Source organism: Mesorhizobium qingshengii (genome assembly GCF_027563465.1).
Taxonomy (GTDB): Bacteria; Pseudomonadota; Alphaproteobacteria; order Rhizobiales; family Rhizobiaceae; genus Mesorhizobium; species Mesorhizobium qingshengii_A.
Window position 1 is genome coordinate 844,973 of record NZ_JAPFQA010000001.1, and the last position, 52,757, is coordinate 897,729.

The window sequence follows — 52,757 nt, forward strand, 5'->3', positions numbered from 1 at the left end:
GCCAACCGACAGCACGCCGAACAGCAACGCTCCGATGCAGCATGGCAACAGGAATTGCCAGGCGGAAACGCCGGCGGAACGCGCGATGACCAGCTCATACCGTCGGTTGAGCGACACCAGCGTCGCCATCGCCGAGAAGAGACCGACGAACGGCACCGTCTGCAGCATGATCATCGGCATCCGGAGTGCTGAGATGGCCACGGCGGTCCCATAGGTGAAGCCGGGCAGGCCAGTCGTGCGGCCGGAAAGCTCGGTGAAATCGATCAGGAACACCAGCGCCAGCAGGCCGATGAAGAACCAGATGGTGATCGTCACATAGCGGAAGAAGAAATAGCGGCCCAGTGTCCAGCCCATCAGCTGACCCCTTGCCCTGAAGTGCCACGCGTGAACAAACGCAGTTTGATGGCATTCCAGCCATCACCGAAGCGGGTGGCGAAGTTTGTCATCCAGTCCGCCCAGGCCACCGGCAGTTCCATGGTCCGGTTGGAGACGATGAACCAGATCGCCACCGCGGACGCCACGATGGGCACGCCATAGACCATATAGGCGTATTGCGGGATTTCATCGGCCTTGCTGGCGGCAAAGAAGCCCAGCCAGCGCACGAACAGCGATATCGCGATGGCTGTGATCAGCGGGTTGACGCGCGCCTCGCGATGCGAGCGGGCGTCTCCGGCGACCGCGAGCGCGATGAGCGCGAAGACCATGGAATAGGTCCATTCCGAAAACCGCTGGTTGATCTCGGCTCGGTACTCGTTGGGGCGTTGCTGGAAATTCTTGTCGTTGGCGCTCGGGTTGAGCAGGTACTGGGTCGTCTGGTCCTTTGGCAGGAGCGTCACCTCCGAAGCCGCCGCCATGAAGGCCGACATGTCGAAGGCATAGGAGGTGAACCGGATGACCGAAAGGTCGCCGGTCAGTGTTTTGCGGTGGATGACGCCGTCATTCATCATCAACACCTTTTCGCCGCCGCGCTCGACGATGCTGCCGGTCTTGGCGTAGTAGACGAGGTTGACCCCTTCCTCACGTGAATCCGCGACGAAGATGCCGCCCAGGCGATTGTCGGGAAGCCGTTCGCCGATCTGCAGGAACAGTCCGTCCTCGATCTTGCGGAAGGTGCCTTCCTGGATGATCAGCGACAGCAGATCCGCGCGTGATGACGCCACCAAAGCGCGGTTCTTCTGCCGTGCATAAGGGTCGATGCCGTTGTCGACGGCAAAGGAAAAGACGCTGGCCGCCAGTGCCAGCAGCATGATCGGCCGCACGATCGTCCAGCGCGAGGCGCCTGAAGCGTTGACGACGGCGAGCTCCGAATCCGAATTCATGGCACTGAGTGTCTGCGCGACCGCCACCACCAGCGCGAAAGGCACGACGATCGGGATGATTGACGGAAGGATGAGCGCGGCGACCTCGAAGAAGGTCAGCGCCGACTGGCCGCTGTCGGTGACCAGGTCGATCTTTGCCAGCACCTGCGTCGTCCACACAATGGCCAGCGTCCACACAAGCGCTGCCATGAAGACGACGAAAGCGCGGCGCATGATGTAGCGTTCAATGACCTTCATGAAGGCTTTTCTCGATTTTTTCGAACGGCATCATGCCACCGCACAAGGGTAGCTGTCCGGCGGCGCCTGCACAACTGGCTCCATCAGATGGTCGATCCGGTTGCTGTCCCAGATCGCGCACCCGGTCGGCCGGAGTGTCGGTGGGAATGGATAAGAAAGGGAGAACATCGATGGTTAACAACAAGTTGCGGCAAGATGCGGGGCCGTGCCGCGACGAATCGCCATCGATTCCGTTGGTCATATGGGGTGCGAACTTGGCAAAGTCTTGCCAAATGCCGGAAAACGACCAAATGTCGCGCATCGCTTCAAACCGCTTCCCTCAAGCCAAGCCTTCCCGGCAAGCCACGCATTCCCCGAAAGCAGGACATGATGAATCAAAGACCGACGATCGCCTTCGCCAGATTTTCCGCACCCAGGAAGGGCAGCGTCTTCGTGCTGTCGGCGGATGAAGGCGGCCTGAGCGACGCCGCCAACGCTTGCGATCCCGGCAAGACGCTGGAGCGGGCCTTTCCGGTGGCGGAGTTCACGGGCAAGTTCGCCGGCGTGGTGGAAGTGCTGGCGCCCGAAGCAACCTCGCTCGACAGGCTTGTCGCCATCGGCGCCGGCAAGGTGTCGGGGCTCGACGACTATGCCTGGCTGAAGCTCGGTGGCACCATCGCCGCGTCGCTGCGCAAGTCGGCCGATGTGGCCGTGGTGCTCGATCTGGTTGGCGCCTCGCCGAGCGGCAAGGATGCGGCAAGCCTTGCCGCCGGCATTCTTCTGCGCAGCTATGCCTTCGACAAGTACAAGACGAGGAAGGACAAGGACGAGGGCAAGGCGGAGGCGAAGAAGCCGGTCAAGATAACCATCCAAACCGCCGATCCGGCCGCTGCGAAAAAGGCCTTCACCGATGCGGAGGCAGTGATCGACGGCGTGCTTCTGGCGCGCGACCTCGTCAACGAACCGGCAAACGTGCTGGGGCCGGTTGAGTTCGCCGCCCGCGCCAAGGAACTCGAGGCGCTCGGCGTCAAGGTCGAAATCCTCGCCGAGAAGGAGATGAAGAAGCTCGGCATGGGCTCGCTGCTTGGCGTTGCGCAAGGCTCGCCGCGCGGCGCCCGCATGGCGATCATGCAGTGGAACGGCGGCAAGCCGAAGGACAGCCCGGTCGCTTTCGTTGGCAAGGGCGTCACATTCGACACCGGTGGCAACTCGATGAAGCCGGCCTCGGGCATGGAAGACATGAAGGGCGACATGGGCGGCGCGGCAGCCGTCATCGGCCTGATGCATGCGTTGGCTGCCCGCAAGGCGAAGGCCAATATCGTCGGCATCATCGGACTGGTCGAAAACGCGGTCGACGGCCATGCCCAGCGCCCCGGCGATATCGTCACGTCGATGTCGGGCCAGACCATCGAGGTGCTCAACACCGACGCGGAAGGCCGCCTCGTTCTGGCCGATGCGCTGTGGTACTGCAGCGACCGTTTCCAGCCGAAATTCATGGTCAACCTGGCGACGCTGACCGGCGCCATCATGGTGGCGCTCGGCCAGCACTATGCCGGCCTGTTTTCCAACAATGACGACCTGGCGGAAAAGCTGACGGCGGCGGGTCAGGCAACGCAGGAGCGGCTGTGGCGCATGCCGCTCGGCACCGAATATGACAAGCTGATCGATTCCAAGAACGCCGACATGAAGAACATTGGCGGTCGCTATGGCGGCGCCATCATCGCGGCGCAATTCCTGCAGCGCTTCGTCAAGGATACGCCATGGGCGCATCTCGACATTGCCGGCACGGCGATGGGGTCGCCGTCGAACGAGATCAACCAGTCCTGGGGCTCGGGTTTCGGCGTCAGGCTGCTCGACCGGCTGGTGCGTGACAATTATGAACAATGAGCGGGGGTCAACCGGTATAGACTGAAGCGATGGCCGACGTCCTCTTCTACCATCTGACCGAATCAACGCTGGAAGATGCTCTGCCCGGCCTGCTGGAGCGCAGCATCGACCGTGGTTGGCGTGTCGTGGTGCAGACCGGCACCGAGGAGCGCCGCGACGCGCTCGACCAGCATCTGTGGACCTTTCGCGACGATTCGTTCCTCGCTCATGCGACGGATCGTGAGGCTTATCCCGGCGAACAGCCGATCCTGCTGACCACCGGCGACGGCAACCCGAACGAGGCAAGGATCCGCTTCCTGGTCGACGGCGCCATGCCGCCCGAGCTTGGCGGCTATGAGCGCGCCGTGTTCCTGTTCGACGGCCACGACGCCGCCCAGGTCGAGGCGGCCCGCGGGCACTGGAAGACGATGAAGGACGCTGGCCATGCGGTGACTTACTGGCAGCAGACGCCGGATCGCCGCTGGGAGCGCAAGGCGTAGGCAGACGGCAGCGGCGCTTCTTGACGTCAAGGGATTCGACAAGACATTCGGGCGGTCTCGACATACTGCTGGACAAGATGGAGTCTGCGCGTTGCGGGACGAAATGAAACCGCGCCACGGATCGATGCAAGCTGGTTGTCCGGCAGGGTGCGATTACAAGGTGACTTTCTGAATGCGCTTGCTGTTTGTCCTGATCCTGCTCGCCGGCGCTGGCATCGGTGTCATCTATCCCTGGGCGATGACCAATTTCTCCGGTCATGAGATCGGCGCCTGGCGGGTCTATGAGCAAGGCCGGTTCAAGCCGCTGACGGTGCCGCTCTCCGGCCGCGACGCGCCGGTGCGGGTGTTGGTCGACCTGACCGCCAGGGCCGAGCGCATCGTTTCGCAGCAGCGCACGGTGCTGACGCTGACCGCCGCAACCAATGGCCGAACGGTGCTCGCCTCGACGCTGCAGTTCAACCATTCCGACAATCCGCGCCAGGCCAGCCCGCAACTGCCCGACAAGATTTTTCGCGATGAGGCCGGCCTGATACCGGCCGTCAGTCCTGGTCCCTACACTTTCACCGTCGGCCCGGGCGACGCCGAAGACATCCCGATGCGGGCGGTCGACCTCATCCTGCGCTCCGGTGTCGGCGAGATCGACGGTCGCGCGCGGCCGGTCGGCTTTTCGCTGATGGCCGTCGGTCTGATCGGGCTGGTGCTGGCCATGCGCTTTGGTGGCCGCGGCGGCCGGCCGGAGAACCCGAACTCGCAGCCGCCGCCACCACGCTGGGTCAGGGGTTCCGCTTGAATTATCGCCACGCCTACCACGCCGGAAACTTTGCTGACGTCGTCAAGCATGTCGTGCTGACGCGGTTGCTCGAGTATCTGAAGCAGAAGGACAAGGCGTTTCGCGTCATCGACACTCATGCCGGCATCGGCCGCTACGATCTGTCGTCGGTCGAAGCGCAGAAGACCGGAGAGTGGCAAGGCGGCATCGGCCGGCTGGTCGACGCTTCGTTCGACGCGTCGGCGGCGGCGCTGCTTGCGCCCTATCTCGAGGCGGTTCGGTCGCTCAACCCTGATGGCGGCGTGAAGAGATATCCGGGCTCGCCGCTGATCGCGCGGCATCTCATGCGCAAGCAGGACCGGCTGTCGGCGATCGAGCTGCATCCCAAGGATGCCGCGAGGCTGAAGGCGGAATTCGGCGGCGATTTCCAGACAAGGGTGATGGAACTCGACGGCTGGCTGGCGCTCGGGGCGCATCTGCCGCCGAAGGAAAAGCGCGGCCTGGTGTTCATCGATCCGCCATTCGAGGAACCGGGCGAATTCGACCGCCTCGTCGACGGGCTCGAAAGGGCGCACAAGCGGTGGCCCGGCGGCATTTATGCGCTGTGGTATCCGATCAAGGACCGCAGGGCGATCATCGGCTTCAGAAAGGCGCTGAAGCAGTCCGGCATCCCCAAGCTGCTCGACATAGAATTCGAGATCAGGCCGTCTTCGACTGAACCAAGCCTCGACGGCAGCGGCATGGTGGTGGTCAACCCGCCATTTACGCTGGAAGGCGAGCTGCGAACCGTGCTGCCGGCGCTGCACAAATTGCTTGCCGTGGAAAAGCCGGCGCATTGGTCTCTCGACTGGCTGGCCGGCGAGTAGGGGCGCGGCGGCCATCATCGAAGCGAGGCAATGAAACGCCGGCGGGCGCGAAAAAGCCCGCGTTCCGGAAGCGGCGGGAAGGCGGGCTCTTTAGGGCCCAGGGCTTGCGCTCTCGTGGGGCCAGCTACCAACGTGCGGGAGCCATTCGGTTCCACGCAAGGCCTGGCTTGGACAAAAGCCGTTTCCGGCTGGGAAACCATCGTCGATGCAACCGCTTGACCGCCGCCAAGCGAATCCGCACAGTGCGCACAACCGACCTTGAGAGGCTGCCATGACTCGCTTCGCCAAATCCGCCCTTGCTGCCCTGATTTCGCTCTGCACCCCGCTTGCCGCGCCTCTCGGCGTCACCCAGTCCGTGCAGGCGGCCGACCTTGGCGTCTATTCCGATGATGATGGCGGCATCTGCGGCCAGACCTGGGTGCTCAACAAGATCACCAGCCGCTTCTCTTACCAGGTGCATCACGTGCCGCATCTGCCGAATGTGCAGATCACCGATTTCCACCGCATCCACCAACACCGCTATCTGCCGGCCAACGAGACCTGGCCGATCGGCCGCCGCTACTGCGGCGCCACCGTCAGCCTCTCCGACGGCCGCGACCGCACCATCTGGTACCTGATCGAGGAAGGGCAGGGCTTTGCCTCGATCGGCGACAATGTCGAGTTCTGCGTTTCGGGCTTCGACCGCTGGATGGTCTACAACGGCCGTTGCCGCGTCCTGCGCTGATCGCGTTTTTCCGTTCCCGATCCGTTTGCGCGCCCGCGGCTCGATAGGCCTCGGGCGCTTTTTTGTGCCGTGTTGACAGAGGATGCGATCTGTTTCGCCAGTCTGCTCCGAACGCCCAGGATAGTATGCCAGGTCAACCGTGCGGCGGGCGGTGTGATGATCGGCGCTGGCGTTGCCGTGGTTGTCACGCGCTGAGAGGCATCGCTGGTCGCCGCTATTTTCCGCGCGGCGCGGCCTCGGCCTGATCGAGAAGCTTGCGCAGAAAGGCAACGTGACCGCGGAACGCGCGCCGTCCGGCCGTCGTCGCCTTGACGCGCGTCTGCGGCCGGCGCCCGACGAACAGCTTTTCGACGTCGACATAGCCAACCCTTGCAAGCGTGTCGATATGTGCGCCGAGATTGCCGTCGGTGACGTTCACGATGGCCTTCAGCCGGGTGAACTCCAGCGCCTCTCGCCTTTCCAGCGTGTTCAGGGCGGCCATGATCCTGAGCCGCGTGCTCTGGTGGATGATTTCGTCGGCGCCCATCATTTGGCTCCGGCGCGGCGGGGCCGGAGACCGTCACCGACGAGGCCGCATCCATGGAGCCTCGCCTCGGCGATTTCGGGCAGCGACAACGCTTGCTCTTGTGCGATCGACATCGAAGCACTTCCGTATTTTGTTCAGAATACTCTGTCCTGTAGAGTTATCTGTCAATCCATTCACGAGTGGATGACGGGATCTCGCTTGACAAGGTGGTGGCGCGACCGGCCATCGCATTGCTCTCGTGATCTGTGTAGATCGTCCATTTGCACAAGACGATCATGTCGATAAGGCAGCAGGTCGTGATCCTCACGGTCGAAGATCAAGGCGCAAGGTGCTCGCTGATCTTCGGAGCTTCGCGGAGAGATCGGTCTGACAGGGTGCGGAGAATGTCGGTGGCGGACTGCCGGCAATAATCAAAGATCAGCAACGCATCTTTGCGACGGTCAGCATGATCGTGTGCCCTTCGTAACCAAAACTTAATCTGCAAAAATCAGTGTATTGCTTCGCTGGCTAGAGAGCCGCGAGTCAGATATGCATTGCCCGCCGAGGTCATTCACGGCCGTCGGCGTAACGCAAGGGGCATGATATGGCGAAGCAGTCGTCTAAGGCGCCGGCATCCAAGACACCGGCAAAAGCACCCGTGAAAGCAGCGACGGCGAAGGTCGCGGTGGCAGTGAAAAAAGCAGCGCCTGCGAAGGCAGCGGCGAAGCCGGCGGCTAAGGCCGCACCGGCCAAGAAGCCTGCAGCCAAAGCCGCGGCAAAACCGGCGGTGAAGAAGGCGGCGCCCGCGAAGGCAGCGGCGAAGCCGGCGGCCAAGGCCGCGCCGGCCAAGAAGCCCGCGGCCAAGGCAGCGGCGAAACCCGCGGCCAAGAAGGCAGCGCCCGCGAAAGCGGCGGCAAAGCCTGCCGCCAAGGCAGCGCCGGCCAAGAAAGCGGCAGCGGCGGCAACCAAGCCCGCCGTGAAAAAAGCCGCGGCGCCCAAGGCCAAGGCAGCACCGGCAAAGGCGAAGGCGCCGGCCAAGAAGTAGACCAGGTCTTGTTGGAGCGGTGCGTGTCCTGCTGGGCGCGCAGAGAACGCTCCAGCACTTGCGAGCGGCGCATGATCATTCTGGAAACCGGGACCGGTTTTCGGGCCATGCACGGGACGTGGGGGAAGGGAGTCAGGGCAGCAAAGCGAGGCGCCGGACAGGCTGCCTCGCTTGCTCGCACGGCTTAGGTTTCTTCGCGCCTGGTCGTGAAACGAATGCCCCGCCGCGAGGCCGGGGCCGCGAGAGATTGAGAAGCAGATCGGATGCTCCGCTCTGCTCCGGTTCTTCTCTCGCTCCGCGTGGATCGCGCATCTAGCCAGGTCACGATGGTCACGGCAGAAAACCGGCACGGGTTTCTGGCAGCTGGTTTTCTGTCGCCTGGCCATTGCGGGGGCTGCCGTTCCCGGTCGACAGTGCCGGTCGGCAAACAGGAATCCAACCATGCCCAGACTTCTCTACGCCTCTTCTTCACCCTACAGTTCCAAGGTACGCATGGCCGCGGTCTTGACCGGCATCGCCATCGAGGCGGTGCCGGTCAAGACCGACGATAAACCGGCAGTGCTGATCGAGGCCAATCCGCTCGGCAAGATCCCGGTGCTGGTGCTGGATGACGGCCGCTCGATCCATGACAGCCGCGCCATCATCCAGCACCTCAACCGGATTTCGAAGAACGCGCTGTTTCCGCGCAACCCCGACAAGCGGCTGGAGGCGGAAGTGCTGGAGGCGCTGGCCGACGGCATCTGTGACTGCGCGCTGTCGATGGTCTATGAGCGGCGCACGCGACCTGAGGAGATGGTCTATCAGCCGTGGCTCGACCGCCAATGGGCGAAGATCACGGCGGCACTCGACCTGCTCAACGCCAACCCGCCGAAGCTGCCGAAGAAGATTACCGCCGGCCAGATGGCATTGCGCGCCTGCCTTGGCTATCTCTCACTGCGCTTTGCCGGCAAATGGGAGAAGGGTCGCGCCCGACTGACGCGGTGGGCAGCGCGCTTCGACGAGAAGTTTCCCGAGCTGAAAGACTGCGTTCCCGGGTGACCGATCGCCGCCTGGGTGGTCGGACACAAAAAAAGCCGGGCGCGAGGCCCGGCTTTTTCGTGTCGTGGCTTGAACGACTTAGAACTTCATACCGACGCCGAAGGTGACGCGGTTGTCGGTTGCCTTGACGCTGCCAATGCCACCGCCGAAGTTCTTGCTGCCGAAGTCGGTGTAGCGATACTCGACGCGGCCGAACACATTGTCGGTCAGCTTGATGTCGGTGCCGACACCGGCGGTCCAGCCGATCATCGTAGCGGTGTCGCTGGCGGGAAGGACGGAGTCCTCCACTTTCAGGCTTCTGCCGGCGAGACCGCCGGTGCCGTAGAGCAGGATTTCCGGGGTCACGGCGTAGCCGAGACGGGCACGCAGCGAGCCTTCGAAGCCGCCTTTGGAGTGGATGCCATTGTCGTCACCCTTGACGCCGTTGTAGCCGAGTTCGGCTTCACCGCCGTAGACGAAGTTCTCCTGCTGCCACTGATAGCCGCCGAAGACACTGCCGACAAAACCCTTGGTGCTGGTCGAATCGCCGAAATCCCGTTCCTTGGTACGGCCGCTAAAGCCATAGCCGAGGTTGATACCGGCATAGGGGCCGGCCCAGGACGCCACAGGCAGTTCGGCAACCGGCGCGGGTGCCGGCGGCTCTTCGGAAACGACGTCCGCGGCATAGGCGGTTCCACCGAGGGCGAAGAGGCCCAGCGCAACGGCCAGCGGCCGTGCGAATTTAAGATTGGCTTGCATTGTTCTTTACTCCTTAAGCCACAGGACACAGGCTTGTTTCTCACGATCGCCATCAACCCGTCCGGGGGGTGAAACGGATCTGGCGTTCGTCGGTTCCAAATGTCGTGTCAAAATGCGGCTGAAGCGAACCTGAACTTGGGTCATTCCCCGGCGCGAATGAGGCGGAACCGTGACGTTGCATCTTCGCAACAGCGAAATGGCAGGAGTCACTTCATGCTGCGCTGCACACCGCTTGGTGCAAGGAGTCCAGCGCCCTATATTGCGCTCGGGCGGCTCCAAGTCCAACACGAGTCGGGACGTCAAATCGGCGGTTTCGCCACAATGCTGCCCAAGGTGCGAACGCCGTTTAACGCATGCCGGGCCATATTTCGCCAGCGCCGTTTTCCCGGCCCAAATTGAGGATCGACAGCATATGAGTAAAGCCACTGCCACGGCGCTGGTGACTGGCGGGGCAAAGCGGATCGGCAGGGCGATCGTCGAGGATCTCGCCGCCCACGGATTTGCCGTTGCCATCCACTGCAATCGCTCACGCGCCGAGGGAGATGCATTGGCCGCCCGGATCAACCAGGCCGGCGGTCGCGCTGCGGTTATCGGCGCCGACCTGACCGATATGGATGCTGTCGGCGGTCTCGTCGGCCAGGCGGAAGCGGCGCTCGGACCGATCTCGCTGCTGGTCAACAATGGGTCGCTGTTCGAGGACGATTCGGTTCTGGATTTCGACTGGCGGGCCTGGGACCGGCACTTTGCCGTGCATGTGAAGGCGCCGGCGCTGCTGGCACAGAACTTCGCACGGGCGTTGCCGGAGGGACAGGAGGGGCTGATCGTCAACATCATCGACCAGCGGGTCTGGCGCCCGACGCCACGCTATTTCTCCTATGCGCTGTCGAAGTCGACGCTGTGGATGGCCACGCAGATGATGGCGCAAGCGCTCGGTCCGCGCATCCGCGTCAACGGCATCGGTCCGGGCCCGACCCTGAAGAACGCTCGCCAGGACGACAGCGATTTTGACGCGCAGGTCGAGGGCTTGATCCTCAAGCGCGGCCCGCAATTGTCGGAATTCGGTGCCACCATCCGCTATCTCTGGGAAGCCCGCTCCGTCACCGGCCAGATGATCGCGCTCGATGGCGGTCAACACCTTGCATGGCGGACGCCCGATGTGACAGGCATGGTGGAATGAGTCCTGTAGACCACAAGAACAAGCCGCGCGGCGGCGCCGACGATCTGCCCCCCGATATCGACCTCGAGGACGAGGCGGTGGAGGAGATCGTTGAACCCGCTGGTCCCGACGTAGCGTTCACGGCAATCGACTGGACGCCGCATGCCGGCGACGCCGAAGGCATGGTCGGTGCCGAGGTGATCCAGACGCTGGTCAAGCGCCTGCCCAACGCGCCCGGCGTCTACCGCATGATGAACGCCGCTGGTGACGTGCTCTATGTCGGCAAGGCGCGCAGCCTGAAGAAGCGCGTGACCAACTACGCGCAGGGCCGCTTCCACACCAATCGCATCGGCCGCATGGTGCGCGAGACGTCGACGATGGAGTTCGTCGTCACCCGCACCGAGATTGAAGCGCTGCTGCTTGAAGCCAATCTTATCAAGCGCTTGCGGCCGCGATTCAATGTCCTGATGCGCGACGACAAGTCGTTTCCCTATATCCTTCTGACCGGCGACCATGTCTCGCCGGGCATCTACAAGCATCGCGGCGCGCGGTCGCGCAAAGGCGATTATTTCGGCCCCTTTGCTTCGGCCGGCGCCGTCGGACGAACCATCAATTCGTTGCAGCGCGCCTTTCTGCTCAGGAGTTGCACCAACTCGTTCTACGAGAACCGCACGCGGCCGTGCCTGCTCTACCAGATCAAGCGCTGCGCCGGCCCGTGCACCGGCGAGATATCGCAGGAGGATTATGCCGAACTTGTCGATGAGGCGAAGGATTTCCTCTCCGGCCGCAGCCAGAAGGTGAAGACGGAAATTTCCGCCGCCATGCAGCAGGCTTCGGAGGATCTCGATTTCGAGCGCGCCGCCATCTATCGCGACCGGCTCGCGGCCCTGTCGCATGTGCAGAGCCATCAGGGCATCAATCCGGCGACCGTCGACGAGGCCGATGTCTTCGCCATCCATCAGGAAGGCGGCCAGGTCTGTATCCAGGTGTTTTTCTTCCGCACCGGCCAGAACTGGGGCAACCGTGCCTATTTCCCAAAGGCCGATCCGGCGCTGGAAGCTGCCGAGGTGCTGGGCTCGTTCCTGGCGCAGTTCTATGACGACAAGCCGACGCCACGGGCGATCCTCCTGTCGCATGGCGTCGAGGACCAGGAACTGCTGGCCGAGGCGCTGTCGACACGAGCCGGCCGCAAGGTCGCGATCCTGGTTCCGCAGCGCGGCGAGAAGAAGGATTTGACCGACAACGCCTTGCAGAATGCACGCGAGGCGCTCGGCCGCCGGCTGGCCGAAACCTCTACGCAAGCGAGGCTGCTTGCCGGCTTCGCCGAGACCTTCGGCCTGCCCAAGCCGCCGGTGCGCATCGAGGTCTACGACAATTCGCACATCATGGGCACCAACGCCGTCGGTGCCATGGTCGTCGCCGGGCCGGAAGGCTTCGTCAAGAACCAGTACCGCAAGTTCAACATTCGTTCGACAGAGATCACGCCGGGTGACGATTTCGGCATGATGCGCGAGGTGATGGAGCGGCGTTTTTCGCGGCTGCTCAAGGAACATGGCGATGTTGCGCCCGACGACGCTGTGGCAGCCGGTGCAACCGATGATATCGAGGAGGACGTCTCCGGCAGTTTCCCGGCCTGGCCAGATGTCATCCTGATCGACGGCGGCCAGGGCCAGATGACGGCGGTGCGCAAGATCCTTTCGGATCTCGGCATCGAGGACCGCGTCGTGGCGATCGGGATCGCCAAGGGCCAGGACCGCGATGCCGGCCGCGAGCGCTTCTTCGTCAGGGGCAGGGACTCGTTTTCACTGCCGGTTCGCGATCCGGTGCTGTATTTCGTCCAGCGCCTGCGCGACGAGGTCCACCGCTTCGCCGTCGGTTCGCACCGGGCCCGCCGAAAGAAAGAAATGGTCAAGAGCCCGCTCGACGAGATCAGTGGCATCGGGCCCGGCCGCAAGCGCGCCCTGCTTCTGCATTTCGGCACCGCCAAGGCGGTCAGCCGTGCCGCCATCGAGGATCTGAGGAAAGTCGACGGCATTTCCGAACAGGTTGCCAAACTGGTCTACAATCACTTCCACGAGAGCTGATGCATGTCGCCCAAAAGTGCGCAGCGGTTTTGGGATAACGACATGCACGAAAGGGAAGAATGCATGTCGCCCAGAAGTGCGCAGCGGTTTTGGGACAACGACATGCACAAAAGGGAAGAATGCATGTCGCCCAGAAGTGCGCAGCGGTTTTGGGACAACGACATGCATCACACTTTAAGGAGGTTTATCGCCATTTTCGGCTGGCCAATCGATTTTGGCCTGTTGACCCCCCACATTCGCATCTGATTTGAGTACGCAGGCAGAAAGAGTCCCCAAGACATGGCCAAGCGCGCGTTCAACCTGCCCAACATGCTGACCTACGCCCGCATCATCGCGGTGCCGCTGGTCGTGCTGTGCTTTTTTCTGGAGGGGCACCTGAAATCGAGCGACTTCGCCCGCTGGTCGGCGCTGATCATCTTCTTGCTCGCTTCGGTTACGGATTACCTGGATGGCTATCTGGCGCGCGCCTGGCAGCAGACCTCCAACATCGGCAAGATGCTTGACCCGATCGCCGACAAATTGCTGGTCGCCACCTGCCTCTTGCTTCTGGCGGCCGACACCGATCGCCATGCAGGCATCGCCGGCTGGTCGCTGTGGGCCGCGATCATCATCCTGTGCCGCGAAATCCTCGTCTCGGGCCTGCGCGAATATCTGGCGGCGCTCAAGGTCTCGGTGCCGGTGACGCAGCTTGCCAAGTGGAAGACCGCGATCCAGATGGTCGCCATCGCCTTCCTGCTGGCCGGTCCGGCCGGTGACAAGATTTTCCCGCTGACCACGCAGACCGGGCTGGTGCTGCTGTGGATCGCTGCGCTCGTTACGCTCTACACCGGCTACGACTATTTCCGCGCCGGCCTCAAGCACATCATGGATGAGTGAGATGACGACCCGGCTCATCTATTTCGCCTGGGTGCGCGAACGGATCGGCGCATCTGAGGAAGACGTTGAATTGCCTGATGGCATCGAGACGGTCGCCGACCTCTTGCGCTGGTTGAAATCGCGCGGCGAGGGCTACGAGCAAGCGCTGCAATATCCCGATGTGATCCGCGTCGCCATCAACCAGGAACATGTCGACCACCGCGAGAAGATATCGGGCGCGCGCGAGATCGCACTGTTCCCGCCGATGACCGGGGGCTGAAAATGACCGGCGCGGCCGTACCTGTCGTGCGCATCCAGGCGCAAGATTTCGACGTCGCCGCCGAGATTGCCAGACTGACGCAAGGCCGCGCCGATATCGGCGCCGTGGTTTCTTTCTCGGGCCTCTGCCGCGACGATGCAGGCAGCCTCTCGGCACTCGAACTCGAGCATTATCCCGGCATGGCCGAGGCCGAGATCGCTCGCATCGCCGCCGAGGCGGTTCAGCGCTGGCCGCTGCAAGGCCTCACCGCCATCCACCGCCATGGCAAGATTCGACCGGGCGAGAACATCGTGCTGGTGGTGGCCGCCTCGGCGCATCGCCAGGCGGCATTCGAAGCGGCGAACTTTCTCATGGACTATTTGAAATCGCGCGCGCCGTTCTGGAAGAAGGAGCATCGCGCCGACGGCTCCGAGGGTGGTTGGGTCGAGGCCAAGGAGGCCGACGACGAGGCAGCCGGTCGCTGGAAAACGTCAGAATAAAATTCCCGCCAGAGCCATGCATTGACCGCAATCCTTTGGCCAATTGAGCGCGGTTGGTCAGCCTGGGCATTGGCAGCCTGGGGCAGGCATCCCAGGAATTAGCCGCCCGGGGCAAGGGAGATGGTCATGCTGGACAGGATCGCGGAATTCTTCGTCTTCGGTTTTGTGCCGCTGGTCGTCGGCGTGTTGGCCGTGCCGGAACTGTCTGCTGCCGCCGAAAAGGCTGTGCGAGGCGAGGTGATCTATCGCGAGCGCATCGCCTTGCCGCCCAGTGCCGTGCTCTCGGTCCAGCTTGCCGATGTCTCGCTGGCCGACGCGCCGGCCAAAATCATCGGCGAACAGAATATCAAGCCGACCGGCCAGGTGCCGATCAGTTTCGAGATCAAATTCGACCCCTCCGTCATCCAGCCGCAGATGACCTATGCGCTGCAGGCCCGCATCACCGTCGACGACAGGCTCATGTTCATCTCCGATATGCGCCATCAGGTCGATCCGCTGACCGATGTGCCGCAGACCATCATGCTCAAGATGGTCACGCCGAGCACCGGGCCGACCGCTTCCGTTTTTGGTCAGCTCTGGCTGGTCGACTATGTCGACGGCATTGGCGCCATCGCCGCGCCGCAGGCGACGTTCAGGGTCAGCGAGGCCGGCAAGGCAGGCGGCAGCGGCCCTTGCAACACCTATTTCGCCACGGCCAAGGTCGATGGCCAAGCGATCACAATCAGCGAGATCGGCTCGACCTACAAGGCCTGCGCGCCGGAGGTGATGGCCGAGGAAAAGGCGCTGTTCGATGCCTTGGCCAAGGCTGCCTCATACAGTGTCGATGCCGGCAAGCTCGCCATTGCCGACAAGGATGGCCGCGAGATCCTGCGCTTCAGCGCGGCAAGCTGAGGTGTCTTGATGGTCGGGCGCAGGGCCTGGCCACAGATATCGACACTCTGATGTCGGAGCGAAACGGACGCTCTCACTCAGCCTGTTCGAACACGGCGCCGTAGTGATAGGGCGGCACCTCGACCAGTTCGGCGAGCCTGAGGCCGCCCGCCTCGACGGCCGCTATGGTCTGTTCCGGTGACAGCCTCAATTCGGTCCTCGGTCCGCGAGGCTCGCCCAGGACGATCGTTGTTTCGCGCGGACGCTGGTGCCAGTTGACGATGGCGAGACGGCCACCAGGGCTAAGCGTCGCCCGCACCGCGCGTGCCAAACGCGGCCGGTCCGGGACGCCGTGAAAGGCGTTGGCCATGAAGATGAAGTCGGCGGGTCGAGGCGCCAGCCTTGAAAGCTCGTAGGCGTCGCCGGCCACAAAGTCGCAATTCGTCACCCCACTTTGGGTCAACCGGTGCCGAGCGGCTTCGAGCGGATCGGCATCGATATCAATGGCGAGGACATGACGCGCCGTGCTGGCGATCGGCAGCGTGAACCAGCCGTCGCCGCAGCAGAGATCGATCACTTCCATTCCAGGCTTGATCCCCGTTGCCGAAAGCACGGCGGCGGGGTCGGGCCACAGCGCCTCCCACCAGCCGCTGCTCGGCATCTCCGTGCCCTGGAAGAAACCCGGAATGGCACTGGTCATGCTGAGGTCGCTCCAATGTCGGCATTCATCCGCGATATATCTCAACCCTAGTGCAGCGCGGCTCAAATCCTAATGCTCTTTTGCGAGGTCGGCACTGCTGGCACCGATGACTCCGATGCTGCTCAAGGCATACGCACCGGCTGCATGCCGATATGCTGCGGTTGGAGCGCGAAACCTGACCGTTCAGCCAATGAAAAAGGCCGGCAAACGCCGGCCTTTCCAAATCAGACTTGATGATATCGACTCAGCCGACGATCTCGGTGTCCGAGAACCAGTATTTGATCTCCTGCGCGGCGGTCTCCGGCGCATCGGAGCCGTGCACCGAGTTCTCGCCGATCGACAGCGCATGCACCTTGCGGATGGTGCCTTCGGCGGCATTGGCCGGGTTGGTGGCGCCCATCACTTCGCGGTTCCTGGCAATGGCGTTCTCGCCTTCCAGCACCTGCACGATGGTTGGGGCCGACGACATGAACTCCACCAGTTCGCCGAAGAACGGACGATCCTTGTGGACGGCATAGAAGCCTTCCGCCTCGCGGCGGCTCATCCACACCCGGCGCGAGGCGATGACGCGCAGGCCGGCTTCTTCCAGCATCCTGGTGATGGCGCCGGTGAGGTTGCGCCGTGTTGCGTCCGGCTTGATCATGGAAAAGGTGCGTTCGAGCGCCATGGGTCGTCCTTGTCTGAGAATGGAATTGAGAGTGGCGGGCTCTATACAAGCCGCCCGGCCCATTGCCAAGGGGTGAGGAGCGGTCCGCGAAGCGGACGGAAAGCCAATTGCCTGGCTTTGCGAGCGACGAACGCCCGGAGCGATAGCGAAGCGCTGGTGCGGTGCGCGTTTCCATGCCGGGCCGCGCCGATGAGGCGGACCGGCAGCTGTGATCCGATGGCTGTTAAGCAGTGTTTTGCTTGTTATAGTCGGTCGTGGGCGCCCATGCTGAGGTCGACCCGAACGGAGACAGGATGACCATGACAAACGATCGCCAGGAGCGCATTCGCAACCGCGCGCATCAGATCTGGCTGCAAGAGGGACAACCGGCTGGCCAGCATGAGCGCCATTGGCATCAGGCGATAGCCGATGTCGACCAGGAAGATACCGCGGGGACGTCGGCAGCCAGGAAGCCCGCCAAGAAGGCAGTTGGTGCCGGCAAGGCAAAAGCCGCCCCCAAGGAGGCGAAGGCCGCCACGAAGACCAGCAAGCCGAAAAAGGCGGCTGTCAAGTAAGGTTTGGCCATCTCGCTGCTGACCTTTCTCGCAAGAGACTGACCGCTCTCGTGCCGCCTTGCGGCAAGAGCAGGCGTTGCGGCGTCACGCCGCCGCGGCAACCTTCCGCCCCAGCCCGCCATGCAGATCGAGGCAGCGGGCGAACCACTGCGCCACCACATCGCCGGCGTCGAGCAACTGGTAAGGCGAGGCTATGCGTGCCCATTGCAGTGCGCCGAAGACGATGTAATCGGCAAACAGCGGCGACGCGCCACCGATGAATGGCTGATAGCCAAGCATCGACCGCAAAGGCTCCAGCGAGGCTCTGAAGCTGGCGAGCCCGGCATCTCGGGCGGCCATCACGTCTTCCAGCCGCTTGCCAAGCCGCTGCTCCCGGTTCTGACGGAAATAGGCGGCGTTTTGCGTGTCCTGCATGGCATGGAGGTCCATGATCGCGGCGGTCGTGACATAGGGGTGGATGGTCAGTTGCGACCAACGCTCGATGAAGCGCGCCATCGCCTTGCCGCCTTCGCCGCCAAACAGTGTCGGCCGATCCGGATAGGCTTCGTCGAGATAGAGCGCGATGGCGAAGGAATCGGCGACGACCTTCTCGCCGTCGCGGATCACCGGAACGAGTTTCGAGACGCCGCCCTCGACCCCTGGCACTTCGAGGAAGCGCGTCGGCACGGTGCTGACTTCGAGCCCTTTGTGGGCCAGCGCCATCGTCACCTTCCAGCAGTGCGGGCTGAACGGGCGCGCGGTGTCGCGTCCGACGAGATCATAGAGCAGAATGGTCATTGGCGTCAGCGTTCCTGCGGGTTAGGTAGGCCCCCTATCGACGCGAGCCGAGGGGAAGCCATGAGACAGCATTTCATGATGTTTGCGGCCTATAATCAATGGGCCAACAACCGCGTCTATGATGCCGCCGCCGAGCTCGACGAAGAGGAATTCAACCGCGATGTCGGAGCCTTTTTCGGCTCGATGATGGCCACGCTCAATCACCTGCTGACCGCCGACCGCATCTGGATGAAGCGCTTCACTGGCGAGGGAGACGCGCCGACGACGCTGGACGCCATCCTGTACCGGGCCTTGCCCGGCTTGAGGATGGCGCGTGAAGCCGAGGACAAGAGGATCATCGACTGGGTCGGCGGCCTCAGCGACAAGGCGTTGACGGGCCGCTTCACCTACATGACGGTCTCGGACATGCGCACCGTCTCGCAAAGGCTGGCGCCGGCGCTGGACCATGTCTTCAACCACCAGACCCACCACCGCGGCCAGGCGCATGCGATTCTGACCATCCTCGGCCGGCCAAGCCTGGGGTTGGACTTGATGCTCTTCCAGCGCACCGAGGAGGGCAGGGCCTTCGCCTGACCCCGTCAGAGGATTTCAGCAGCGGACGATCAGCTGCTGATCTCGCTGTCCAGCTGGCTCTGCGTCAAAGCCGCCTCCTCCGTGATCCATTGCTTGAACAGCAATGCCTTGCGGGCGGGAGGCGTCTTGTCGGGGCAGACGAAATACCACCCTGCGGTGTTCGGATGGTGGACCGCGAACGGGGCGACCAGTCTCTCGGCGCGAATATCGCTGGCCATATAGGCCCGGTTGGCCACGGCAAATCCCATCCCGGCATTGGCAGCCTCGTAGGACATCATGCACGAATCGAAATAGATGCTTCTGGCCTCCTTGAGCACGGAGCCGGCGCCAGCGAAGCCGAGCCACGATTGCCAGTTGTGGGTGCAGGTTTCGGAATGCAGCAGCGTGAAGTGGCGCAGGTCTTCCGGGGTCACTTTCGTTAGCGGCTTGTCGCCCAGGATCTCGTGGAAGAGCTTCCGGCTGCAGACCGGCGTCAGGTCCTCCTTGAACAGAAGGTCGGCCTTCAGATCGGGAAAATGACCGTCGCCATAGCGGATCTCGATATCGAATTCGGATGTCGCGAATTCGTGCGTCGCATAGGAGGTGGAAACGCGCATCTCGATGTCGGGGTACTGCCGCTGGAAGAGCGGCAGACGCGGAAACAGCCAGCGCGCGGCAAAGGTCGGCAGCACCGATATCTTCAACACATGTTCCTGCGACTGCCCAGTCGCTTCCATGCTGGCGGCGACGATCCGTTCCAGGGCCTCGCGCACACGCGAGACATAGGTCTCGCCCTCCGGCGTCAGCGACACCGCATTGCCGCCGCGTTGGAAGATCTTGAAGCGAAGCTGGTCCTCCAGGCTTTTGACGCGCTGGCTGACCGCCGAGGCGGTGATGAATTGTTCTTCGCCGGCGCGCGTGAAATTCCTGTGCCTCGCAGCACTCTCCACGATCTTTAGCGAATTGAGGTTGACCTGACTGAGCAGACGCACGGGCTCGACCTTAAGCTGGGCTTACACTAGCACCAGCATTCCTAATTTTACAGGGGCTGCTAATTTAATCAACTGTTTACCAAGTGTTTGCCCCTCACTTGGAGAAGTACAATGAACGCCCATACCATTCCCGAACTGCGCTATGCGATGAGCCGCGAAGCCATCATCGGCCACGAAACCGCGTGGAAAGTGTCGAGCTTCGGCGTCGCGCAGTATCTTCACGGCTATGACCCGGCACTGCTTGCCGCTATTGAGGAGGCCGCTTTGAAGCTCAAGGCCAGCCATGCCGTGCACAAGCACCTCGATCTGACCTTCATCACCGGCGCCGACCGTTTCATCCCCGAAATCAAGGAATTGCTGCACGACAAGCTGCGTCTGGAGCGGCTGTCCGACATGATGGGCACCAAGTTGGAACCCTATCCGCTGTCGATTGTCGGTTCGACCGTCACCTTCATGAACCCGAAGGACGGCGCGGTGGAATGGCATTGCGACGGCGTTCCCGTCACCGAGCTCATTCCGCTGTCGATCAGCAATCCGTTGGTCGGCGGCCATCTCGAAATCTACTGCGACGACTCGGAAACCGGCCGTGCCATCCTCGAATCCGGCCGCGAGATCCCGCGCAACCGTGTCATGCGCATCGACCACAAGATGAACTATGCCACGCTCGGGCAGTTTCTTGGTGTCCTGCATCGCACGGCGCCGATTCGGTTCGGCGAGCGCGTCACGCTGGTGCTCAACCAGCGCTCCGTTGCCAAGCCCTATGTCGACGACAACCGGATGTTCTATCTTGCCGCCGACAACGACCACGACCGCGAATGGGTCAACGAACTGGCCGAGGATGTGTGGACCAACCAGTTGCCAGCCTATCGCCAGTTCGAGGCGGAACGTCCCGTTCCGGTGTCGCCCGAGGCGCCGGTACCTGGCGGAGCCAGGGAATCATGGTAGCCAGATCCGCGCTGGTCTTCGCCGCCGGCGCGGTGGCCTTGTGGTCGACCAATGCGTTGGTCGGCAAATCCCTGCTGGCGAGTCACCCGGTATCGCAGGTGCAATTCCTGCAGTTTTCGGGAGCCGCGCTTGTCTTCGCCGTCATCTGGTTGATGAATCGGGAAGACGCGCCGCAAAGGAACGGCGCGCCGGGCGCAACCGCCGCCGCCTGGATGGGATTGGCTCCGATCGGCGTCGGCATCATCGGTCTCGTCGGCACGATGGTGCTGCAATACCTGGCCTTCGCTTCGATGCCGGTGATCGAGGCCAATCTGGTGGCATACACCTGGCCGTTGATGGTCGCGGCGGCGGTGATCGTGCTCGAAAATCCGCGGCGACCGGCATTGTTGGGCCTTGCCGCCGTCCTAGGGTTCGTCGGCGTTGCGCTGGTGATTTCGGGAGGGCGCGACCAGTCCTGGCTCCAGGGCGATCTGGTCGGCTATCTTGCGGCATTCGGGTCTGCGCTGTGCATGGCTTTCTATTCGGTCATGGTGGGAAGGGTTGCTGCTTCGCCGGATCGCTTGCTGCTGCCGTCGTCGCTGTTCGGTGTCGCCTTGACGTTTCTGTGGAGCGCGCGCCACGGCGTCGCCTGGCCCTCCGGCACGGACCTGGCTCTCGGGCTTTATCTGGGCGCCGGTCCGATGGGGCTGGGCTACTATTTCTGGTCGCGCGCCCTGAAGCTCGAAGGCAGCGGCAAGGTCGCGGTCGTCGCCTATCTCACGCCGATCGCCTCGACGCTGCTGCTGACCCTGTCCGGCGAGCGGATGACGATGACCGCCATTGCCGGAGCCGTCCTCGTCATCGGCAGCTGTGTCGCGGTCGGCATGGAACGTTCGGAGGCCGAAAACCATGTTTGACGAAAACGAACGTCTCGCCAGGCAGGAAGCGCATTGGCTGATCAAGGAGTTTGGTGCCGAGGCGCCGCTTTACGCCGCGATGAAGGCCGAAAAGGCGATAGAGCAAAAGGATTTCGTGCGTTGCGCCCGCTGGAAGCGTATTCTTGAGATATTGACCGACAGCCCGACTGCCAAGTCTGCTTCCGCGAAGTATTAGATTTTCTAATTTGCGCGACGTCGATTTTCGATGAAAACATTTTCTACGAGTCTTGATTCCTTGTTGAGACTTGGCGGTCCGTTGGGGGGTGCGGTTAGAGACATACATCGACATAAGTCTTCGCTGGGGTGCATGACTTTGTCGCAAATAGGATGAAAGATTTGTCAAATATCGATGATAAGACCGTTATCGAGCTGACGGCTGATATTGTCTCGGCCTATGTAGGCAACAACCCGCTTCCGGCTTCCGGCTTGCCTGAATTGATTGCCAGCGTCAGCGCTTCGGTTCGGAAACTGGCCGGTGCGGTTGTCACGGAAAGCCCAAGCCTGGTTCCGGCCGTGAACCCGAAGAAGTCGGTGTTTCCCGACTACATCGTCTGCCTTGAGGATGGAAAGAAGTTCAAGTCGCTCAAGCGGCACCTCAGGACAGACTATGGCCTGAGCCCGGACGATTATCGAGCCAAATGGGGGCTGCCGCCGGACTATCCGATGGTCGCTCCAAGCTACTCGGCAACACGTTCGGCGCTGGCAAAATCGACGGGACTTGGCCGCAAGCCCGCCGCGCCGCCCGCCGCGACCAAGGCAAAGCGCAAGACCACTGCCTGAGCGCGGCTTTGGCCGTATGGCAAGTCACTGAACGGCTACCCTGACGGCGCTGTAGCAGGCGTCGTTTTCAGGCCTTGTGCGGCCAACTGGCCCGCAAGGCCTTGCGAAGCGTTGATGTCCGGTGCAAAAGCGCCGCCATGCTTGTTATCTCAGACCTTTCGCTCCGCATGGCCGGACGCCTGCTTCTCGACCACGCCTCGCTGACCTTGCCGGCCGGCACCAAGGCCGGCCTTGTCGGCCGCAATGGCACCGGCAAGACGACGCTGTTCAAGGCCATTACCGGCGATTTCCCCTCCGAGACCGGGTCGATCAGCCTGCCTAAGAATACGCGGATCGGGCAGGTGGCGCAGGAAGCGCCGGGCACCGAGGATCCGCTGATCGAGATCGTGCTCAAGGCCGACCTCGAACGCACGGCGCTCCTCGAAGAGGAAAAGACAGCCACCGATCCGCACCGCATCGCCGATATCCACATGCGGCTGGCCGACATCGACGCGCATTCAGCCGAGTCGCGCGCGGCAACCATCCTGGCCGGCCTCGGCTTCGACGACGCGGCGCAGCGGCGTCCGGCCTCGTCCTTTTCCGGCGGCTGGCGCATGCGCGTGGCGCTCGCCGCCGTGCTGTTTTCCGAGCCCGACCTTCTGCTGCTCGACGAGCCGACCAACTATCTCGATCTCGAAGGCACGCTGTGGCTGGAAAACTACGTGTCGAAGTATCCGCACACGGTGCTGCTGATCTCGCACGATCGCGATCTGCTCAACCGCGCCGTCAACTCGATCGTTCATCTCGACCAGAAGAAGCTGACCTTCTGGCGCGGCGGCTACGATCAGTTCGAGCGCCAGTACACCGAGCAGAAGGAGTTGCAGGAGAAGGGGCGCGTCAAGCAGGAAGCCGCTCGCAAGCACATGGAATCCTTCGTCGAGCGCTTCCGCGCCAAGGCCTCCAAGGCGAGGCAAGCGCAGTCGCGCATCAAGGCGCTGGAGAAGATGAAGCCGATCGCGGCCATCGTGAACGACACGGTCCGGCCGTTCTCCTTCCCGGTGCCGGTCAAGACGGTGGCCTCGCCGATCATCGCGCTGAACAATGTCAGTGTCGGCTATACCGAGGGGCAGCCGATCCTGAAGAAGATGACGCTGCGCATCGATGCCGATGACCGCATCGCGCTGCTTGGCGCCAACGGCAACGGCAAGTCGACCTTCGCCAAATTGCTGTCCGGCCGGCTGAAGCCGGAGAGCGGCACCATGACAGTGGCGCCCGGGCTGAAAGTGGCGATCTTTGCCCAGCACCAGCTCGACGACCTCCGGCCGGACGAAAACGCCTACGAGCATGTCCGCCGGCTGATGCCGGAGGCGCCGGAATCGAAGGTGCGCGGCCGCGTTGCCCAGTTTGGTCTCGCGACCGAGAAGATGAACACCGCCGCAAAGGACCTGTCTGGCGGCGAGAAGGCGAGGCTGCTTATGGGCCTGTCCGCCTTCGAGGGGCCGAACCTGTTCATCCTCGACGAACCGACCAACCATCTCGACATCGACAGTCGCGAATCGCTGATCCATGCGCTGAACGAATTTCCGGGTGCCGTGATCCTGATCTCGCACGATCGCCACCTGCTCGAAGCGACCGCCGACCGGCTGTGGCTGGTCAAGGACGGCGCGGTCAATCCTTATGATGGCGACCTGGAGGACTACAAGACGCTGGTCACGGGCGTGTCCGGCGATCGCCGCGGCAAGCGCGAGGCCGACAAGGCGTCAAAAGCCGACCGCCGCCGCGACGCGGCGGCACGCCGCGCCGCCTTCGAGCCGCTGGCCAAGGAAATCCGCGCCACCGAAGCGCTGATGGACCGCATCCGCAAGCGCATCGACGGCATCGAGGACGAATTGGCCAACCCGGCGATCTATGAAAAGGATCCCTCGACCGCGACGCGCCTTGCCAAGGAGCGCTCGCAGCTCGCCCAGACGCTGGCCGGCCACGAGGAAAAATGGCTGACCATGTCGGCCGAGTATGAGGAAGGCACGGCGGAATAGGGGAGCATGATCTTGCCCGCAAGGGGGAGATCGGCAGCGTCGGCGTCGGCGCAGATAACCTGCTGTCGCTAGCCCGATCCGCAGCAGATCTTCGCAGCGGACGGCAAGCCGGCGCCAATCTGGCCCTACACGCAGCGCGTGAAAGTCGTTAGACAAGTTCCCATGAACCAGCACGCCAAGCTCAGGATCGGCCATTCGGCCTGCCCGCATGATTGCCCGTCGACCTGCGCGCTTGAGGTCGAGCTGCTCGATGGCAACCGCATCGGCCGCGTCCATGGCGCCAAGGCCAACAGCTACACCGCCGGCGTCATCTGCGCAAAGGTTGCCCGCTATGCCGACCGCGTCCATCATCAGGACCGCTTGCTGAAGCCACTGGTGCGGGCCGGCGCCAAGGGCGATGGCGTCTGGAAGGAAGCGAGCTGGGAGGCAGCCCTCGACCTCGTCGCCGAAAAGTTCATCGCGGCCGAGGAAAAATACGGCTCGGAGACGGTGTGGCCTTACTACTATGCCGGCACGATGGGGCTGGTGCAGCGCGACGGCATCGACCGGCTGCGCCATGCCAAGAAATATTCCGGCTTCTTCGGTTCGATCTGCACCAACCTGGCCTGGACCGGCTGGATGATGGGCGCCGGTGCCTTGCGCGGGCCGGACCCGCGCGAGATGGCGAAATCGGACTGCGTGGTGATCTGGGGCACCAATGCCGTGGTCACCCAGGTCAATGTGATGACCCACGCCATCAAGGCGCGCAAGGAGCGCGGCGCCAGGATCGTCGTCATCGACGTCTACGAGAACGCGACGATGAAGCAGGCCGATCTCGGCCTGGTGCTCAGGCCCGGTACCGACGGCGCGCTGGCCTGCGCGGTCATGCATGTGCTGTTCAGGGAAGGCCTGGCCGACCGCGCCTATCTGGAAAAATACACCGACGACCCGAAGGGCCTCGAAGAGCATCTGCGGACGCGCACACCGGAATGGGCGGCCGATATCACAGGGCTCACCGTCGCCGAGATCGAGGCCTTCGCCCGTCTCGTCGGCACGACGAAGAAAACCTATTTCCGCCTCGGCTATGGCTTTGCCCGCCAGCGCAACGGCGCCGTCAACATGCACGCGGCGTCCTGCATCGCCGCCGTCACCGGCAGCTGGCAATATGAGGGCGGCGGCGCCTTCCATTCCAATTCCGGCATCTTCAAGCTCAACCAGGAGGTGCTGGAAGGGACGAAGATGCGCGATCCCTCGATCCGCTTTCTCGACCATTCGCGCATTGGTCCGGTGCTGACCGGCGCCACTGACGCGCTCTATGGCGGTCCGCCGGTGACGGCCATGCTGATCCAGAACACCAACCCGGCCAACGTCGCGCCGGAACAGCGGCTGGTGAAGCAGGGTTTCCTGCGCGACGACCTGTTCACCTGCGTGCACGAGCAATTCATGACCGACACGGCAAAACTCGCCGATGTCGTGCTGCCGGCAACGATGTTTCTTGAACATGACGACGTCTACAAGGGCGGCGGCAATCAGCACATCACGCTCGGCCCCAAGCTGATCGAGCCGCCGGAGGGGCCGCGCACCAACCATTTCGTCATCGAGGAATTGGCGCAACGCCTTGGCGTCGCGGACCGCCCGGGCTTCGGCCTGACCGAACAGCAGCATATCGACATCATTCTCGGCAAGCGCGGGCTGGGCAGCTTCGACAGCTTGAAGGAAGACAAGTGGGTCGACCTGCAGCCCGATTTCGACACCGCGCACTTCATCAAGGGCTTTGGCCATGCGGATGGAAAATTCCGCTTCCGCGCCGACTGGACCGGCCAGCCGGCTCCCAACCGGCCGCCGAAGAGCATGGGCCTGTTCGGCCCGGTCGAACGGCTGCCCGAGTTTCCCGATCATGTCGATCTGATCGAAGTGGCAGACGAGGCGCATCCGTTCCGGCTGACAACCTCGCCGGCGCGCAACTTCCTCAATTCGACCTTTGCCGAAACGCCGGTGTCGAAGGAAAAGGAAGGCAGGCCGGTGCTGCTACTGCATCCCGATGATGCGGCGGACCTTGGGCTTGCCGACGGCGACCGTGTCGAGGTCGGCAACCCGCGCGGCGAGGTGGTGCTGCACGCAAAGCTGTTCGATGGCATCAAGCGCGGCGTCGTGATCGCCGAAGGCATCTGGCCGAACAGCGCGCATGAGCGCGGCGAGGGCATCAACGTGCTGACCGGCGCCGACGCGCCCGCGCCCTATGGCGGCGCTGCCTTTCATGACAACAAGGTCTGGCTGCGCGCGGCAAATCAAGCTGGGTGAAGAACATCAATCGTCCGGACGCAGACTAAACAGGCAGGGTTTCGGCTGCCTTTTTCCTGTTAATCCGGTGCCTGATGTCGTCGGCGATCGCCTCGGCCTCGATCCCGATTTCGCGTAGCAATCCGGTGACTGCATTGTGGAAGCCGACAAGGTAGAGGCCGAGATCCGAAGCTTTGGGGGTAACGCCACTGCGGTCCGGCTGGATGCCGGGCTCGAGAAATTTGGCATAGCCCGGCCGGAAACCGGTCGCGAAGATGATCGCGTCGAATTCGCTGTGTTTGCCGTTGGCAAAACGGACGCCTCGTTCCGAGATCTCGGCGACATCGGGGGCAACCTTGATCGCGCCTTCGCGGATCTTGCCGATGGTGCCCACGTCGATCACCGGAATGCGCGCCGCAATCGCGATCTGTTCCAGCAGTCCCTGTCTCGGCCGTTTGAGCCCATATTTTTCCAGTCTGCCCACCACCAGGTCGAGGATGATGGGGAAGAGAACGTCATTGAAGCGTTGCGGCCCCAGGCGTGCCGCCATGCCGACCATCTGGATGGGCACGCCGAACAGTTCGCGCGGCACGATATGAACGCCGCCGCGCACGGAAATCGTCGCCCGCGCGCCGTTTTCCGCCAGATCGAGCGCAATCTCCGCGCCGGTGTTGCCCATGCCTATGACCAGCACCGACTGGCCGGCGAAAGGCCTGGCATTGCGATAGTCGGCGCTGTGCAATGTCTTGCCCATGAAAGTGTCGATACCTGCAAATCCAGGCCGCAAGGGCTCGGCATTGTAGCCTGACGCGATCACCACATGTCTGGCGCGCAACGGACCGGATGTCGCGTCCACGCGCCAGCCGCGACCCTCCCGGGTGATCGCTTTCACCGTTTCTCCAAATCGGGGCCGCAGGTCGAAGCGTTGCGCATAGGCATCGAGATATTGGACGAAGAGATCGCGCGGCACATAACGTGGATAGTGCTTCGGGAAGGGCACGAAGGGCAGGGACGAATAGCGCTTGGTCGTGTGCAGGTGGACGCGCTCATAGTGGCGACGCCAGGCGGGTGCGGCTTGCCGCTCTTTCTCGAGGAGGACGAAGTCGATCCCGGTCTGTCGCAGGCATGCGGCAATGGCCAGGCCCGCCGGCCCGGCACCGATGATCGCAACTGGGGTGATGTCGTCCAAGCGCGCCTCCGACGCCGAATTCGCGCTGCGGAGAATGTCAAAAACATGGCGGTGCCAGGGTGAGGCTTGCGGGGCGGCACTGCTCAATCTGGCAAGGGCACGGTCAGCCCGACCTTGACGCGGTCCATGGCAACGAAAGTGCGGAACTTTCGGACATTGTTGCTGTCGAAGAACAGTTTTCGCGTCAGCGCTTCATAGGCGCCCATGTCGGCCACGGTGATGACCAGGATGAAGTCGGCCTCGCCGGTGACGTAGTAGCATTGCTGGACTTCAGGCGCCGCCGAGAATTGGCGCTTGGCCGCGTCGATCAACTCGGTGCGTTCGCTCTCGAGTTCGACCTCGACGAAGATGGTGATGGGTTGGCCAACCGCCGCCGGCTCGACCAAGGCGACGTTGCCGGCAATGACGCCGGTTTGCTCCATGCGCTTGATGCGGCGCTGCACAGCCGGCGCCGACAGGTTCACCGCTTCGCCAATCAGCCGCTGCGGCGTCGTGTTGTCCCGTTGCAGGATGGCGAGGATGGCGAGATCGAAGCTGTCGAGCGAGGGCGGCGATGCTGGCAAGGGGCAATCCTGACGAAACAAACTTGCATTTCGAGGGCCGTATTACAGCGCTCTTTGCGCCGGTCCTGCAATATGTTCGCGTCATACGCCAAGGAGGCAACCCAGTGTTCCTGCTCAATCACAATGCACTGCACCGCCAGCCGCTCGATCCTGCCGATGCCGAAACCCTTGGCGTTGCCGGCGCCGACACGGTCGAGCGTTTTCTGGCCCATCGCGACAATCACCTGATAACGCCGCTGCATGCGCTTCCGGCGCTGGCCGCTGAACTCGGCCTCGGTGCATTGCATGTCAAGGATGAGGGCTTCCGCCTCGGCCTCGGCAGCTTCAAGGCGCTGGGCGGCGCCTATGCCGTCTTCCGCCTGGTGCTGGAAGAGGCCAGCCGATCGCTTGGCCGATCCGTCGACGTGGCCGATCTCGATCGAACTGATGTTCGGGCTATCGCCGCGACGATGACATTCGCCTGCGCCACCGACGGCAATCATGGCCGGTCGGTCGCGCAAGGCGCGCAACTCGTCGGCGCCAGGGCGGCAATCTTCGTCCACGCTGGCGTCAGCCATGAACGCATAGCGGCGATTGCCGGCTACGGCGCCGAGATGGTCCGCGTCGACGGCAACTATGATGATTCGGTCAGGCAAGCCGCGCGCGTCGCGGCCGAGAAAGACTGGACCGTGGTCTCCGACACCTCGTGGCCGGGTTATGAACGCATTCCCGGCCTGGTGATGCAGGGCTATACGACGATCGTGCGCGAGGCGCTGCGCCAGCTCGCCGAACCGCCGACCCACGTGTTCGTGCAGGCTGGCGTTGGTGGCATAGCCGCAGCGGTGGCCGGCCATCTGGCCATCGTGCTGGGCGATGCCAGGCCTACCTTCATCGTGGTCGAGCCGGCGCGCGCTGCGTGCGTCGTCGCGGCCGCCCGGGCTGGGCATCCGGTCAAGGTCGCGCACGACCAGCCGACAGTGATGGCGATGCTCGAATGTTACGAGGCCTCGCCGGTTGCCTGGCGCGTGCTGGCGCGCGCCGCCGACGCCTTCATGACGGTGGACGAGGACGAGGCCGTCGCGGCGATGCAGCGGCTGGCCCAGCCGAGCGCCGGTGATCCGGTGATCGTCGCTGGCGAGAGCGGCGGCGTCGGTCTTGCCGGGCTGATGCGGGCAGTGGCCGACAACAAGGCCGCACTTGGGCTCGATGGCGGATCCCGAGTGCTGGTGATCAACACCGAAGGCGCCACCGATCCGCATCGCTATGCCGAGCTGGTTGGCATCAGCCCGGCCGATGTGCTGGCCGGCAAACTGCCTGCCGGAGCGCTGTCGTGATCGCGGTCGACGCACCGCGCCTGCTTGGCCGTATCCGTGAACTCGGCGCCGTCGGTCGTGATGATGAAAACAGACTAACCAGGTTGGCCGCTTCCGACGCCGACAAACAGGGCCGCGACCTGCTCGTCGGCTGGCTGCGGCAGGCCGGGCTCGATGTCGCCATCGACCGCGTCGGCAACATCTTCGGCATCTGGCAAAGCCCGGAAAATGCCGGGCAGGCGCCGCTGCTCATCGGCTCGCACATCGACACCGTCATAGACGCCGGCATCTATGACGGTTGCTACGGCGTGCTTGCCGGACTGGAGGTGATCGAGACGCTGAAGGCATCCGGCTTTTCGCCGTCGCGCCCGATCGCGGTCGCCGCGTTCACCAATGAAGAGGGCGTGCGCTATACCCCCGACATGATGGGCTCGCTGGTCCATGCCGGCGGCATCGGCGTCGGTACCGTGCTGGCGGCTGTCGGCACCGATGGCAGCGTGCTCGGGCAGGAGCTTGCCCGCATTGGCTATGCCGGTGACGAAGAGCCCGGCTTTCTCAGGCCGCACGCCTATCTCGAATTGCATATCGAGCAGGGGCCGGTGCTGGAGCGTGAGGGCGTGCCGATCGGCGCCGTGGAAAATCTGCAAGGCATTTCCTGGCAGCGTGTCACCATCGACGGCGTCGCCAACCATGCCGGCACCACGCCGATGTCGATGCGCAGCGACGCCGGCCATGCCGCGGCCCGGGTCATCACCTTCCTGCGCGACCGGGCCAAGGGTTCGAACGCCCCGACCGTGGCCACCGTGGGCTCTATCCGTTTCGAGCCGAATGCCATCAACGTCATTCCTTCGCGCGCCGTCTTTACTATCGATCTGCGCGATCCCGACGAACGGCGCCTGCGGGTGGAGGAGGCGGCACTGGCCAGTTATCTCGGGCAGCTTGCTGCCGCCGAGAACGTGACCGTTTCGGTCGAACGGCTGGCCCGCTTCGAGCCGGTGCTGTTCGACATCCGGATCGTCGAACGGATCGAGGCCGCAGCGAAAAAACGCGGTCTTGGCGCCAGGCGCATGACGTCCGGCGCCGGCCATGATGCGCAGATGATGGCGCGCATCGCGCCGGCGGCGATGATCTTCGTGCCGAGCGCCGGCGGCATCAGCCACAATCCGCGCGAGCACACCGAAGATGCCGAGCTTGTCGCCGGCGCCAACATCCTGCTTGATGTCGTCACCCAACTTGCAGGCTAGGTCAGGAGGGGGAAGGAATGTCTGAGTTCGATCGTGATGCGCTGAAGCAAGAGATGATTCTCTGGCGGCGTGATCTGCACGCGCATCCCGAATTCGGCTTCGAGGAAAGGCGCACCGCGGCCTTCGTCGCGGCCAAACTGCGCGAATTCGGCCTCGACGACGTCGCCGAGGGCGTCGGCGGTACCGGGGTCGTTGGCACGCTGAAGCGCGGCAAGGGCAACCGTGCGATCGCGCTCAGGGCCGACATGGACGCGCTGCGCATCACCGAACAGTCTGCCGTGCCCTACCGATCCGGCAATCCCGGCCTCATGCATGCCTGCGGCCATGACGGCCACACCACCATGTTGCTCGGTGCGGCAAAACTCTTGGCCAGCGAAGGCGGCTTCGACGGCACCGTGCGTTTCATCTTCCAGCCGGCCGAGGAATGGGGCAGGGGCGCGCTGGCCATGCTCGACGATGGCCTGATGCAGCGCTTTCCCTTTGACGAGATCTTTGGCCTGCACAACATGCCCGGCCTGCCCGTCGGCCATTTCGAGACGCGCACCGGCCCCATCATGTCGGCCGAGGACAATTTCGAGATCGTGCTGAAGGGGCTTGGCGGCCATGCGGCGCGGCCGCATGCGGGGCATGAAACGCTGGTTGCCGCATGCGCACTGGTCACCAATCTGCAAACCATCGTCTCGCGCCGGCTGAGCCCGGCCGACATATCAGTGGTTTCGGTGACTGAGCTGATCACCGACGGCACCCGCAACGCACTGCCCGGTCTTGCCCGCATCCTTGGCGACGCGCGCAGCTTCCGCCCCGAGGTCAGCGCCGAGATCGAGCGGCAGATGCGCATCATCGCCGAGGGCAACGCCGCCGCATACAATGTCGCCGCCGAGGTCAATTACAGCCGCGAATTCGTGCCGCTGCGCAACGATGCCGAACTGGTGGAGCAGGCCTTTGCCGCAGCAAGAAGCGTGTTCGACCCCGGCAACATCGCCGTCGCCCGCGAGCCGATGACCGGCTCGGAGGATTTCGCCCGTTTCCTCGACCATGTGCCTGGCTGCTTCGTCTTCCTTGGCAATGGCGAAGCCTCCGCGCCGCTGCACAATTCCAGCTACGACTTCAACGATGACGGGCTGTTGTTCGGCACAAATTTCCATGTCGCGGTGGCCAGGCAAAGGCTCGAAGCCGGCAGATGATCGCTGTTTGATCGCCAGGCCGCGCTGGCTGTTGGCCCAACCCGATCCAGAAACGGTCAACCAGCCGATCGTGGCGATGGGCAATGACAACCGCCATGACGTAGGGGCAAGACTCAGCTATCCTCCGCTGCGCGGCGGACCTGATATCCGCTCGGCCGGCGCCTTCACCTCCCAAGCGGCGCCGGCCTTCTTCCCGAAGGGCCTCTTGGCTGACGCTAAATTAGCGAAAGTTAAATTTAGAGTTTTTGGGCTTGCGGGAAATTAGGATTTCTCTGGCATGACTCGGGCATGCCTTCTGGGGGTTCTGGCGGGAAGACCGATGCGTGGGCGTGGATGGATCAAGGCGTTGCGCCAGGACGAGGCCCGGCAGGTGCGTGCGCGCATTGCCGAACTGGAGCGCGACCTGATGGCGGCCACACCTCAGGGACGGCATCGGCGGTTTGAAGCCGGACACGAACTTCGCAATGCAAAGTTCCGCCTGGAGCGTCTCGAGGAATGCATCGCCCAGATACCGGAACGGGCGGAGCATTAGCGCCGGTCATAACGGCTCTCGATCCTTCAGCGACGTTGCGAACAAAGCAGAAACGATGCTTGATGGGCGATGAACCTCGCCACCCCTGATTCGTCCTTTCGGGAGCCGACCGTTCAGCCGGCCTATCTTGCCCGGCTGAACGATGCCCAGCGCCAGGCCGTCGAGCACGGCGACGGCAAGATCGGCGGACCGCTGCTGGTCATCGCCGGTGCCGGCTCGGGCAAGACCAACACGCTGGCGCACCGCGTCGCCCATCTGATCGTCAGGGGTGCCGACCCGCGCCGCATCCTGCTGATGACCTTTTCGCGCCGCGCCGCGTCCGAAATGGCCAGGCGGGTCGAGCGCATCGCCGGTGAGGTGCTCGGCCGCGACGCCGCGGTGATCACGGATGCGCTGACCTGGGCCGGCACCTTTCACGGCATCGGTGCGCGGCTGCTGCGCGACTATGCGCTGGAGATCGGCATCGACCCGGCCTTCACCATCCATGACCGCGAGGATTCCGCCGACCTGATGAACCTTGTGCGGCATGAACTGGGGTTTTCGAAGACGGAAGCGCGCTTTCCGACCAAGGGCACCTGCCTTGCCATCTATTCGCGCGCCGTAAATGCGCAGGCTCCGCTGGGCGAGGTATTGGGATCCGCCTTCCCCTGGTGCGTTGGCTGGGCGGAACAGCTGAAGCAACTGTTCGCCGGTTATGTCGAGGCCAAACAGGCGCAGAACGTGCTCGATTACGACGATTTGCTGCTCTACTGGGCACAGATGGCGGCCGAGCCTGAAATAGCGGCGCATCTGGGTGGGCGTTTCGACCATGTGCTGGTCGATGAATACCAGGACACCAACCGGCTGCAGGCGTCGATCCTCATGGCGCTGAAACCCGACGGCGCCGGGCTGACGGTGGTCGGCGACGATGCGCAGTCGATCTATTCGTTCCGTGCCGCCGAGGTGCGCAACATCCTTGATTTCCCAAAACAGTTCGCGCGGACCGCCGATGTGGTGATGCTGGAACGCAACTATCGCTCCACCGAAACCATCCTGGCCGCCGCCAATGCGGTGATCGGCGAGGCTTCGGAGCGCTTCACGAAGAACCTGTGGTCGGAGCGCAAATCATCCGACAAGCCAAGACTGGTGACCGTGCGCGACGAGGTCGAGCAGGCGAACTTCGTCTGCGACGCCATCCTGGCCGAGCGCGAGGCCGGCACGGCGCTGAAATCACAGGCGGTGCTGTTTCGCGCCTCGCACCACAGCGGCCCGCTGGAGATCGAACTGACGCGGCGCAACATTCCCTTCGTCAAGTTCGGCGGCCTGAAGTTCCTCGATGCCGCTCATGTCAAGGATGTGCTGGCGGTGCTGCGATTTGCCGAAAACCCACGCGACCGGGTGGCCGGATTCCGTGTGCTGCAGCTGATGCCGGGCATCGGCCCTTCGGCTGCCGCGCAGATCGTCGAGACGATGACGTCGGCGCTGGACGAGGCGATGGGCCTTGCCGGCTGGCGCCCGCCGCAGCGCGCGGCCGACGACTGGCCGGGTTTTGTCGCGCTTTATTCCGGTCTGCGAGCCGGCGCCAAATGGCCGGCCGACCTCGAACAGGTCAGGCTGTGGTACGAGCCGCATCTGGAACGCATCCACGAGGATGCGACGACCAGGCGTGCGGACCTTTTGCAGCTCGAGCAGATCGGCTCCGGTTATGCCTCGCGCGAACGGTTTCTCACCGAACTGACGCTCGACCCGCCGGATGCCACCAGCGATCAGGCCGGCCCGCCGCATCGCGACGAGGACTATCTGATCCTGTCGACCATCCACTCGGCCAAGGGCCAGGAATGGAAGAATGTCTTCGTGCTCAACACGGTCGACGGCTGTATTCCGGCCGATCTCGGCGTCGGCACCAAGGAAGATATCGAAGAGGAGCGCCGCCTGCTCTACGTGGCGATGACAAGGGCAAAGGACAGTCTCAGCCTGGTCATGCCGCAGCGCTTCTTTCCGCACGGCCAGGCGGCACGGGGCGACCGCCACCTCTATGCCTCGCGCACCCGCTTCATCCCGGCTTCGATCCTCTCCGCGTTCCAGCAGATGTCGTGGCCGAGCGCGCAAGCGGCACAGGGCAGGGCGCCCCGGCCCGAGGTGCGCGTCGACATTGGCGCGCGCATGCGCGGCATGTGGAAATAGCAGCAAGGGATAGCGCAATGTCCCAACCGCCGATCAGGATCGCCATCGCCGGGGCGCTGGGCCGCATGGGCCGCCAGATGGCGGACGCCGTCCGGGCCGATCCGCGGCTGGTGCTTGTTGCCCGTTTCCACCGGCCGGGGATCGTTGGCGAAGGGCTGGTGAGCCGCGACGAGGCGCTTGCCATGGCCGACGTGGTGATCGATTTCACCACGCCGGCGGCATCGGCTGATCTGGCCAGGTTCTGCGCCGAACGCGGCGAGCCGGCGTTGGTGATCGGGTCGACCGGATTCGACGCGGCCGAGTTGGCCACCATTGCCAAGGCGTCGAAAACCATCGCTATCGTGCGCTCCGGCAGTTTTTCGCTCGGGCTCAACATGCTGGTTGGACTGGTCGAGAAGGCGGCGAGGGCTCTCGACCGCGACGACTGGGATATCGAGATTGTCGAGGCCCATCATCGCGACAAGATCGATGCGCCGTCGGGGACGGCCTTGATGCTGGGGCAAGCCGCTGCCAGCGGGCGCGGCATCGAACTGGACACCGTCGCAAGGCGCGTCCGCGATGGCCTCACCGGCGCGCGGCCGGCAGGCGAAATCGGCTTCGCGGTGCTACGCGGCGGCGGCATCGTCGGCGAGCACGGCGTCAGCTTCTGTGCCGAGGGCGAGACCGTGACCCTGTCGCATGCGGCCGGCGATCGCATCATGTTCGCCCGCGGCGCCATCGCCGCCGCACTCTGGGTGGCGGGGCGTGTACCCGGCGAATATGACATGCACGACGTGCTGGCATTGAACGCCTAGGTTTGCGGTGACTTTCCCGGATGCCTTGAAAGGTGGCTGAAAGGTTGCTGTCCTAAGTGTTGACGGGCGCCCCCATATTGTCGCGAAAAGCGATGGGAGAGAGAGGGGCGCGGGAAACGAACAAAGGGAAGAGGCCATGTCGCTCGCGCGAATTCTGCTCGATTCAGTCGCCACAACCGCACTCGTCGCCACCATGGCCTTGTCCGCGCCGTCCGCACGCGCCGACGAAAAGATCTCCATCATGGTGGGTGGCTACGAAAAGCAGATCTACCTGCCCGCCAAGCTGGCGGAAGCGCTCGGCTACTTCAAGGACGAAGGTCTCGATGTCGAGCTGTTGAACGAGCCGGCCGGCGTCGATGCGGAGAATGAGATGCTTGCCGGGGCCGTGCAAGGAGTGGTCGGTTTCTATGACCACAGCATCGACCTGCAGGCGAAAGGTAAATTCGTCGAATCCGTCGTCCAGTTCAGCCAGGCGCCCGGTGAAGTCGAGCTTGTTTCGACCAAGCATCCCGAGATCAAGTCGCCCGCCGACTTCAAGGGCATGAGCCTGGGCGTCACCGGCCTCGGCTCCTCGACAAACTTCCTGACGGAATATCTTGCCGTCAAGAACGGGCTGAAGCTCGGCGAATTCACCTCGGTTCCGGTCGGCGCCGGCAATACCTTCATCGCAGCCATGCAGCAGGACAAGATCCAGGCCGGCATGACGACCGAACCGACGATCACGCGACTGCTGAAGACCGGCGAAGCGTCCGTCCTTGTCGACATGCGCACGATTGAAGGCACCAAGGCCGCGCTCGGCGGCACCTACCCGGCTGCCTCCCTCTACATGCAGACGGACTGGGTCGACGCGCACAAGGAGACGGTGCAGAAACTGGCGAATGCCTTCGTCAAGACACTGAAGTTCATCAACACCCATAGCGGTGCGGAAATCGCCGAAAAGATGCCGAAGGACTACTATGTCGGCGACAAGGAAGGGTATGTGAAGGCACTGGACGCCGGCAAGGCGATGTTCACCGCCGATGGGGTCATGCCCGAAGGCGGCCCGGAGACGGTGCTGACAGTGCTGTCGGCCTTCAAGAAGGACCTGCAAGGCAAGCAGATTGACCTTTCCAAGACCTACACCACGGAATTCGTCAAAAACGCCAAGTAGCCGACCCATGCCGGCGCGAACGCGTCGCGCCGGCCGCCGTCCGTTTTTCACGTTGGGTGACGCCCGGCCACCGGGCGGTTGCTCGATTTTGGAGTTGCTTGACCATGGCTGCCGCAAAGACTGTTCCGGCGATTGAGCTGATCAATGTCAGCCGCCGCTTCCTTTCCCCCACCGGCAAATCGCTGACGGCGCTGCGCGATTTCACCATGACGGTCGAGCGCGGCGAATTCGTCGCCGTCGTCGGCCCGACCGGTTGCGGAAAGTCGACCACCCTCAACCTGATCACCGGGTTGGCCAGCCCAAGTGCCGGCGAGGTTCGCGTCATGGGTGGCCCGGTCAAGGGAATAGACCCGCGCATCGGCTTCGTATTCCAGACCGACGCCCTGTTCCCCTGGCGCACGGTGATCGAGAACGTCATGGCCGGGCCGTTGTTCCGCGGCAAGCCCATGCCGCAAGCCCAGGCCTCGGCACGCGACTGGCTTTCGCGCGTCGGCCTGTCTCGGTTCGAGCAGCACTATCCACACCAGCTTTCTGGCGGCATGCGCAAGCGCGTGGCGCTCGCCCAGACCTTCATCAACGGCCCCGAAATCCTGCTCATGGACGAACCGTTTTCCGCGCTCGACGTGCAGACACGCGTTCTCATGCATGAGGAGCTGTTGCGGCTCTGGTCCGAGGCCAAGGCATCCGTGGTCTTCGTCACCCACGATCTCGAAGAAGCGATCGCGCTGGCCGACAAGGTCTATGTGCTGACCGCCGGCCCGGCGACGGTGAAGTCGGTCTACACGATCGATCTGCCGCGTCCGCGCATCGTCGCCGATATCCGCTACGAGCAGAACTTCATCGATTATTCGCGCACCATCTGGGCCGACCTCAAGGAAGAGGTCGAGACCAGCTATGCGCGTGCCGCTGCCTGAGGAGGAACGCCATGACCGACGCTGCCATGGACATCAGTTCAAGAGCATTCAGGCCGGGCACCTCCGATGCGGAAATCGAAGCGGCCGCCGCGAAGGCGGTGACGCATCGCCGCCGTACCGTGATATTCTGGCGGGTCGCCATTCTCGTCGCCTTTCTGGGTCTGTGGGAAGTCGCCGCCCGTCTCGCCTGGATCGATCCGTTCTTCTACGCAATGCCGAGCGCGATCGCGTTGCGGCTCTATGAGTGGACCACGGAAGGAACGTCCGAGGGGCCGCTCTGGTATCATCTCTATGTTACCATGGAAGAGGCAGTCATCGGCTTCGTGACCGGCTCGATTGCCGGTATCATCATCGGCGTCGCGCTCGGCCGCAACCGGATGGCTGCCGACATTTTCTCGATCTATATCAAGGTGATCAATTCCATTCCGCGTGTGGTTCTGGCGCCGATCTTCATCATGATCCTCGGCCTTGGCCTTGCTTCGAAAGTGGCGCTTGCCTTCGTGATGGTTTTCTTCGTTGTCTTCCACAATGCCTTTCAGGGCGTGCGGGAAGCCGACAGGGCAATGATAGCCAACGCCCGCATCCTGGGCGCCTCCAACTGGCAATTGACCCGCTCGGTGATTGTGCCTTCGGCGATGAGCTGGATCTTCGCCAGTCTGCATGTCAGCTTCGGCTTTGCCATCATCGGCGCGATCGTCGGCGAGTTCGTCGGCTCGCGCTATGGCATCGGTCTGCTGATCAACATCGCCAAGGGATCCTTTGACGCCGCCGGCATGTACGCCGCGATCGTCATCGTCATGGTCGTGGCGCTCGGTGCCGAATATCTGATGACCATGGTCGAGGATCGCCTGGCCAAATGGCGTCCCCAGCCACTGCATGAGACGCAGTGAGCGGCGACAGACCTAGCCGCCCGCCAGCGGCAGCCTTACCTCAACCACCAGACCGCCGGCCGCGCCATCCCCGAGGGTGACGTGGCCGCCGGCATTTTCGACGACCTCGCGCACGATGGCGAGACCAAGCCCGCTGCCTTCCTCGGTCGAACCGGCGATGCGGTAGAAGCGCTCGAAAACATGGTCTCGCTCGTCCACCGGAATGCCGGGCCCGTCGTCGGCGACCGTCAGCACGGCTTCATTGCCAACGACCGCCAGCTTCACCGTAACGCTACCGCCGGCCGGCGAGTAGCGCAGCGCGTTGTCGACAACGTTGACGATCATTTCGCGCAGCATGGTGCCGTCGCCGATGACTGGCACAGGGCCGGCCTCCTCGAGGCCGAGATCGATATTGCGGCCGATCGCTGTCGGCGCCTGCGTTTCCAGCACATGGCGGGCGGCTTCGGTGAGGTCGATGCGGTCGGCGCGTGGCCGCCTGCTGCCTGGCTCCGCCCGGGACAGGGTCAGCAGTTGTTCGGCCAACCGTGCCAGCCGGCCGGAACTGGCCTGCAGCGCCACCAAGGCTTCCTGGCGCGCGTCGGCGGCACTTTCGCGCAACGCGTAGCTTGCCTGTGTCGATAGCAACGCCAGCGGTGTGCGCAGCTGGTGCGCCGCATTGGCGATGAAGCGGCGCTGTGCCGCCATCTGCGCCCGCACGCGCGCCATATAGGCGTTGAGTGCATCGATCAGCGGGCGGATCTCGCTTTGGGCACCCGGCACTTCGATCGGATCGAGCTCGCTGCGGCTTGGCGAACGCACTGCGTCGCGCAACCGGATCAGCGGCGCGAGACCGCGATGCAGCCCCAGCAGAACGAACAAGCCGGCGATCGCCACCAGCGCCAGCTGCTGGGTAAAGGCGCCAAACCAGAGGCGCCGCACCATGGCATCGTGTCCTGCAAGTGTGACGCCGACAGTAACGGTGATCGGCGAGTCGTCGCCAGCGCCCACCACCGTGTGGCTGAAAGTAAGCAACCGCAGCCGATGGTCGCGATAGGTCGCCTCCGTATTGGAGGACTTCGGTGCCTCCGGCAGGTCGGGATAGCCGGTCAGCAGCCGCCCTCCGGCAGCCTTGACATGGTAGTAGACGCTGTCGCGATCACCGGTATCGAACATCTCGATCGCCGCCGGCGGTATCGTGGCGTCGAGCACGCCGTCGCTCACGCCGGCACGCTCGGCAATGGCGCGTGCCGAGCCCATCAGCATGCGATCGGTGACGAGATCGGCGGTCGCCAGCGCATTGCGGTGGCTGGTCCACAGATTGATTGTGGCGAGCCCGACGAGCGGCAATACCACCCAGGCCAGAAGCTGCAAGCGGAGACTGTTAATCCTCATGGCGCAGGAGATAGCCGAGGCCGCGCAGCGTGACGATGTGGACCCGCGAGCCTTCCAGTTTCTTGCGCACGCGGTGCACATAGATCTCGATGGCGCTGGGGTCGGCGTCGGTCTCGAAATCGTAGATTGCCGCCGACAAGGCCGCCTTGCTCACCGTGCGCCCGGCCTTGACCATCAGTTGTTCCAGCACCGCATGCTCGCGCGGTGTCAGCGCCAGCGTTTCGCCAGCGAGCGAAAAAAGCCGCGTGTTGGTGTCAAAGATCAGATCGCCGCAGGCAACGACCGGCGCGGTGCGGTCATTGGCGCGGCGCAACTGCGCGCGGATGCGCGCTTCGAGCTCTTCGATCTGGAAGGGCTTCGCGAGGTAGTCGTCCGCGCCTTCATTGAGGCCTTTGACCCGGCCGTCGAGGCTGGCATTCGCGGTCAGCACGATGACCGGCACCCGGTTGCCGCGCGCCCGCAGCATGCGCAGCACCTCCAACCCGCCCATGCGCGGCAGCGCAAGGTCGAGGATGACAAGCGCATGGTCGCCGGCGGCCAGCGCGTGCTCGACGTCCTCGCCGTCATGAACGATGTCGACGACATAGTTCGCCTGGCGCAAGGTCTTGCCCAACCAATCCGCCAGTTCGCGATTGTCCTCGACGAGCAACAGCCGCATTTTCTATCGCTGTCCTGGGATGCAAGTCACCCGGAAATCTGTCCATTCCTTCGACCGGCATAGCCTGGTCGTGTCCGATTGATGATCGTGCACAATCGATAATATCGAACCAGCCACAAGGCAAATAGCACGCGCCGACGGTTCCCGGGCACTCTGAACCTTTGTCTCAAGGGACGACAAGTTGGATTGTCGCAAGAACATAACCGGCTGCACATTTCGTGCGGTTCGACACCTCCAGAAACGAGTGCCGAACCGGTCGACCCCCTCAAATCGAACCAGTCGGTTCGTTTTCTGTTGACGGACCGTGCAACACGTAGTGAACGCCAGAGAGTCGGATGCCTGTCACCGAAAATCGCATTCCGGCATAACTTGCTGATATTAAATGATAAAAATGTTCCCGCGGAAGCCTCTCTTCGAATTTCAAGGGCAAGAATCACACGATGCATGGAACATCTTCGTGATTGGAAGTCGTCGACTGACAAACCCACTTCGGGGTGGTCCGAGCGACGCGAAATTCCTCCCAAGGCACGCCACTAGACGGACAGAACAAAAGAATACTGGAGTACTTAAAATGACCAAGATCGCTCTTACCGCCGCTGCCATCCTCGTTGCCACGGGCACTGCCTTTGCCGGCAGTGACAATTATGGCTCGGCCAACGCCAACCAGCCCGCCGCCATAGTCGACAACGCGTTCACGGCTTCGATCCAGAAGTCGAACTCGACCGTCGAGAAGCCGGTGACGCAGGGCAGCGACCGCAACCTGTTCGGCAATCGCTAATCGCCTTTCCCGAACCAGTCGCAATCAATCAGATATTCAAATCAGGAGTACTTAAAATGACCAAGATCGCTCTTACCGCCGCCGCCATCCTCGTTGCCACGGGCACGGCCTTTGCCCACGGCAGCGACAATTACGGCTCCAACAATGTCAACCAGCCGGTTGCCAACCAGTCGGTTTCCAACATCGACACCTCGCACACCGGCTCGATTCCGAAGTCTGTAAGGGCACAGGGCGACGCCAACGCCAACGTGCCCGCCCAGTCTGGCCAGGGCATCTGGGGTCGTTGATTTCTGAAAGTCTTCGACCACAAAGAGCGGTGGGCTCGGCCCGCCGCTCTTGTTTTTTGCATGATGACGCCGATGCGTAGTCGCCAACCGACCTGAAACTCGCCGATCTACAAAACATCTCTCGTCCGGGAATAAAACCGGACTGTCCGGGGTCTTGTCCGTAGCGGAACCGTCCTCCCAAGACGCCGCCCAACGGAAGAACCAGGAGACTTGGATATGAACAGGATTGCCCTCACCGCCGCCGCCATCCTCGTTGCCACGGGCAGCGCTTTCGCCGGCAGCGACCACTATGGCTCCAACAACGCCAACCAGCCGGTTGCCCCGGTTGCCGCCGTCGACCATGCCGTCACCGGCTCGGTGAAGACCGTGGCTGAGCACAAGGCCGCGGATGCCAAGATGAAGATCACAACCGACTGGCCCGACTCCGGTCAGGGCATCTGGGGCAACTGATGTTTCGAGCGGATGTGGCGGGCTTCGCCTGCCGCATCTGGATTCTAGCCCAGATCCTTCGGCCGCAGACAATGCGTCAGCCGGGCCGAGGACAGTCCGGGCCAGTCACCCTCGAACACGAAGCGCGCAAGGGCTCCCGTCGGGAACTTTTCTTCGAGCCTCTTGCGGGCCTTGGTCTCCGACATTGGCCCGGCAAGCTGTTTCGCCAGATCTTCCAGGCCCGGATTGTGGCCGACCACCAGCAAGCTGCCGCTCGAGTGGTCGGCTTGACGAATCTGGTTCAGAATTTCCGCCGCTGAAGCACCGTAGAGCGCCCTGGCGAATGCGACTTCGGGCAGCGCGGGCAATTCCATCGCCACCAGCCGCCAGCTGTCGCGGGCTCGCAGCGCCGACGACACCAGCGCCAGGTCTGGCAGCCAGTCGCGTGTCGCAAGCTCGCGCCCCATCGATTGGGCTGCCTTCAATCCGCGTTCGGCCAGGGGGCGGTCGAAATCATCGAGGTCGGGATCATCCCAACTCGATTTGGCGTGGCGAAGCAGGAGCAATTGCTTCATCAGCTTTCTTCAGTCCCAGGGGATATCGGCCTGAAAGTCCCTGCCGTAGCCGCCGTCATGCTTTTTGCCCGTTTCGGTATCGAATGCCGCTGCCAGCTTGCCGAAGACGAATAGGCCGACGCGCCGTTCACTCTTGTCCCATTTGACGGCAATGTCCGCTTTGGCGATCGACCAGGCTCCGGATCGAATGTGAAGCACGTCGATGATCGAATCCGCTTCTTTGCCGTCGGCGCGATACAGGTAGAAATACGCCGTGGCGTTTTGTGGGTCTCGCGCCCCATCATATTCGAAGACCCCTGCGATGTCGCCTTTTGCACGGATCGCACTGTCGAAGACGTCCATCGGCCCGCTCGCGATCCTTCAAAACAGCGTCCAGACATCGCGCGCCCCATGCACGATACGAACGATCTCGACGCGGTCTTCGGCGAAGCGATACAGAACGAGGTAGTTGGCGATGGTCAGCGCCCGCACCTCGGCGCCGATATCCGGTCGACGCGGACCAGACTCGGGAAAGGTTGCCAATTGCAGGATGCACTCGGCAATTGAGTCCAGAAAGCGGTCGGCGGCAAGCGGGTTGTCCGTGGCTATTGCAGACCAGATGTCGATCAGGTCGTTCTCGGCCGCCGGGCTGCGGACAATCGGGACGCCGGCCATCCGCTGCTACTTTGCGCCGCCGAGCCGACTACGGGCTTTCTGCTTGATGGCCTCGATGTCGAATGGTTCGGACGGACCGCTTTCCAGTCCTTCCGACCAGGCCTTGCGCAGTCGTTCCGCTTCGGCTTCGCGCAAGGGCTGCCGCAGCCGCCACTCTCGCAAGGCTTCGCGGATCACTTCGCTCGCCGATCCGTATTGCCCGCTAGCCACGGCGCCCTTGACCATATCAAGCAGCTCCGGGGAAAGCGCCACGCTGACTTTTTCCACTGTTGACATCGACCTATCTCCTTACCAGAACGGTAGCAAATATTGCTACCGTTCTCAATGGCAAGGCTTACGGAGTGATGCGCGCAAGCTGCTCGAGGTCGGCTTCCTCGCGCAGCGGGTCGGGCGCCATCACCACCGAGGTGCCGTTGTCGGCGTCATCGGCAAAGTGGGCGAGCACGGTGCGGCCGGCCTCCATCCGTGCCCTGCCTTCGGCGACCAGCCCCAGCGCCAGCGGATAGAGCCGGTGCTCGGCCTTCAGCACGCGGGCAGCCAGCGCGTCGACATTGTCGCCGACCATTACCGGCACCGCCGCCTGGGCGATGATCGGGCCGTCATCCATCTCGGACGTGACGAAATGCACCGTGCAGCCATGGATTCGCATGCCGGCGGCAAGCGCGCGCGCATGGGTATCGAGACCCTTGAATGCCGGCAGCAGGGCAGGGTGGATGTTGATCATGCGGCCCTGCCATTTCTCGACGAAGCCTGTGGTGAGGATGCGCATATAGCCGGCCAGCGCCACGATTTCGGCATTGAATGCCGAAAGTGCTGCGTCGATCGCCGCATCATGCGCCTGCTTGCTGCCATGGTCGGCGCGGGAAATGACCTGCGTGGCGATGCCGCGCGCTTTGGCGATGCCGAGGCCGGCGGCGTCCGCTCTGTCGGAAATGACGCCGACGATCTCGGCCGGGAAAGCCGGGTCGCTGGCCGCCGCTATCAGCGCGGTCATGTTGGAGCCGCGCCCGGAGATCAGAACAACGGTACGTTTCCTCTGGGCGCTCATAGTGCGATCGAGCCCCGGTAGATGACGCCGGCGTCTCGGCGCGGCACGATGCGGCCGATCGGCGTTACCGTCTCGCCGGCTTCCTGCAGCACCGCGGCGACCTGCGCCGCCTGGCCGGAAGCCACCGCCAAAATCATGCCGATGCCGCAATTGAAGGTGCGCATCATCTCTTCCGGCGCCACGCCGCCGGTCTTTGCCAGCCACGAGAACACAGCAGGCACGTCGATCGCCTCGAGGTCGAGTTCCGCCGAAAAGTCCTTGGGCAGCACGCGCGGAATGTTTTCCGGGAAGCCGCCGCCGGTGATGTGGGCCAGCGCCTTGATGCCGTGCGTGTTGCGGATCGCCTTGAGGATCGACTTGACGTAGATGCGGGTCGGTTCGAGCAGCGCCTCGGCGAGCGTCGCCTCGTCGTTGAACGGCGCCGGGTCGCTCCAGGCGAGACCGCTGACGGCGACGATACGGCGCACCAGCGAAAATCCGTTCGAATGCAGGCCGGAGGAGGCTAGCCCCAACAGCACGTCGCCTTCGACGATGTCGTCGGTCGGCAGCAACTGGCCGCGTTCGGCCGCACCCACGGCAAAGCCGGCGAGGTCGTAGTCGTTGCCATGATACATGCCCGGCATTTCCGCCGTTTCGCCGCCGATCAGCGCGCAGCCGGCCTGGCGGCAGCCCTCGGCGATGCCGCCGACGATCGCCGCGCCCTGCTCGGGATCGAGCTTGCCGGTGGCGAAATAGTCGAGGAAGAATAGCGGTTCCGCACCTTGGACGACGATGTCGTTGACGCACATGGCGACGAGGTCGATACCGATCGTGTCATGTTTTCCCGCATCGATGGCGATCTTCAGCTTGGTGCCGACGCCGTCATTGGCGGCGACCAGCACCGGATCGGTAAAGCCTGCCGCCTTGAGGTCGAACAGACCGCCGAAACCGCCGATCTCGCCATCCGCACCCGGCCGGCGCGTTGCGCGCACCAGCGGCTTGATCTTCTCGACCATCAGATTGCCGGCGTCGATATCGACGCCAGCCTCGGCATAGGTGAGCCCGTTCTTGCGCTTGCTCATTTCTGGCGCTTGCTCATCGTTGTTTCGTTTGCGGGCTCTTCGCATGAACGGCTGCGCCCCGCAAGGATGACGGCGCGATGCCGAAGTTTTGCCCAATAAAAAGCGTGCGGAGAGGGGTTTTTCGGCGGAGGTAGCGCCCTTGTGCAGAATCCTCGCGGCTCCATTTTCGCCTTTACCCCTTCGCTTCCTTGTGTCTGTCCGTTGTTGGTGCTCTGTTGCCACGCACCAAGCATGGGGGGACAAGTCATGCCCAATCCGTCGCAACAGATCATGAGGCTAGGATTTGGATTCGCGGTGTCGCAGGCGCTGCGCGTCATTATCGAACTCGGCATTCCCGATCTCCTGGCTGTCGGCGAACAGTCGGTGGATGAACTGGCGGCTGCCACTCAGTCGGATGCGGACGCGCTTTATCGTGTAATGCGACTCCTCGCGCCCGAAGGGGTCGTTAGGGAAGTACTGCCCCGCCACTTTGAGTTGACGGAGGTTGGCGCCGTGCTGCGCTCCGATCAGTCGGGTCCCCGTGACTTCGTTCGCATGATCAACAGCGAGGCCTATCTTGCCTTCGAGCAGCTCATGCATTCTGTCCGCACCGGAAAGCCAGCCTTCGACAAGGTGTTCGGGAGTCCAAGGTTTGACTGGCTGTCGGCACACCCTGAGCAGGCTGCCTTGTTTCAGCGTGCCATGGTCGCCCTGGGTCAAGGCAGCAACGAGGCCGTTGCCGACGCTTGTGACTTCAAGCCGTTCACGCGGATCGTCGATGTTGGCGGCGGACATGGCCAGCTTCTCTCGGCGATCCTGGCTCGCAATCCCCATTTGGACGGCGTGCTTTTCGATCTGCCTTCGGGCGTCGCGGCAGCACGCCAGGGTGCCGGAGGCGACCTGCCGCGCACCGAATTTGTTGCCGGCAATTTCTTTGAAAGCGTTCCCACCGGTGATGTCTACGTCATCAAGAAGGTCATTCACGATTGGGACGACAGGCGTGCCGCGGTGATCCTGCAAAATTGCCGCAAGGCAATGCTGCCGAACGGCAAGGTGTTTGTGGCCGAGACGCTCGTGCCGCCAGGTGACGAGCCGAACCAGATCAAGGGTATCGACGTGGTCATGCTTGCCGTCACTGGCGGCCTGGAGAGAACGCAGACCCAGTATGAAAGCTTGTTCGACGCCGCTGGGCTACGCCTTCAACGAGTGATTCAGACCCGAGGATCCATTTCCATCCTTGAGGCGTCTGCGGCGTGATGGCGAGATGGCCGGCAGGCAGGCAGGCAGGTCATAGAGGGGGACGGTTCCAGGCAAACCTTCGCATGTGTGGCGCTCTTCCCTGCGCTAATTCCCATCTGTCAAAACGAAACACCACAGGCACGCATTTGACCATCCCCAACCTGATCACCATTCTGCGCCTTGTTCTGGTGCCAGCGGTGGTGCTGGCGATGCTGCAGGCGCGCTGGGAGTTGGCCTTTGCCGGCTTCCTCATCGCCGGCATCTCCGACGGCGTCGATGGCTTCATCGCCCGCCGTTTCAACCAGCAGTCCAGGCTCGGCGCCTATCTCGACCCGATGGCCGACAAGCTGCTGCTGGTTTCGGTGTTCGTCGTCATGGGCATCATCGGGCAATTGCCGCTCTGGCTGGTCGTCATCATGGTGTCGCGCGACGCATTGATCGTCTGCGCGGTTGTGTTGTCCACCGTCATGGCCCATCCGGTCGAGATGAAGCCGCTTTTTGTGTCGAAGGCCAACACCGCCGTCCAGATCGTGCTGGCGGCGCTTGTGCTGGGCGAACTTGCGCTTGTCGTTCACCTCGACCCGCTGAGGCCAACCCTCATATTGCTGTCCGGGGTCTTGACCGTGGCTTCGGCCGCGGCCTATCTCGTGGCTTGGCTGAGGCATATGAGCGGCTATGGCGAAGGCTCCACTCCGGATATCTGAGACAGAAGCAGCAGCGGTGGAGGCTGAGGCCGCCGACCTTGCCGCATCCGCCGCCTTCCGCCGCCAGATCTTCTTCTGGCTGGCCGGCGCAGCCATCCTGGCACTGTTTCTCTATATCTTCAGCGCCATCCTGTTGCCCTTCGTCGCCGGCATGGTGCTTGCCTATTTCCTCGATCCCGTCGCCGACCGGCTGCAGCGGCTCGGCCTGTCCCGCTTCATGGCGACGGTGGTCATCCTCATCACTTTTCTCATCGTGCTGGTGCTGGCCTTCGTCATCCTCATTCCGGTTCTGGCCACGCAGATGGCGGAGTTCGCCGGCAAATTGCCGGAGTACCTGACCCGGCTGCAGACCCTGATCACGTCGTTTGATCCGAAATGGCTGGAACAGAAATTCGGCGTCAATGCCAATGGCCTGCGCGACGGGCTGAACTCGCTGCTGACCTCCGGCTTCGGCCTGCTTACCACGGTCTTCACCTCGATCTGGAGTTCCGGCGTGGCGCTGGTCTCTGTGGTCAGCCTGTTCGTGGTGACACCGGTTGTCGCCTTCTACATGCTGCTCGACTGGGATCGCATGGTGGCGGTCATCGACAGCTGGGTGCCGCGCGACAATGTCGCGACGGTGCGCGCCATCGCCAAGGACATCAACACCGCAACGGCCGGCTTCGTGCGCGGCCAGGGAACGCTTTGCCTGGTGCTGGGCGCCATGTATGCGACCGGCCTGACGCTGACCGGGCTGAATTTCGCCATCCTCATCGGCCTGTTCGCCGGGCTGATCTCCTTCATTCCCTATGTCGGCTCGCTGACCGGACTGGTGCTGGCCATCGGCGTCGCCTTCGTCCAGTTCTGGCCGGACTGGACCATGATCGTCGCCGTCGCCGTGGTCTTCGTCATCGGCCAGTTCATCGAAGGCAATATCCTGCAGCCCAGGCTGGTTGGCAAAAGCGTCGGCCTGCACCCGGTATGGCTGATGTTTTCGCTGTTTGCCTTCGGCGCGCTGTTCGGCTTCGTCGGCTTGTTGATCGCGGTGCCTGCTTCCGCGGCGGTTGCCGTGCTGGTGCGGTTTGCCATAGCCCGCTATCTCGAATCGCCACTTTACAAGGGCCACGGCGAAGCATCTGTGCCGCGGCTCCCGGCCGGTCGTCGCAAGGCCATCAAGCCATGATCAGGCTGGTGACCAGACACCTCGCCGGTCCGCACGGCTGAGCCCGCATGAGCGACCAGAAAACCGACCCGCCGCGCCAGTTGCCGCTCGATCTCGGCCACGGCACCGGCTATTCGCGCGACGACCTCGTCGTCTCCGGCACCAATGGTCAGGCGGTGGCGCTGGTCGACCGCTGGCCAGACTGGCCCTCGCCGGTGGTGGTGCTGGCCGGTCCGGCCGGCTCCGGCAAGACGCATCTGGCCTCGATCTGGCGTGTGCGCGCCAACGCGGTGGCGGTCGACGCCAGGCGCATTGGCGACGGCATTGCAAATCTCGGCACCCGGCCGGCGCTGATCGACGATGTCGATGCCGGGATGGTCGATGAACAAGGCCTGTTCCACCTGATCAATGCCGTGCGCAGTGCGGGCTCGACGCTGCTGTTGACGGCGCGGCGTTTTCCCTCGGCCTGGGGTGTTTCGCTGCCCGATCTCGCCTCGCGGCTCAAGGCGGCGGCGACGGTCGAGATCCATGAACCCGACGATCTCCTGCTCGCCGGCGTCATCACCAAGCTGTTCGCCGACCGCCAGATCGAGGTCGAAGCGCATGTCGTGCAGTATCTGGTGCGGCGCATCGAGCGCTCGCTGGCGACAGCCATGCGCGTGGTCGAACGGCTCGACCGCACCGCGCTCGAGCGCAAGACGCCGATCACCAGGGCGCTCGCCGCCGAAACCGTCAGCGCCATGGATGAGGGGCAGGGCGAGTTCGAGATCTAGAGGGCCTTGATATCAGGTGATGCCGGCCTGCGAACGGCGGTTTCTCGCGTCCCCTGTCCCATTTCGGGAAATAGCAGCTGGCATCGGTCTTGCTGGTATAGTCTCGCCGGCTGACCCCGGTCCTGATTGCGTTCCAAATCAGGTTGTAGGCTCGCCGGGAGTGAGGCGGTTGGGGTTCTCGCCCGGCGAGCTTGCCTTCAAAGGCATCGAGCGTTCGCCGGCGCCGCTGGCAATTGGGCGCCAGCATCTCATCGCCGATGAGGTGGCGAAGGAATGACCGCCATCTGCTCCCTGTCAGCGACGATTGAAGGCTGACATAAAAGCGCCCACTGGCGCCGCGGCAGTGGCTGTCGACATCGCAGTTCCGGGGAAGGGATGGTCGGAGTGGAGAGATTCGAACTCCCGACCCTCTGGTCCCAAACCAGATGCGCTACCAGGCTGCGCTACACTCCGAACGATCTGTTGCCTATTCATTTCAGTGTTGCATGGCAAGTGCAAAAACCTTGCCGCCGTGCGCATTGCGCAGTAATGACGGGCAAAGGGTGGCGATGCTGCCTTGCACAGCAATGAGGTGGCCATGTCCGCGCGCATTTTCAGCCCAGCCAAAACCGCGATGCAGTCCGGCAAGGCCAAGACCGGCCACTGGGTGCTGGAATTCGACCCCGAGACGCGCAAGAAGATCGACCCCCTGATGGGCTACACCACGTCGGGAGACATGAGAAGCCAGATCAGGCTCGCCTTCCACACCAGGGAAGAGGCCGTCGCCTACGCCGAAAAGGAAGGGCTTGCCTACCGCGTCGAGGAGCCGAAAGAGGCCAAGCGCCGCCAGATTTCCTACGCGGAGAATTTCCGCTATGACCGCAGGACGCCCTGGACGCACTGAACGGCGGCCAGCGCCCACGCCAAGTACCCAGCCGGCCCAGCGGCCGGCCAGCGGTCCCGTAGCTCAGCTGGATAGAGCACCGGCCTTCTAAGCCGATGGTCACAGGTTCGAATCCTGTCGGGATCGCCAATAAATTCAATAATTTAGCCGTGTTGGAGAGCGGAAATTCCAACCCGGCCAAGCCGAAATTCCAGCTGCTCAACGCTTTCGCTCTCACGGATGCGCCTGCGCCGACGCGGCGTGTGATGAGCGTCAGGGGCGTCGGTCAACGCCCCTGATTGGCACAAGCCATCGTATTATTTCGTGACACCGCCTTTTCGGAACCTTCCCGCGTACGACGCGTTTCGGCGCCTGTATTCGCAAAGCCTCAGACAAAAGGCGGATGGTGGGAGGCAAGCACGGGTGGGGAGGAGTGTTGCCATGTCGAAACGAGAAATAGGAATGTCCCCGGCCCTGGATCGGCGCATCGCCGATCTCAAGGCCAGGATACAGGACGCACGGATTACAGAATATGAAATGAAGACCTTTCAGAAAGTGGCTTCGATCATGGGCGGCGGCGAAGGCTCCCTACGTCTTGATGCCGACGACCTGATCGCTGCGTCTTTTGTCGTCGACGCGCTGGGTGAACCAACGCTCAACTGACGGCGGGGCGGTCCAGTTTCGAGCGCCGCCTGCCTTGCTCAGCCAACAGCTTTGTCCGTGCCTTCAAGCCGGGAATCCGGGCGGTCGCCTTTTCGGCGGCCGTCCCTTGGCGTTGGGGATAGCGTCCGATGGAGTGGGGATGATCCTGCCGCCAAGCCGCCGACCTCGGGGCGCGCCTGTCATCCGCGCCATGCCTGCTGATATCGAATTGGAAGCAAAGTCTTATCACTTTGTTTGCGTTGGCACGTCATAGTAGAGGCGGCTAACGGAGTTGAACGGGATGAAGCTTGACCTGTCGTCGACGAGCTGGGGCAGGGTGATCGCTGTCACTGCCGCCGGTACGGCATTCTTCATCGGCGTGGCGTTTTTCGTCGATTCCTTCAACTTTCCCTATCTCTCCTCCGAGGCCGTATGGCGCGCGCAGATGACCGACTTGCTGCTTCCCTTGGGGCTGGGCGGGTCGTTTCTGTTTTTCCTCATGTGGAAGATCCGCCAGTTGGCCATAGCCCAGCGTGACCTCAGCGTCATTGCCGCGACGGACAGCCTGACGGCGGTGCTGAACCGAGGCGCCTTCTCGATGTTGGTCGAGGCCTATCTTGAGCAGACCCGCAAGCAGGAGCAGACCCATTCGAGCGCGCTGTTGATCATCGACGCCGACCATTTCAAGTTGATCAACGACCGCCTTGGCCATGACTGCGGCGACCAGGCGCTCAAGCTGATAGCGCAGGCGATCAAGGGCCAGCTGCGCGGCGGCGATATCGTCGGCCGTATCGGCGGCGAGGAATTCGGCGTGTTTCTTCCCGGTGTGGATCCCTCGCAATCCTGGGTGGTTGCCGAAAGCATCCGCCGACGCATCCGTGAGATGGACTTTTCTCCCGGCGGGCGTCCATGCCCGCTGTCCGTCAGCATCGGCGGCACAAGCTTCAGTGGGCCGACCACCTACGAAGCGATCTTCTCGGCAGCCGACAGACGGCTCTATGCGGCCAAGTCCAATGGACGGGATCAGGTCAGTTTCGATCCGGTCAATCCCTTGCAGGCGCCACCGCCGAGCGCAGCCACCGTGCATTGACCCACGCTCTCCCAGCGAGGTGGAAGCTGACGCGGGCCGCTTCCTTGACGCTCCCTTGCCGGTGTGCTTCCTCCGGGTAGACGATGTATGGGGCATCGTTAGAGACGTTCCTGCTTTCCTGAGCTGCTAGAGTGCAAGGGCTTCCGGTATGGCCACGGCCTCTTTGGATGCCGGCGAACGAATGGCGAGGCGGGCCCGGGTAGGCCAGGTAAGCACGGCGATCATGATCCATCTGTTCAACGGCTTTCAGAATCCCTTTGGCGGCAGTGAACTCGAAACCCTCGAACTGCATCGGCTGTTGAGCGCCGACTCGCAGGTGCGTCTGTGGGCAACCTCCTCCAGGGTGTCCGACGAGCTGACGCGACATTTTCCGATTCGCCGCATTTCGCCGCTAACGCGGAACGTGCCGGACGGCGGCACCTACGTCTTCCTCGGCGCGCATTGGCGCAACAAGGCGTGGCCTTACCTGATCCCGCGGCCGCGCCGGCTGATCTATGTCTTCAACACCTTTCACCCGAAAGTCATCGCGTTGACGACGCGCATGCCACGCATGCTGGGCTGGCCCGACGCCGAACTGGTGCTGATTTCCGACTTTCAACGGCGCATGCTGCAGGTCGACGGCGTCGTGCATCCGTCGCCGATCGATATCGACCGTTTTACACCGCGGCTGGCCCGCCGGGATGGTCCGTTCACGGTGGGGCGGTTGAGCCGCGATACGCCAGACAAGCACCACGCCGACGACGTGGCGCTCTACGAGGCATTGCTGGCGGATGGCGTTGCGGTGCGAATTCAGGGCGGGATGCCTCTCAAGGACAGGCTCGCGCCGCATCCGCAACTCGAGCTCCTGCCGCAGGGCCAGTTCGCGGCCGAACAGTTCCTTCCGACGCTCGACGTGTTCTACTATCGCACCGGCTCGCATGTGGAGACATTCGGCCGCGTGGTGTTCGAGGCGATGGCCTGCGGTCTGCCCGTGGTCTGCCATTCGCATGGCGGCTACGCCGATCATATCAGGCATGGCGAAAATGGTTTCCTGTTCGAAACGACCCAGCAGGCGGCGCTGATTCTGGCCGAACTCAAAGCCGA

At 63.2% G+C, this 52,757-nt stretch carries 62 protein-coding genes and 2 tRNA genes (2 of these 64 running past the window's edge); 43 read left to right on the plus strand and 21 right to left on the minus strand.

What is annotated here, in order from left to right; translation table 11 throughout:
* The 3 genes in view from lptG to OOJ09_RS03930 are tightly spaced (each overlapping or abutting the next) and all read right to left on the minus strand, a layout consistent with a single transcriptional unit that may run on beyond the window.
* Positions 1-357 carry the start of an LPS export ABC transporter permease LptG gene (gene lptG, locus OOJ09_RS03920; protein ID WP_269904063.1) on the minus strand. 729 nt of this gene lie to the left of the window's left edge, so the window shows 357 of its 1,086 coding nt (coding positions 1-357); the start codon lies at positions 355-357; the stop codon falls past the left edge of the window.
* A complete protein-coding gene (gene lptF / locus OOJ09_RS03925; protein WP_269903914.1) occupies positions 354-1,556 on the minus strand; it encodes an LPS export ABC transporter permease LptF in 1,203 nt (400 codons plus the stop codon). Before lptF ends, lptG begins: the two co-directional genes overlap by 4 nt.
* Positions 1,543-1,857, minus strand: coding sequence for a hypothetical protein (locus OOJ09_RS03930; protein WP_269903915.1), 315 nt, complete (start codon positions 1,855-1,857; stop codon positions 1,543-1,545). Before OOJ09_RS03930 ends, lptF begins: the two co-directional genes overlap by 14 nt.
* Positions 1,858-1,925: 68 nt before the next feature.
* Between OOJ09_RS03930 and OOJ09_RS03935 the strand changes: the two genes are divergently transcribed.
* The 5 genes from OOJ09_RS03935 (at position 1,926) to OOJ09_RS03955 (ending at position 6,260) form a co-directional block, all read left to right on the plus strand.
* Positions 1,926-3,422 (plus strand): leucyl aminopeptidase, encoded by a 1,497-nt coding sequence (locus tag OOJ09_RS03935; protein WP_269904064.1) that lies wholly within the window; start codon positions 1,926-1,928, stop codon positions 3,420-3,422.
* A 29-nt stretch (positions 3,423-3,451) separates the two neighbouring features.
* A complete protein-coding gene (locus OOJ09_RS03940; protein WP_269903916.1) occupies positions 3,452-3,901 on the plus strand; it encodes a DNA polymerase III subunit chi in 450 nt (149 codons plus the stop codon).
* Positions 3,902-4,073: 172 nt separating this feature from the next.
* Positions 4,074-4,691: a hypothetical protein gene (locus OOJ09_RS03945; protein WP_269903917.1), complete on the plus strand. Its 618-nt coding sequence runs from the start codon at positions 4,074-4,076 to the stop codon at positions 4,689-4,691.
* Positions 4,688-5,536: a 23S rRNA (adenine(2030)-N(6))-methyltransferase RlmJ gene (locus OOJ09_RS03950; RefSeq protein WP_269903918.1), complete on the plus strand. Its 849-nt coding sequence runs from the start codon at positions 4,688-4,690 to the stop codon at positions 5,534-5,536. The genes OOJ09_RS03945 and OOJ09_RS03950 overlap by 4 nt, the downstream gene beginning before the upstream one ends.
* Positions 5,537-5,807: 271 nt before the next feature.
* Positions 5,808-6,260: a hypothetical protein gene (locus OOJ09_RS03955; RefSeq protein ID WP_269903919.1), complete on the plus strand. Its 453-nt coding sequence runs from the start codon at positions 5,808-5,810 to the stop codon at positions 6,258-6,260.
* A gap of 214 nt (positions 6,261-6,474) precedes the next feature.
* Here the strand turns inward: OOJ09_RS03955 and OOJ09_RS03960 are convergent, their stop codons facing one another.
* Both OOJ09_RS03960 and OOJ09_RS03965 read right to left on the minus strand, forming a co-directional pair.
* On the minus strand, positions 6,475-6,786 hold the full coding sequence (locus tag OOJ09_RS03960) for a transcriptional regulator (RefSeq protein ID WP_269903920.1): 312 nt from the start codon (positions 6,784-6,786) through the stop codon (positions 6,475-6,477).
* Between the two features lie 546 nt (positions 6,787-7,332).
* Complete coding sequence (locus OOJ09_RS03965) at positions 7,333-7,803, minus strand: hypothetical protein (protein ID WP_269903921.1); 471 nt, start codon at positions 7,801-7,803, stop codon at positions 7,333-7,335.
* Positions 7,804-8,251: 448 nt separating this feature from the next.
* On the opposite strand from OOJ09_RS03965, the gene OOJ09_RS03970 reads away from it, so the two are divergent.
* Entirely contained in the window at positions 8,252-8,848 is a 597-nt protein-coding gene (locus tag OOJ09_RS03970) for a glutathione S-transferase family protein (protein WP_269903922.1), read from the plus strand.
* A 78-nt stretch (positions 8,849-8,926) separates the two neighbouring features.
* Here the strand turns inward: OOJ09_RS03970 and OOJ09_RS03975 are convergent, their stop codons facing one another.
* A complete protein-coding gene (locus OOJ09_RS03975; protein ID WP_269903923.1) occupies positions 8,927-9,586 on the minus strand; it encodes an outer membrane protein in 660 nt (219 codons plus the stop codon).
* 412 nt (positions 9,587-9,998) lie between these two features.
* Between OOJ09_RS03975 and OOJ09_RS03980 the strand changes: the two genes are divergently transcribed.
* From OOJ09_RS03980 to OOJ09_RS04010, 7 genes are all read left to right on the plus strand, one after another.
* Positions 9,999-10,763 (plus strand): SDR family oxidoreductase, encoded by a 765-nt coding sequence (locus OOJ09_RS03980; RefSeq protein WP_269903924.1) that lies wholly within the window; start codon positions 9,999-10,001, stop codon positions 10,761-10,763.
* Complete coding sequence (gene uvrC, locus OOJ09_RS03985; RefSeq protein ID WP_269903925.1) at positions 10,760-12,826, plus strand: excinuclease ABC subunit UvrC; 2,067 nt, start codon at positions 10,760-10,762, stop codon at positions 12,824-12,826. Before OOJ09_RS03980 ends, uvrC begins: the two co-directional genes overlap by 4 nt.
* A 3-nt stretch (positions 12,827-12,829) precedes the next feature.
* The gene (locus OOJ09_RS03990; protein WP_269903926.1) at positions 12,830-13,072 is read left to right on the plus strand and encodes a hypothetical protein; all 243 of its coding nucleotides are present in this window, start codon (positions 12,830-12,832) and stop codon (positions 13,070-13,072) included.
* 33 nt (positions 13,073-13,105) lie between these two features.
* A complete protein-coding gene (gene pgsA / locus OOJ09_RS03995; protein WP_269903927.1) occupies positions 13,106-13,702 on the plus strand; it encodes a CDP-diacylglycerol--glycerol-3-phosphate 3-phosphatidyltransferase in 597 nt (198 codons plus the stop codon).
* Between the two features lies 1 nt (position 13,703).
* Entirely contained in the window at positions 13,704-13,961 is a 258-nt protein-coding gene (gene moaD, locus OOJ09_RS04000; RefSeq protein ID WP_269903928.1) for a molybdopterin converting factor subunit 1, read from the plus strand.
* 2 nt (positions 13,962-13,963) lie between these two features.
* Positions 13,964-14,440: a molybdenum cofactor biosynthesis protein MoaE gene (locus OOJ09_RS04005; RefSeq protein WP_269903929.1), complete on the plus strand. Its 477-nt coding sequence runs from the start codon at positions 13,964-13,966 to the stop codon at positions 14,438-14,440.
* A gap of 126 nt (positions 14,441-14,566) precedes the next feature.
* Complete coding sequence (locus tag OOJ09_RS04010) at positions 14,567-15,331, plus strand: YbaY family lipoprotein (RefSeq protein WP_269903930.1); 765 nt, start codon at positions 14,567-14,569, stop codon at positions 15,329-15,331.
* 73 nt (positions 15,332-15,404) lie between these two features.
* Here OOJ09_RS04010 and OOJ09_RS04015 read toward each other — a convergent pair whose 3' ends face one another.
* Positions 15,405-16,010, minus strand: coding sequence for a class I SAM-dependent methyltransferase (locus OOJ09_RS04015; protein ID WP_269903931.1), 606 nt, complete (start codon positions 16,008-16,010; stop codon positions 15,405-15,407).
* A 244-nt stretch (positions 16,011-16,254) separates the two neighbouring features.
* Positions 16,255-16,677, minus strand: coding sequence for a nucleoside-diphosphate kinase (ndk, locus tag OOJ09_RS04020; RefSeq protein WP_023701900.1), 423 nt, complete (start codon positions 16,675-16,677; stop codon positions 16,255-16,257).
* A 293-nt stretch (positions 16,678-16,970) separates the two neighbouring features.
* Between ndk and OOJ09_RS04025 the strand changes: the two genes are divergently transcribed.
* The gene (locus OOJ09_RS04025; RefSeq protein ID WP_269903932.1) at positions 16,971-17,231 is read left to right on the plus strand and encodes a DUF2934 domain-containing protein; all 261 of its coding nucleotides are present in this window, start codon (positions 16,971-16,973) and stop codon (positions 17,229-17,231) included.
* Positions 17,232-17,315: 84 nt separating this feature from the next.
* Here the strand turns inward: OOJ09_RS04025 and OOJ09_RS04030 are convergent, their stop codons facing one another.
* Positions 17,316-18,008 (minus strand): glutathione S-transferase family protein, encoded by a 693-nt coding sequence (locus OOJ09_RS04030; protein ID WP_269903933.1) that lies wholly within the window; start codon positions 18,006-18,008, stop codon positions 17,316-17,318.
* 60 nt (positions 18,009-18,068) lie between these two features.
* Between OOJ09_RS04030 and OOJ09_RS04035 the strand changes: the two genes are divergently transcribed.
* Positions 18,069-18,581, plus strand: coding sequence for a DinB family protein (locus OOJ09_RS04035; RefSeq protein WP_269903934.1), 513 nt, complete (start codon positions 18,069-18,071; stop codon positions 18,579-18,581).
* A gap of 29 nt (positions 18,582-18,610) precedes the next feature.
* On the opposite strand, the gene OOJ09_RS04040 is transcribed toward OOJ09_RS04035, so the two are convergent.
* Entirely contained in the window at positions 18,611-19,552 is a 942-nt protein-coding gene (locus tag OOJ09_RS04040; protein WP_269903935.1) for a LysR substrate-binding domain-containing protein, read from the minus strand.
* Between the two features lie 111 nt (positions 19,553-19,663).
* Between OOJ09_RS04040 and OOJ09_RS04045 the strand changes: the two genes are divergently transcribed.
* The 6 genes from OOJ09_RS04045 to OOJ09_RS04070 all read left to right on the plus strand — a co-directional run bounded on the left by OOJ09_RS04045 (position 19,664) and on the right by OOJ09_RS04070 (position 26,489).
* Positions 19,664-20,497, plus strand: coding sequence for a hypothetical protein (locus OOJ09_RS04045; protein WP_269903936.1), 834 nt, complete (start codon positions 19,664-19,666; stop codon positions 20,495-20,497).
* The gene (locus OOJ09_RS04050; RefSeq protein ID WP_269903937.1) at positions 20,491-21,393 is read left to right on the plus strand and encodes a DMT family transporter; all 903 of its coding nucleotides are present in this window, start codon (positions 20,491-20,493) and stop codon (positions 21,391-21,393) included. The genes OOJ09_RS04045 and OOJ09_RS04050 overlap by 7 nt, the downstream gene beginning before the upstream one ends.
* On the plus strand, positions 21,386-21,589 hold the full coding sequence (locus tag OOJ09_RS04055) for a hypothetical protein (RefSeq protein ID WP_269903938.1): 204 nt from the start codon (positions 21,386-21,388) through the stop codon (positions 21,587-21,589). The genes OOJ09_RS04050 and OOJ09_RS04055 overlap by 8 nt, the downstream gene beginning before the upstream one ends.
* Before the next feature lie 152 nt (positions 21,590-21,741).
* A complete protein-coding gene (locus tag OOJ09_RS04060; protein WP_269904065.1) occupies positions 21,742-22,194 on the plus strand; it encodes a MucR family transcriptional regulator in 453 nt (150 codons plus the stop codon).
* A 137-nt stretch (positions 22,195-22,331) separates the two neighbouring features.
* Entirely contained in the window at positions 22,332-24,209 is a 1,878-nt protein-coding gene (locus OOJ09_RS04065; RefSeq protein WP_269903939.1) for an ABC-F family ATP-binding cassette domain-containing protein, read from the plus strand.
* Between the two features lie 162 nt (positions 24,210-24,371).
* Complete coding sequence (locus OOJ09_RS04070; RefSeq protein ID WP_269903940.1) at positions 24,372-26,489, plus strand: molybdopterin-containing oxidoreductase family protein; 2,118 nt, start codon at positions 24,372-24,374, stop codon at positions 26,487-26,489.
* 25 nt (positions 26,490-26,514) lie between these two features.
* On the opposite strand, the gene OOJ09_RS04075 is transcribed toward OOJ09_RS04070, so the two are convergent.
* Together OOJ09_RS04075 and OOJ09_RS04080 are read right to left on the minus strand one after the other, a co-directional pair.
* The gene (locus OOJ09_RS04075) at positions 26,515-27,657 is read right to left on the minus strand and encodes a flavin-containing monooxygenase (protein ID WP_269903941.1); all 1,143 of its coding nucleotides are present in this window, start codon (positions 27,655-27,657) and stop codon (positions 26,515-26,517) included.
* Between the two features lie 83 nt (positions 27,658-27,740).
* Positions 27,741-28,220, minus strand: a complete 480-nt coding sequence (locus OOJ09_RS04080) for an Lrp/AsnC family transcriptional regulator (RefSeq protein ID WP_269903942.1) — start codon at positions 28,218-28,220, stop codon at positions 27,741-27,743.
* 104 nt (positions 28,221-28,324) lie between these two features.
* Here OOJ09_RS04080 and OOJ09_RS04085 point away from each other — a divergent pair, with 104 nt between their 5' ends.
* The 10 genes from OOJ09_RS04085 (at position 28,325) to OOJ09_RS04130 (ending at position 38,383) form a co-directional block, all read left to right on the plus strand.
* Entirely contained in the window at positions 28,325-29,533 is a 1,209-nt protein-coding gene (locus tag OOJ09_RS04085; RefSeq protein WP_269903943.1) for a diaminopropionate ammonia-lyase, read from the plus strand.
* On the plus strand, positions 29,530-30,756 hold the full coding sequence (locus OOJ09_RS04090) for a Zn-dependent hydrolase (RefSeq protein WP_269903944.1): 1,227 nt from the start codon (positions 29,530-29,532) through the stop codon (positions 30,754-30,756). The genes OOJ09_RS04085 and OOJ09_RS04090 overlap by 4 nt, the downstream gene beginning before the upstream one ends.
* 17 nt (positions 30,757-30,773) lie before the next feature.
* Entirely contained in the window at positions 30,774-31,940 is a 1,167-nt protein-coding gene (locus tag OOJ09_RS04095) for a M20 aminoacylase family protein (RefSeq protein ID WP_269903945.1), read from the plus strand.
* Positions 31,941-31,947: 7 nt separating this feature from the next.
* Positions 31,948-32,205: a hypothetical protein gene (locus OOJ09_RS04100; RefSeq protein ID WP_269903946.1), complete on the plus strand. Its 258-nt coding sequence runs from the start codon at positions 31,948-31,950 to the stop codon at positions 32,203-32,205.
* Positions 32,206-32,259: 54 nt separating this feature from the next.
* Complete coding sequence (locus OOJ09_RS04105; protein ID WP_091577256.1) at positions 32,260-32,472, plus strand: hypothetical protein; 213 nt, start codon at positions 32,260-32,262, stop codon at positions 32,470-32,472.
* A 69-nt stretch (positions 32,473-32,541) separates the two neighbouring features.
* Positions 32,542-34,635: an ATP-dependent helicase gene (locus OOJ09_RS04110; protein ID WP_269903947.1), complete on the plus strand. Its 2,094-nt coding sequence runs from the start codon at positions 32,542-32,544 to the stop codon at positions 34,633-34,635.
* Between the two features lie 17 nt (positions 34,636-34,652).
* On the plus strand, positions 34,653-35,429 hold the full coding sequence (gene dapB, locus OOJ09_RS04115; protein ID WP_269903948.1) for a 4-hydroxy-tetrahydrodipicolinate reductase: 777 nt from the start codon (positions 34,653-34,655) through the stop codon (positions 35,427-35,429).
* Between the two features lie 136 nt (positions 35,430-35,565).
* Positions 35,566-36,579 (plus strand): ABC transporter substrate-binding protein, encoded by a 1,014-nt coding sequence (locus OOJ09_RS04120; RefSeq protein ID WP_269903949.1) that lies wholly within the window; start codon positions 35,566-35,568, stop codon positions 36,577-36,579.
* Positions 36,580-36,683: 104 nt separating this feature from the next.
* Complete coding sequence (locus OOJ09_RS04125; RefSeq protein ID WP_269903950.1) at positions 36,684-37,493, plus strand: ABC transporter ATP-binding protein; 810 nt, start codon at positions 36,684-36,686, stop codon at positions 37,491-37,493.
* Positions 37,494-37,504: 11 nt separating this feature from the next.
* Positions 37,505-38,383, plus strand: a complete 879-nt coding sequence (locus OOJ09_RS04130; RefSeq protein ID WP_269903951.1) for an ABC transporter permease — start codon at positions 37,505-37,507, stop codon at positions 38,381-38,383.
* A 12-nt stretch (positions 38,384-38,395) separates the two neighbouring features.
* Here OOJ09_RS04130 and OOJ09_RS04135 read toward each other — a convergent pair whose 3' ends face one another.
* Both OOJ09_RS04135 and OOJ09_RS04140 read right to left on the minus strand, forming a co-directional pair.
* Complete coding sequence (locus OOJ09_RS04135) at positions 38,396-39,754, minus strand: sensor histidine kinase (RefSeq protein WP_269903952.1); 1,359 nt, start codon at positions 39,752-39,754, stop codon at positions 38,396-38,398.
* Positions 39,744-40,412, minus strand: coding sequence for a response regulator (locus OOJ09_RS04140; protein WP_269903953.1), 669 nt, complete (start codon positions 40,410-40,412; stop codon positions 39,744-39,746). The genes OOJ09_RS04135 and OOJ09_RS04140 overlap by 11 nt, the downstream gene beginning before the upstream one ends.
* Positions 40,413-40,983: 571 nt before the next feature.
* On the opposite strand from OOJ09_RS04140, the gene OOJ09_RS04145 reads away from it, so the two are divergent.
* The 3 genes from OOJ09_RS04145 to OOJ09_RS04155 all read left to right on the plus strand — a co-directional run bounded on the left by OOJ09_RS04145 (position 40,984) and on the right by OOJ09_RS04155 (position 41,927).
* The gene (locus tag OOJ09_RS04145; RefSeq protein ID WP_269903954.1) at positions 40,984-41,190 is read left to right on the plus strand and encodes a DUF680 domain-containing protein; all 207 of its coding nucleotides are present in this window, start codon (positions 40,984-40,986) and stop codon (positions 41,188-41,190) included.
* 56 nt (positions 41,191-41,246) lie between these two features.
* Complete coding sequence (locus tag OOJ09_RS04150; protein ID WP_269903955.1) at positions 41,247-41,477, plus strand: DUF680 domain-containing protein; 231 nt, start codon at positions 41,247-41,249, stop codon at positions 41,475-41,477.
* Between the two features lie 216 nt (positions 41,478-41,693).
* Positions 41,694-41,927: a DUF680 domain-containing protein gene (locus tag OOJ09_RS04155; protein WP_269903956.1), complete on the plus strand. Its 234-nt coding sequence runs from the start codon at positions 41,694-41,696 to the stop codon at positions 41,925-41,927.
* A 44-nt stretch (positions 41,928-41,971) separates the two neighbouring features.
* On the opposite strand, the gene OOJ09_RS04160 is transcribed toward OOJ09_RS04155, so the two are convergent.
* Genes OOJ09_RS04160 through purM form a run of 6 tightly spaced genes read right to left on the minus strand, consistent with a single transcriptional unit; the run spans position 41,972 to position 45,244 of the window.
* On the minus strand, positions 41,972-42,481 hold the full coding sequence (locus OOJ09_RS04160) for a SixA phosphatase family protein (RefSeq protein ID WP_269903957.1): 510 nt from the start codon (positions 42,479-42,481) through the stop codon (positions 41,972-41,974).
* Positions 42,482-42,490: 9 nt separating this feature from the next.
* Positions 42,491-42,823: a hypothetical protein gene (locus tag OOJ09_RS04165; protein WP_269903958.1), complete on the minus strand. Its 333-nt coding sequence runs from the start codon at positions 42,821-42,823 to the stop codon at positions 42,491-42,493.
* 18 nt (positions 42,824-42,841) lie between these two features.
* Complete coding sequence (locus tag OOJ09_RS04170) at positions 42,842-43,135, minus strand: type II toxin-antitoxin system RelE/ParE family toxin (RefSeq protein WP_269903959.1); 294 nt, start codon at positions 43,133-43,135, stop codon at positions 42,842-42,844.
* Positions 43,136-43,141: 6 nt separating this feature from the next.
* Positions 43,142-43,411, minus strand: a complete 270-nt coding sequence (locus OOJ09_RS04175; protein WP_269903960.1) for a type II toxin-antitoxin system ParD family antitoxin — start codon at positions 43,409-43,411, stop codon at positions 43,142-43,144.
* 58 nt (positions 43,412-43,469) lie between these two features.
* Entirely contained in the window at positions 43,470-44,183 is a 714-nt protein-coding gene (gene purN / locus OOJ09_RS04180) for a phosphoribosylglycinamide formyltransferase (protein ID WP_269903961.1), read from the minus strand.
* Positions 44,180-45,244, minus strand: coding sequence for a phosphoribosylformylglycinamidine cyclo-ligase (purM, locus tag OOJ09_RS04185; RefSeq protein ID WP_269903962.1), 1,065 nt, complete (start codon positions 45,242-45,244; stop codon positions 44,180-44,182). Before purM ends, purN begins: the two co-directional genes overlap by 4 nt.
* Before the next feature lie 246 nt (positions 45,245-45,490).
* Here purM and OOJ09_RS04190 point away from each other — a divergent pair, with 246 nt between their 5' ends.
* The 4 genes from OOJ09_RS04190 to hdaA all read left to right on the plus strand — a co-directional run bounded on the left by OOJ09_RS04190 (position 45,491) and on the right by hdaA (position 49,080).
* Positions 45,491-46,480, plus strand: a complete 990-nt coding sequence (locus OOJ09_RS04190; RefSeq protein WP_269903963.1) for a methyltransferase — start codon at positions 45,491-45,493, stop codon at positions 46,478-46,480.
* A gap of 128 nt (positions 46,481-46,608) precedes the next feature.
* Positions 46,609-47,166 carry a CDP-alcohol phosphatidyltransferase family protein gene (locus tag OOJ09_RS04195; RefSeq protein ID WP_269903964.1) on the plus strand — a complete coding sequence of 186 codons (558 nt, stop codon included), beginning with the start codon at positions 46,609-46,611 and terminating at the stop codon, positions 47,164-47,166.
* The gene (locus tag OOJ09_RS04200) at positions 47,138-48,328 is read left to right on the plus strand and encodes an AI-2E family transporter (protein ID WP_269903965.1); all 1,191 of its coding nucleotides are present in this window, start codon (positions 47,138-47,140) and stop codon (positions 48,326-48,328) included. Before OOJ09_RS04195 ends, OOJ09_RS04200 begins: the two co-directional genes overlap by 29 nt.
* A 47-nt stretch (positions 48,329-48,375) precedes the next feature.
* Complete coding sequence (gene hdaA, locus OOJ09_RS04205) at positions 48,376-49,080, plus strand: DnaA regulatory inactivator HdaA (RefSeq protein ID WP_269903966.1); 705 nt, start codon at positions 48,376-48,378, stop codon at positions 49,078-49,080.
* Between the two features lie 376 nt (positions 49,081-49,456).
* Here the strand turns inward: hdaA and OOJ09_RS04210 are convergent.
* Positions 49,457-49,533 (minus strand) — tRNA-Pro (locus OOJ09_RS04210).
* A 124-nt stretch (positions 49,534-49,657) separates the two neighbouring features.
* Here OOJ09_RS04210 and OOJ09_RS04215 point away from each other — a divergent pair.
* The 5 genes from OOJ09_RS04215 to OOJ09_RS04235 all read left to right on the plus strand — a co-directional run.
* Positions 49,658-49,963, plus strand: a complete 306-nt coding sequence (locus OOJ09_RS04215) for an ETC complex I subunit (RefSeq protein ID WP_269903967.1) — start codon at positions 49,658-49,660, stop codon at positions 49,961-49,963.
* Between the two features lie 52 nt (positions 49,964-50,015).
* Positions 50,016-50,092: transfer RNA gene (locus tag OOJ09_RS04220), tRNA-Arg, on the plus strand.
* 291 nt (positions 50,093-50,383) lie between these two features.
* Positions 50,384-50,605, plus strand: coding sequence for a hypothetical protein (locus OOJ09_RS04225; protein ID WP_269903968.1), 222 nt, complete (start codon positions 50,384-50,386; stop codon positions 50,603-50,605).
* Between the two features lie 280 nt (positions 50,606-50,885).
* Positions 50,886-51,674 (plus strand): GGDEF domain-containing protein, encoded by a 789-nt coding sequence (locus OOJ09_RS04230; RefSeq protein WP_269903969.1) that lies wholly within the window; start codon positions 50,886-50,888, stop codon positions 51,672-51,674.
* 181 nt (positions 51,675-51,855) lie between these two features.
* Positions 51,856-52,757, plus strand: partial view of a glycosyltransferase family 4 protein gene (locus OOJ09_RS04235; protein WP_269903970.1) — the 5' portion only. Its footprint extends 103 nt past the window's final position; 902 of the gene's 1,005 nt are visible here — the first part of the coding sequence; it begins with the start codon at positions 51,856-51,858; its stop codon lies beyond the right edge, outside the window.

Coding starts and splice junctions, on each gene's coding strand:
- OOJ09_RS03975 (WP_269903923.1), bottom strand. CDS start 9,586: ATGCAAGCCAATCTTAAATTCGCACGGCCGCTGGCCGTTGCGCTGGGC.
- OOJ09_RS04165 (WP_269903958.1), bottom strand. CDS start 42,823: ATGGACGTCTTCGACAGTGCGATCCGTGCAAAAGGCGACATCGCAGGG.
- OOJ09_RS04050 (WP_269903937.1), top strand. CDS start 20,491: ATGGTAGCCAGATCCGCGCTGGTCTTCGCCGCCGGCGCGGTGGCCTTG.
- OOJ09_RS04010 (WP_269903930.1), top strand. CDS start 14,567: ATGCTGGACAGGATCGCGGAATTCTTCGTCTTCGGTTTTGTGCCGCTG.
- OOJ09_RS04170 (WP_269903959.1), bottom strand. CDS start 43,135: ATGGCCGGCGTCCCGATTGTCCGCAGCCCGGCGGCCGAGAACGACCTG.
- OOJ09_RS04215 (WP_269903967.1), top strand. CDS start 49,658: ATGTCCGCGCGCATTTTCAGCCCAGCCAAAACCGCGATGCAGTCCGGC.
- OOJ09_RS04105 (WP_091577256.1), top strand. CDS start 32,260: ATGCGTGGGCGTGGATGGATCAAGGCGTTGCGCCAGGACGAGGCCCGG.
- hdaA (WP_269903966.1), top strand. CDS start 48,376: ATGAGCGACCAGAAAACCGACCCGCCGCGCCAGTTGCCGCTCGATCTC.
- dapB (WP_269903948.1), top strand. CDS start 34,653: ATGTCCCAACCGCCGATCAGGATCGCCATCGCCGGGGCGCTGGGCCGC.
- purM (WP_269903962.1), bottom strand. CDS start 45,244: ATGAGCAAGCGCAAGAACGGGCTCACCTATGCCGAGGCTGGCGTCGAT.
- OOJ09_RS04070 (WP_269903940.1), top strand. CDS start 24,372: ATGAACCAGCACGCCAAGCTCAGGATCGGCCATTCGGCCTGCCCGCAT.
- OOJ09_RS03990 (WP_269903926.1), top strand. CDS start 12,830: ATGTCGCCCAAAAGTGCGCAGCGGTTTTGGGATAACGACATGCACGAA.
- OOJ09_RS04120 (WP_269903949.1), top strand. CDS start 35,566: ATGTCGCTCGCGCGAATTCTGCTCGATTCAGTCGCCACAACCGCACTC.
- OOJ09_RS04225 (WP_269903968.1), top strand. CDS start 50,384: ATGTCGAAACGAGAAATAGGAATGTCCCCGGCCCTGGATCGGCGCATC.
- OOJ09_RS04145 (WP_269903954.1), top strand. CDS start 40,984: ATGACCAAGATCGCTCTTACCGCCGCTGCCATCCTCGTTGCCACGGGC.
- OOJ09_RS03960 (WP_269903920.1), bottom strand. CDS start 6,786: ATGGGCGCCGACGAAATCATCCACCAGAGCACGCGGCTCAGGATCATG.
- OOJ09_RS04150 (WP_269903955.1), top strand. CDS start 41,247: ATGACCAAGATCGCTCTTACCGCCGCCGCCATCCTCGTTGCCACGGGC.
- OOJ09_RS04005 (WP_269903929.1), top strand. CDS start 13,964: ATGACCGGCGCGGCCGTACCTGTCGTGCGCATCCAGGCGCAAGATTTC.
- OOJ09_RS04030 (WP_269903933.1), bottom strand. CDS start 18,008: ATGACCATTCTGCTCTATGATCTCGTCGGACGCGACACCGCGCGCCCG.
- OOJ09_RS04160 (WP_269903957.1), bottom strand. CDS start 42,481: ATGAAGCAATTGCTCCTGCTTCGCCACGCCAAATCGAGTTGGGATGAT.
- OOJ09_RS04190 (WP_269903963.1), top strand. CDS start 45,491: ATGCCCAATCCGTCGCAACAGATCATGAGGCTAGGATTTGGATTCGCG.
- OOJ09_RS04230 (WP_269903969.1), top strand. CDS start 50,886: ATGAAGCTTGACCTGTCGTCGACGAGCTGGGGCAGGGTGATCGCTGTC.
- OOJ09_RS04060 (WP_269904065.1), top strand. CDS start 21,742: ATGAAAGATTTGTCAAATATCGATGATAAGACCGTTATCGAGCTGACG.
- OOJ09_RS04155 (WP_269903956.1), top strand. CDS start 41,694: ATGAACAGGATTGCCCTCACCGCCGCCGCCATCCTCGTTGCCACGGGC.
- OOJ09_RS04045 (WP_269903936.1), top strand. CDS start 19,664: ATGAACGCCCATACCATTCCCGAACTGCGCTATGCGATGAGCCGCGAA.
- OOJ09_RS04095 (WP_269903945.1), top strand. CDS start 30,774: ATGTCTGAGTTCGATCGTGATGCGCTGAAGCAAGAGATGATTCTCTGG.
- OOJ09_RS03970 (WP_269903922.1), top strand. CDS start 8,252: ATGCCCAGACTTCTCTACGCCTCTTCTTCACCCTACAGTTCCAAGGTA.
- OOJ09_RS03940 (WP_269903916.1), top strand. CDS start 3,452: ATGGCCGACGTCCTCTTCTACCATCTGACCGAATCAACGCTGGAAGAT.
- OOJ09_RS03930 (WP_269903915.1), bottom strand. CDS start 1,857: ATGCGCGACATTTGGTCGTTTTCCGGCATTTGGCAAGACTTTGCCAAG.
- moaD (WP_269903928.1), top strand. CDS start 13,704: ATGACGACCCGGCTCATCTATTTCGCCTGGGTGCGCGAACGGATCGGC.
- OOJ09_RS04130 (WP_269903951.1), top strand. CDS start 37,505: ATGACCGACGCTGCCATGGACATCAGTTCAAGAGCATTCAGGCCGGGC.
- OOJ09_RS04175 (WP_269903960.1), bottom strand. CDS start 43,411: ATGTCAACAGTGGAAAAAGTCAGCGTGGCGCTTTCCCCGGAGCTGCTT.
- uvrC (WP_269903925.1), top strand. CDS start 10,760: ATGAGTCCTGTAGACCACAAGAACAAGCCGCGCGGCGGCGCCGACGAT.
- OOJ09_RS04035 (WP_269903934.1), top strand. CDS start 18,069: ATGAGACAGCATTTCATGATGTTTGCGGCCTATAATCAATGGGCCAAC.
- purN (WP_269903961.1), bottom strand. CDS start 44,183: ATGAGCGCCCAGAGGAAACGTACCGTTGTTCTGATCTCCGGGCGCGGC.
- OOJ09_RS04015 (WP_269903931.1), bottom strand. CDS start 16,010: ATGACCAGTGCCATTCCGGGTTTCTTCCAGGGCACGGAGATGCCGAGC.
- OOJ09_RS04065 (WP_269903939.1), top strand. CDS start 22,332: ATGCTTGTTATCTCAGACCTTTCGCTCCGCATGGCCGGACGCCTGCTT.
- ndk (WP_023701900.1), bottom strand. CDS start 16,677: ATGGCGCTCGAACGCACCTTTTCCATGATCAAGCCGGACGCAACACGG.
- lptF (WP_269903914.1), bottom strand. CDS start 1,556: ATGAAGGTCATTGAACGCTACATCATGCGCCGCGCTTTCGTCGTCTTC.
- OOJ09_RS03980 (WP_269903924.1), top strand. CDS start 9,999: ATGAGTAAAGCCACTGCCACGGCGCTGGTGACTGGCGGGGCAAAGCGG.
- OOJ09_RS03935 (WP_269904064.1), top strand. CDS start 1,926: ATGAATCAAAGACCGACGATCGCCTTCGCCAGATTTTCCGCACCCAGG.
- OOJ09_RS04025 (WP_269903932.1), top strand. CDS start 16,971: ATGACCATGACAAACGATCGCCAGGAGCGCATTCGCAACCGCGCGCAT.
- OOJ09_RS04055 (WP_269903938.1), top strand. CDS start 21,386: ATGTTTGACGAAAACGAACGTCTCGCCAGGCAGGAAGCGCATTGGCTG.
- OOJ09_RS04125 (WP_269903950.1), top strand. CDS start 36,684: ATGGCTGCCGCAAAGACTGTTCCGGCGATTGAGCTGATCAATGTCAGC.
- OOJ09_RS04110 (WP_269903947.1), top strand. CDS start 32,542: ATGAACCTCGCCACCCCTGATTCGTCCTTTCGGGAGCCGACCGTTCAG.
- OOJ09_RS04200 (WP_269903965.1), top strand. CDS start 47,138: ATGGCGAAGGCTCCACTCCGGATATCTGAGACAGAAGCAGCAGCGGTG.
- pgsA (WP_269903927.1), top strand. CDS start 13,106: ATGGCCAAGCGCGCGTTCAACCTGCCCAACATGCTGACCTACGCCCGC.
- OOJ09_RS03955 (WP_269903919.1), top strand. CDS start 5,808: ATGACTCGCTTCGCCAAATCCGCCCTTGCTGCCCTGATTTCGCTCTGC.
- OOJ09_RS04140 (WP_269903953.1), bottom strand. CDS start 40,412: ATGCGGCTGTTGCTCGTCGAGGACAATCGCGAACTGGCGGATTGGTTG.
- OOJ09_RS03945 (WP_269903917.1), top strand. CDS start 4,074: ATGCGCTTGCTGTTTGTCCTGATCCTGCTCGCCGGCGCTGGCATCGGT.
- OOJ09_RS04135 (WP_269903952.1), bottom strand. CDS start 39,754: ATGAGGATTAACAGTCTCCGCTTGCAGCTTCTGGCCTGGGTGGTATTG.